Origin of the sequence: Corynebacterium meitnerae, assembly GCF_027570075.1 — a bacterium.
Lineage (GTDB): Bacteria > Actinomycetota > Actinomycetes > Mycobacteriales > Mycobacteriaceae > Corynebacterium > Corynebacterium meitnerae.
Map to the genome: position 1 here is coordinate 230,687 of NZ_JAKMUS010000001.1, position 57,671 is coordinate 288,357.

The window sequence follows — 57,671 nt, forward strand, 5'->3', positions numbered from 1 at the left end:
AGTGGCCATCCATGATGTCCACGTGGAGTAAGTCAGCAGACGGTACCTTCTTCACATCCGCGCCAAGCGCAGCGTAATCAGCGGCCAGGATTGACGGAGCAATGTAGATCATGCCCCCACTCTACTTCCTGGCGGTGAAGGATTTAACATGGCCATTTTCATGAGCTGGGTGTTTGCTCCGCGCAACCCCGCTGTCGCTTTGTGTCAAATCCTTCATCGCTTGCGTAGAACAGCAAAGAACATCGCGTCCGTCCCGTGGCGGTGGGGCCACATTTGCACGCTTGGGTGAGTACCCACGTCCTTCATGCCGCACGTGAACTCATGTGCGCTGAGTTCTTCAACGGTCCCGGTATCTAGGACTTTGTCCACGATCCCGCGGGTTTCCCTGATATCGGGGGAACACGTGGAGTACACGACAACCCCGCCGGGCTTGGTGAGTTCGATGGCGGAGGTCAGCAGCTCCGCCTGGAGAGTGTTGAGTTCCTTAATGTCGCTCTCGGACTTGCGCCAGCGGGCCTCCGGGCGGCGTCGCAGAGCACCGAGGCCGGAGCAGGGAGCGTCAACGAGGACGCGGTCGTAGCCGGGCTCCAAACCTGGCTTGCGGCCATCGCCGACGTGTACCGTGACGGGAAGGTCTTGGGTGGTCTTGCGGATGAGGTCGGCACGGGTCTCGCTGACCTCCACGGCGTCAACGTGGGCGCCGTCAATGGCGGCGATGGCACCCATGAGCGCTGCCTTGCCGCCCGGGCCAGCGCACAGATCCAGCCAGCGGCCGCTGTCCGCATCGACGGGAACTTCCGTCACTGCACGGGCGATGAGCTGGGAGCCCTCGTCCTGAACCGCTGCCATGCGGTCGCGGACCGGCTGCAGCGCGCCAGGATCACCGCTGTCGAGGTACACCGCGTATGGGCTGTAGCGTCCTTCTTCCCCACCCGTCGTCAGGGCTAGTTCTTCTGCGGAAAGCTCACCCGGGCGTGCAACCAGGTGCACCACGGGGCGCTCCGAATCGGCGAGGAGAGCCTTTTCAAGTTCCTCGGCCCCCGCGCCCTCGGGATCGACGCCAAGTGCGGTAGCAAACGAGCGCGCAATCCACTCTGGGTGTGCTGTGCGGAAAGCAACAGCAGCGAGCGGCTCGGTGGGGCTGACCTTCTGCAGCCACTGTGACGCTGGGGTCCGCGTGACAGTGCGCAGGATGCCGTTGACAAAGCCCTTTGCTTTGGCCTGACCAGCAGCCTCCACGAGACGGACCGACGTATCCACAGCAGCATGCGCATCCACGCGGGTGTACAACAGCTGGTAAACGCCCAAGCGCAGAGCGGTGAGAACGTTCGGATCAAGGTCAGCCAGTGGGCGCGAGGAGCACTCCCCGATCACAGCATCAAGGACCCCTTGGGAACGCAGCGCGCCGTAGGCAAGCTCCGTGGCAAAAGCGGCATCACGGCCTTTGATCTTCCGCTCGCGGAGCAACTGTGGCAGGACAAGGTTGCCGTAGGCGTCCTCGACTTCCACACGGAGCAGAACGTCGAAGGCTGCCTCACGCGCCTTATCCCCCATGCTCTGAATCTGCTGTGCTGATTGAGGAGCTTTGCTGGGCTGCCTCTTCGCCTGCCGCGCACTCTTGGTGCGGGACCGAAAACCACCGCTCACTCGAACACCACTCCCTCAGCACTCTGCAGACCACGCGCCCAGTCAGCGGCGGCCATCATCTTCTTTCCTGGTGGTTGGACCATCTGCAATACCACCGGAGTCGTCCCAGTGCCCACCGTCACGGAGTTCTTGGTCACGGTCAGGTGGCCGGGGCTGGTAGGGGCCAAGGAGTCGCTGATAAGCACTGGCCCGACCTTGACCCGCTGGCCCTCGAGCATTGTCCACGCACCGGGGCCTGGGGTGTAGGCGCGGATTGCGCGGTCGATGTTTACTGCGGGTGCAGACCAATCAATCCGGGCATCATCTTTTTCGATCTTCGGCGCGTAGCTGGCCTCCCCCTCCTGTGGTGTCAGCGTTGCTGTGCCGGCAGCGAGTTCATCCATGGTGCGGACGAGGAGATCCGCGCCGCTGTAGGCGAGGCGCGTGAGCAAGTCATCAGCCGTATCGGTGGGGCGGATCGGCTCCGACATCTGGCAGATGATGTCGCCGGTATCCAGGCCGGCGTCAATGTGGAAAGTGGTGGCTCCGCTGAATTCATCACCGTGCAAAATGCCTGCCTGAACAGGTGCGGCACCGCGCCACTGCGGCAACTGGGAGAAGTGCAGGTTCACCCATCCGTGCGTGGGGATGTCTAGGTAGTCCTCCGGGATCAGATTGCCGTACGCAACCACTGGGATGGCGTCCGGGGCAAGGGCCTGCAGGCGTCCCTTCACGTCCTCGTTCCCCTTCAACGTGGTCGGGGTGAGAACCTCAATCCCGTGTTCCAGGGCCAAAGCCTTCACCGGCGAGGGGTGCAGGGTACGCCCACGGCCCCGCTTCGCATCGGGGCGGGTCAACACCGCAACAACCTCATGGTCAGAAGCAATGAGCTTCTCCAACGCAACAACCGCCGGCTCAGGCGTACCAGCAAACACAAGGCGCATTATCTGTTCTCCTCTTCCCTAGCTTTCCCAAGCCCTCGACTACTGCTGCTCGTCCGACTGGAACCAGTCCATGCCGCGGATAATCTCCATTGTTTCTTTCCGCACTTCTGGATCAAGGCGGCGCAGATACAGCACACCGTCCAAATGATCCGTCTCGTGCTGAATGCACCGGGCCAGCAAGCCACTGGCACTGATGGTCACCGGACGGCCCATCACATCAAAACCACGGGCGATCACGGAATCATGCCGCACAACTTCCGCCTGCACATCCGGGATAGACAGGCAGCCCTCCATACCAATCTGGACCAGATCACCCACTGGCTCCCACTCCGGGTTCACCAACGCGCCGCGCAGCCCATCGCAGTCATACACGAAGATGCGCTGGGCCAGACCAATCTGATTAGCGGCTAAGCCAACTCCACCAGCATCATCCATGGTTTCGAGCATGTCGGCGGCGAGGGTGGCCAGGGCGTCGTCGAAAAGCTCAATGCTTTGCGCTTCGGTATTGAGGATCGGATCACCGAAAATCCGGATGGGGCGAACTGTCATGGGCGCGAGTCTACCTAGGTGCGAGGGTGCCCTAGCCGATGTGCATCGGGTTGACCTGAATCCGCAGCGGCGCATCCTGCTTGCGCGTTGCCCGGTTCACATTCGCCGCGCGTAACGCCTTGCCCAACGCATTGCGGGATGACAGCGGCGTGCGAATAAGCACGCGCTGCGCCTCCCCCAACGTTGCGCGGTCCCACTCACCCGGCAGATCCATACCGGGCGGCAGATCAACCGGCCCAAGAATATCCACCTGATCAGGCAGATCAATGTGCTCCAAGAAATCAGTCAGCGCTTCACGCGGCGCATCGACGGCCGCCATATGAACCGCTGGCGGGAAGCGCACCTCGCGGCGGGCGGCCAGTTCCAACGCCGCGTGGCCAGGCGCGTCCCAACGAATGAAATGCTGCACGACGGGAAGGCTCGGATCCGCCACAACCACGACGTCCCCGCCTTTGCTATGCGGGGCAACAAGCGTGGCCGCCGCCATCCACTTGTGCATCGTCTCCTCTGTCGCACGCAGGTCAGGGCGCCCCAACAGCGCCCACGTATCCAGTAGGACCGCGGCACCGTACGTGCCACCGCCTTCAATGCGGGGCTCCGCACCCGGTGTAGCCACCACCACGGCGGCTTTATCCGGAATCTCTGCATGAATGCGCTCACCCCACGAAGAAATCACGGTGGCAGGGGCAAAAGCCCGTCCGAGTTCCTCAGCGGTGCGCTGCGTGCCGAGGACGACGGCTCGCAGACGGTGTGAACCGCACGAGGGACACGAATACGCACTATCAATCCGCCCACACCACCGGCAGGTGGGTGCTGCTGCTTCCCCACCACTGGGCAACCCCAACGGGCCATTACACGCACGGCAACGCGCCGGGGTGCGGCAGATACCGCAGGCCAACGCCTGGACATAACCCGCACGAGGAACCTGAAACAGCACGGGCTTGTTCTCCGCCAAGGCGCGGCGGGCCGCAGCAAAGGCAACAGAGGGCAAGCGCGCGGCACCGGCACGCGGGTCCCGCTGCAGCTCAAAATCACTGTCACCCGCTGCATGGATGTGCGGCGAGCGAGTGCGCAGCGCATTACGGGCGGCGACCAACGAGTGCATCCAGCCAGACTCCACCAGCAGTTGTGTCTCCGCTGTCCGGCCGTGGCCACCGATGATGAGGGAGGCTTTCTCCACTGCTGACCGCGTAGTCAACACCTCCCGCGCGTGGGTGTAGGGCGCGCGGGGATCCACCAGGGAATCGTCCCCGTCAAACATGACCACCGCCAGCTTCAGGTTGTTCACCGGCGCGAAAGCAGCAGACCGCGTCCCAATAACCAGCCGCCCCTGCCCATGCAACACCGACAAGAACCGGCTGTACCGTGCCTGCGGCCCAAGGGATGCCGTCAATGTGGTGATCTGCTTCGGGCCGACGTGTTCAGCCAGCGCCGCGGCCATCCGGTCCACGTCCTTCTGGTCGGGTAGGACGATGAGGGCCCCTCCACCGTCGATAGCAACCTTGGCTGCCAGTGCTGCGAGCGCTGCTGCCCAATCATCACCGGGGGCCACCTGCCATGCGGCGCGGGCGAGTGTCCCCGTGACCACAGCATCCACAAAGGACTCGCCGTACTCATAGGCACTCCACGCGGAAAGATCCGGCTCTTTAGCCTCCCCCTGGTCCTCCCACGGCGAGGTAGTGTCAGTCTGCTCCGCCTTCACGTGGCGCGGCGGAATAGCGGTGCGAAGAATATCCGAACGCACCGCCGCGTAACGGTCGGCCAAGTTATCCACCAGGCTCCGGATCTGCTCCGGATAGACAACCTCAGACGAAATCACACGCTCAATGAACCGGATCTTGCCTTCATGTTCGGATGTGGCCACGCGCTCCAACACAAGCGCATCCGCCAGCCGGCCAGCGAAACGAATGCGCACACGAACCCCCGGCTGCGCGGCTGCTGAATCTTCCTCGGTGACCAGGTAATCAAAAGGCCTATCTAAGTGCGGCAATCCAAGGAGCGGCAGCACGCGCACCACAGGGAGTTCGGCGGCGAGCGTTTCTGGCATGGGCATGATCCTAGCGGGCACCCACGACACCCCCTCCGTAGTTCGTTTTTTACCAAGGCAGAGGGCATAATCTATTCGTCTTATTTTCCTGTTTCTGCTTCACCGTCTGCCCATGCGCACCCGGTGCGACTTAGTTGGAGTCTGCGTTTAACTATGAAACGTTTGCTCACTTCGGGCGCCGTTGCTGTTCTCACTGCACTGTCCATGCTTGCCGGCACGGCCACGTCTCATGCTGAGCCCAAGGCAATGTTGGTGGGCACGGGTTCGGGTGTGTCACACCCCCTGGATCAGGACCCGGCGCCATCGTTCCGCATTGGCCGGTCCCCTTTGCCGCTGAAGCTGAAGCCGATTGCCCCGCTGGTTCCGCCTGCCCCTGGGGAGATCAATGAGTTTGAGCAGGTATGGTGCGAAAACTGCGTGGCTATCACCTATGACGATGGCCCGGTGCCCAACACCAATGTGCTCTTGGACGTACTGAAGAAGAAGCGCGTCCACGCCTCTTTCTTCCTCATCGGCGGAAATGCCCAGGCCTATCCGGAGATTGTGAAGCGCCTGCATAACGAGGGGCACGACATTGGCAATCACACATTGAGCCACCCGCAGCTCACCGCGTTGAGCAATGCTCGCGTGGCGTACGAGATCGATTCCACAAATACGGCTATCAAAGAGGCCGGTGGACGTTACCCGAAGTGGATGCGCCCGCCTTACGGCGCGACCAATAACCGTGTTGCTTCCGTCATCGGCTCCCGCGACCAGGCAGTTGCCCTCTGGGATGTGGACACGGTTGACTGGCGCCACCGCAGCACGGCAAAGACATGTTCAATCGCCGTTGCCAATGCGCAAGCAGGCTCCATCATCCTCATGCACGATATTCACCCAAGCACCGTCAATGCGGCCGAGTGCATTATCGACGGTCTTCGGGCCAAAGGCCTCCACCCCGTCAGCCTGGCAGAGCTGTTTGAGGCTCCTAAAGCAGGTGTCACGTACAACTCTGCCAACGATGGCTCACACCACTAAGCACCGTCCACGGAACACACAGATCTGTTTGTTAGGTTTGTCACTATGCCAAGCACTCAGGATATCCCCGCCGACGCTGAAACAGACGAGCAGCCAAACCGGTCAGGCTGGCAGAAAGCAACGCCGGTCATCATGGTGCTGGCGTATGTGTTAGTCCCCCTGATTCTCATTCCCGCTTTCGGCTCCGATAAAGCTCTCATCCCGGTTCTGGTTTTTCTTTTTGGAAATGCTGCCGTCGCCGGCTTTATCGACGGATGGACGTTCCGCGACACGTTCTCCTTACCCATTCTCGCTGGTGTGGGGTTCTGGCTGGCCAAAGTGCTCTACTTCAATGACGGCACTTTCCTCTATGCACTGGGCTGCGCAGCGACAGCTGCCATCGCTATGTTCGCTGGACAGGCTTTGAGTAAAGAACCGCAGGTGAGCGCCTAAGTATGGACCGTCAAGAACACTGCGCCAACGACTCGTGTGTAGAGGTATGGTCCCTGCATCATCCCCGCTATGGACTCATTGAAATTCGCACGGGTTTTGATCCTGATTTCGCCCGCATCCACGACGATTGGCCGGGCGAGGAAAGAGCTGGCCACCATCTGACTGCCGAAAGCTCTTTGAAAGAGCGCATCAACGCCCGCCGAACTAACCCGCAAACGCGGGTTGAGATCCTGGTGGAAGGCGTACCCCAATACCGCTTTGACCAGCTTGAGTCGGGTCGGTACAGCGTGTTTTCCATAAAGGCCCCACACAAGCTCGAGCCGATGATCTCCCTGGGCGTGGACCGCTCCAAGCCTCACGTGAAAATTGTGGCTAGCCCCTTTAAGGAAATCTTGCACGTGGATTTCCGCGAGGGTTCGTCCGTCGTTGAATTTGATCCGCCACAGGGTTCGCGGGGCGAGAAACGCAGACAGTCAATGGAGTCCAGCTCGTTTCGGCGCACGGCAATCCCCATCGTCGAAGGGATCGGCAAGGGCGGGTGGGCGCTTCTCCTGTTGGTGCTCGGCCCGATTCTGTCCCGCTTTCTCGATTGGCTGCTTCAATTCGTGCCAGATTGGGAACTGCCGGATATCACCTTGCCACACCTCGATCTGCCTGTGCCGCAACTTCCGCAGCTGACATTGCCCACGCCGAACATCAGGTTCCCAGACATCCCCTTGCCTGAGATCCCCGAGTGGGTTGCGCTGCTAGCTGAGTACTCCAAAATCTGGGTGCCTGTGCTCATCGGCATCGCGGTCGGGATCATTGCGCTGCGCAATCACCGCAAATCAGAGGCCGAAAAAGAAAAGTGGGCCGAGCAAGAAAGCGTCGAAAAGCTTTCCGACGACACCCGGCCCCTTACGCAGTAAGCCTTAAAGTCCTGCCGCCGCACGCAGGTCGTCGACCTTATTGGTCTCCTCCCACGGGAATGCAACATCGGTGCGACCGAAGTGACCGTATGCAGACGTTGCGGAGTAGATCGGGCGCAGCAGATCCAGCTCGCGAATGATGGCTGCTGGGCGCAGGTCAAAGACCTTGTCCACTGCCTGCTGGATCGACTCATTGGTCAGGCCCTCGGCGGCGGTGCCAAAGGTTTCCACATAGAGGCCCACCGGCGTTGCGCGGCCAATGGCGTATGCAACCTGCACCTCAACGCGACGTGCAAGGCCGGCAGCGACAATGTTCTTGGCCACCCAACGCATCGCGTATGCAGCGGAGCGATCCACCTTCGACGGGTCCTTGCCGGAGAAGGCGCCACCACCGTGACGGGACATGCCGCCGTAGGTGTCCACGATGATCTTGCGGCCGGTCAGACCAGCGTCGCCCATCGGACCACCGAGCACGAAGGATCCGGACGGGTTGACCAGCAAGGTGGTGTCCTCGTTGTAGTACTGGCCCAGGCCAGCGTCCTCGATAACCCACTCCAGCACGTGCGTGCGCAGGGCATCCTCCAGCGCCTGTCCGGTGAAGTCCGGGTCGTGCTGGGAGGAGATCACCACGGTATCCAGGTAGACCGGCTTATCCCCGTCGTAGGCAAAGGTGACCTGGGTCTTGCCGTCTGGGCGCAGTCCCTGCACAATGCCCTCCTTGCGCACTTGCGTCAGGCGACGGGCCAAGCGGTGTGCCGTGGAAATCGGCAGCGGCATAAACTCCGGGGTCTCATTGGTGGCGTAACCGAACATCAGGCCCTGGTCACCAGCACCCGACTGGTCATCCTCACCAGTCGACTCGTTGGTGCGGACCTCAAGCGAATCGGTGACACCGTCCGAGATCTCAGCCGACTGGTCGCCGATCGCGATGTTCACGCCACAGGTGCGGCCATCAAAGCCGACCTCAGAAGAGGTAAAGCCGATTTCAACAAGCTTGTCACGCACAAGCTTGGCAATGTTGGAGTACGCCTGAGTGGTCACCTCGCCCACAACGTGGACCTGACCAGTGGTCACCATCGTTTCCACTGCCACGCGCGACAGCGGATCTTGGGCGAGCATGTCATCGAGGATGGTGTCCGAGATCGCGTCGCAGATCTTGTCCGGATGGCCTTCAGTGACGGATTCACTGGTGAACAGGCGGTAGAACGGGTCGGTCATGGGATTGCAGGTCCTTACAGGTGAGACGGCTGTCAAAAGAAATGCGCGCCGTTACGGCGGCTTTGCGCACCCAAGAATAGACCAAGCTGTCTAATTCTGTCGAATCGACTCTCCGGCACCGGAGGAGATTTTCTCAATCGCATCCCAGATTCGTGCTGCGACCACGTGTTTCGGCCCATCCGCGATGTCCTCAGTCGAGCCATCCGCACCGATCAACCAACCACTGTTGCGCAACTCACCAAACACTTTTCCGCCAGCCACAGAGTTCACCATGAGCATGTCCGCACCTTTGCGCTTAAGCTTCGCACGACCAAGCTCCAACGGATCATCAGTCTCCGCCGCGAAGCCCACGATCACCGCGGACGTCTCGCCGGCTTCTCGCTTTTCCGCGAGCCCCCTCAAAATGTCCGGGTTCTCCACCAAGTGCAACGTCGATAAGGCATCATCCGCCTGGCCCTTCTTGAGCTTGGACGTGGCCTCTGTCTCTGGGCGGTAATCCGCCACTGCTGCCGCCATGATCACAATGTCCGCATCCACTGCGGCTGCATCCACGGCGTCCTTCATGTCACGCGTGGACTGCACGCGCACGATCTTCGCTCCTGGTGGGGTGTCCAACTCATCGGTATCCCCCGCCACGATGGTCACGTCCGCGCCACGGTGCACCGCAATATCGGCCAACGCAAAACCTTGGCGGCCGGAGGAACGGTTGCCGATGAAGCGCACTGGGTCAATGTTCTCCTGCGTTCCGCCGGCGGAGATCACTACCTTTTTGCCTTTCAGCGTGCGGCCAAATTTCCCGGCTTCAACCACGGTGCGTGCCATTGCGGCAATCTGCGCTGCCTCCGGCAGGCGGCCCGGACCAGTATCTGTACCGGTCAGTCGCCCATGGGCAGGCTCCAGCACAATCACGCCGCGTCGACGCAGCGTTGCCACATTGTCCTGCGTTGCTGGGTTCTCCCACATCTCCGTGTGCATGGCCGGCGCCAGCACTACCGGGCAGGTGGCTACGAGAACCGTTGCGGTAAGCAGATCATTCGCCCGCCCAGCAGCGATGCGTGCAATGGTGTCCGCCGTCGCCGGCGCAATGACGATGAGGTCTGCTTCCTTACCCACGCGCACATGCTGGACTTCATCCACACGGCTGAACACACCGGTGTCTACCGGGTGGCCTGACAGCGCCTCAAACGTCGCTGCCCCGACAAAATTCAGCGCCGATGGCGTGGGCACAACACGAACACTATCGCCTGCTTCCGTGAACTCACGCACGAGGTGACACGCCTTGTATGCGGCAATCCCCCCGGAGACCCCCACCACAACGTTGAGGGGCTCCTTCACGTGTCCCTTTGCCTGTGCACCCACCCCGGTGCCCTCAGCAGTGTCCAGAGTCTTTGCTGCCTTTTCGCTCATGGCCACCGAGCTTACCCGCCACCACGAACGCGGCACCTTCACCGTTGCTGCTTATCGACGTGGCTCCCTCACCCACGCACCAATCACCCCCGGCACCACTTCCGGTGCCTCCCCCAACAACGCCTTCAAGTTCCCTTCGCGTTCCACCGCCGACGTCACCGCCTGCACACGCCCCCGCTTCTGCTGGCCACCACGCCCAGCACCCGCCGCCGGCCCAACACCGTAGCCACCACCATGAACACCACCGGCACCAACCATCGCACCGCCTGCTCGCGGACCAGCACCTGATCCACCCGCGACCACGCCACCAGAACCAGCCCCGGCTCCAGTTCCAGCACCAGCCCCCACACCAGTACCACCGCTTGGCAACGCTCCCGGCACAGCGCCAGAACCAAAGCCAGCACCGCCGCCGAACCCAGCACCAGCACCGAAGCCGGCGCCGCCACGGAAGCCACCGCCACCGCGCCCAGCAAACGGCATCGGACCACCAAAACCACCGAAGGAACCGGCAGCACCCGGCGAACCAAAACCGCCGCCAACACCCGATACACCACCCGCCGGTGACACCAACCCAGCGCCGCCGACACCACCGGCACCACCAAGACCACCAGCCATTGGCGCACCTCCAAGCGCACCTGCCGGCGGCAGTGTCGGCGCCATCGCACTAGCTACCTGCGTTGGGGTCGCACCGGATGTAATCAGATCCAGCATCTCCGGATTGGGCCGGCCCACCTGCTCCACGATCTCCGCCGGCGTCGTCGCGTGCGCCAAATCCTTCCACCCAGCATCCGTTAACGCCTGGCTCACTACCTTCGGCAAAGCCTGCTTCACAAACTCTGGAATGCGTGTACCCGTGTCACCTTCATCCATGAGTCCACCATTGACTGAGTTCATCTCTCGCAGCAATTGGTTGAACGTGGGCACCACGGGAAGCAATTCCGCTGTCAGCTGTGGACCATAAGCGCTCAAATAAGCTTCTTCCAACCCCTTGGACACAATCGGATCCACCGCCGCACGCACGATTCCTAGAACAGCCGCCGCCTGAATCCCACTCGCTTCCGTCAGTGTCACCAGCCCTGCCGTCTGTGTGCCGAGGATCTGCGAATGCGCTGCGTATTGAGTAGCCAGCATCCTGATCATGTCGATGTGCTTCATCGCATGACCGACCGACTCTGTCTCAGCCGAACCTGCCAACAGCCCCATTGCCTCAGGCACAAGAGCGAATGCCTCTGCGATTGCCGACGCTGTTGTAGTCCAGTTCGCCGAAATCCCCGTCATCGTTGGCACATCCGTCGCCGCCAATTGCGCCACCAACTGCTCCAAACCCAACGGCCTCCCAGCAGTTGGCGTCACAACATTAAACGGATTGATCTTTGGTTGCTCTGGCGTAGTCGTCTGCACCGCCCCAGCAGAACCGGTACCAGGCGATCGGAACGTATCCGCAATTCCCCCATCAGCACTAACGAACCCATCCACCTGCTCCCGCAATAATCCAGAAGCATTGGATAGAAACATCGCCAACCCACGAGTTGCTTCAGGCTGACTCACACCACTAATCGCTTGGTGCATCTCCCCTGCCTGGTCAAGCCCGGAGACAGCAGAGTAAACACCCAATCCTCTGAGGTCTCCGAAAGCAAGGTGACTCTTTAACTGCTGAGACGCAGATTCAAGCAAACCCGCCCCCTGCTGAACAGAGCTAACGTCCAAGTACATCCCCATTTTTATCCCCCCGATTGTTTACTTAGATTCTGTAAAGGTCTTCCATAATCTGAACCGCGGACTCACACAGTGCGTCGAAACTACGCGGCTCAAAATCTTGATTTACCGCCACCGAGAATTGACCTCGGACCGTATCGACTGCTGCCACACAGCTAAAACCTGTTGCTCCGACTCCTTGATACGTCAAAAGCCCTGGAACAATGCCGGATGCCGACCGGCTGATTATTGCTCCTTCATCTCTCTCTAACTGATCTCGAGTAACAGGAGTAGATCCAACCGCATATCCCTTGTGAACATCTCCACCGACAAGACCGCATCCGACTTTGCCGCCATCACTTAAGCTTTGGCTACCTACCGTCGAGAACCCAACCGTCGCGAACTCCTCAGCGGAGATCTCCTTGCAAGGATCGAAGAGGTTGTCCTTGATGGCTTCGTAGTCGAAGTCGCCGAGGGGCAGGTCGCCGCTGGCGAAGTGGAAGGCGGGTGCGTCGGAGTCGATGGACTCGTTGAGGTCGTTGGACTCGTGGGCTTTGTCTGCGGCCTCAATGGTTGCCATGGGCTCGGCGAGCTCCGCGGTGTTGTTTGTCTCGTATGGAACGAGAGAGCAGCCGGTCAGTGTCGTGACCAACATGACCCCCGTGATGAAGGAGAAGCTCCTGTGCTTCATGTCCGCCTACCCCCGATTCCTAGGTGGATCCTCACATCTTCGTTTGGCCCCGGCACTGACCGGCTGCCCTTTGAATATTGCACGGATCACAGCGCAGTGGAACAGAAAATTGACCACTTAAGTGGACATTGCCTAACCAATTGCTGTGACCTGCCCTTTTGCCTTAGAATTACCTGTGTGTAACCTAAGAAAAATACCCCTTTGTGGGGGTAAATAAATCTCATAGGGAAAGCATATAAGCACGTCAGGGCGTTACAGGCCGCGGAAAGTTGGGGTGGGAGCCGTCGATAAGCAAGGCGATGCTCTCAGGAAGATGACCGTCGGTAAACGCGGCGAGAAGATTTCGCAATAAGAAAACGCGGGCCCCGGTTAAACCGGAGACCCGCGCTGACATGATGCGCTGAAACTGCGCTAGACCTTACTGGCCTTCCTCGTGCTCCAAGAGACCGTGCTCGATCTCACGCAGAGCGATAGACAGGGGCTTCTCCCCCTGCTGCGGGGTGACCAGGGGGCCGATGAACTCGAACACACCCTCGTCCTGCTCCTGGTAGTAGCTGTTGATCTGACGCGCGCGCTTAGCGGCGAAGATCGCGAGAGCGTACTTGGAGGAAACCTTGGTCAGCAGCTCATCAATAGGCGGTGCCGTGATGCCCTGAGGCGTGTCGTACACCCGCTCGTTGACATCGACATCAGCCGAAGTAGCCAGATCGTTGGTCACGTTGCTCACTCACACCTATTCATTGGTTGGACGATTAACGGACAGAAGAATATCACTAATCCCCGAAACTGCCTCATCCAGGTCGTTGTTCACGATGATCGTGTCAAACTCTTCCTGGGCGGCCAGCTCCTCGCGTGCTGTTTCCAGACGACGGTCAATGACTTCCTGTGTCTCTGTCGCGCGGCCAGTCAAACGCTCAACAAGCACTTCCCATGACGGCGGAGCAAGGAAAATCGTCGTTGCCTCCGGCATCATCATCTTGATGTTGCGTGCGCCTGCAAGATCCACCTCAACGAGGACAGGACGGCCGGCTTCCATTGCCTCACGCACCGGACCCGAAGGGGTGCCGGAACGCTGCAACCCACTGTGGATATCTGCCCATTCGAGCATCTCGCCCGCATCGATCTTGTCCTGGAATTCCTCAGGCGTGACAAAGAAATAATCCTTGCCATCAACCTCACCCGGACGCGGATCGCGCGTGGTCATGGAGACAGAGAAGTAAAGATCCTCAATCGTCTCCCGGAGGCGCTGCACCACAGTTGACTTACCAACAGCAGAAGGGCCAGCCAAAACAACAAGCCGACCCTTCTTATTCACGGTTGTCACCGATTAGTCCGCGAAGCCAAAACGCTCGAGGAGTGCACGGCGCTGACGCTCACCGAGGCCACGCAGGCGACGGGTCTGAGCGATCTCCAGCTCCTCCATGATCTCGCGTGCCTTGACCTTGCCAACCTTCGGCAGGGCCTCGAGGAGAGCGGAGACTTTGGTCTTACCGATGATCTCGTTGGACTCAGCCTTCTCGAGAACTTCCTTCAGGTTGGTCTCGCCGCGCTTCAGGGAAGCCTTGAGCTCTGCGCGCTGCTTACGTGCCTCTGCAGCCTTAGCCAGAGCTTCCTGGCGCTGCTCCGGGGTCAGTTGGGGAAGGGCCACTTCGGTTCCTCCATAAATCGTAGGGTTTATATGATTTTTGCCGGTCCAGCGTTTGAACCGACTCGACACTATAGACGCAGCTGCTTTGTTAATTACAACCGTGTTATTGGCCGATCGCGGTTCAGTTTAACACTGGGCCTTGCTTAACGCGGTGAGCACTACCTCGTTTCGGCATGTCATCGCGTCGACGGTTTCAACCTACCAGCAGTTTTAGGCTGTCCGCCAACTAGGGTCCGCTTACGCGGAAACAACCTGGTCTTTTGCGCGTTTACGCAGGTCTTCTACGTTAGGTCCAGCGGAAAGCACTGAGCGGGAAACATTCGGGAAAACAAGGTGACTGTTTTCCCCGGCAATACGTGCCACATCCTGCATCGTTGCACCTTGAGCACCGACACCCGGCATAAGCACGGGTGCGTTGAGGTGATCAAGCTGCGGCGGGTTTTTCACCGTCGCGCCAACCACAACCCCAACGTGACCGATGTGGTCAACACCACTGCTGGCAGTGTTGTACCGCGCGCACTCATCAACCATGTGCTGGGCGACAGTGCCACCGGTGCTCCCAAGCTGCTGCTCCTGGAAGGCCTCGGCCTCCGGGTTGGAGTTCGCAGCCATGATGAACACGCCACGGCCCTTCTCCCCTGCCACGTTGATGGCAGGGTCCAAAGAGCCGACGCCGAGGTACGGGGTGAGAGTGACGGCATCGCAGCACAGCGGTGACGCATCGTCGAGCCACGCGGCGGCATAGCCGGCCATGGTGGAGCCAATATCCCCACGCTTGGCATCAGCGACGATGAGGGAGCCACTGCCCTTGGCCGCAGCGATGACCTCCTCAAGCACCGCGAAGCCCTTTGAGCCGTAGCGTTCGAAGAACGCCACCTGTGGCTTAATCAGAGCAACGTGGCCAGCGAAGGCTTCCACGCAGCGCAGGGAGAACTCCCGCAGGCCATCTGCGTCGTTACTGAACCCCCAGGCAGCCAGAAGCTGCTCGTGCGGGTCAATGCCAACGCAGAGACGGCCATACTGCTCGCCCGCATCAACAAGGCGTGTCCCGAAGCCACACACAGTGCTTTCCTGGTTCATCTACTCCCCTGCCTGAACGCTGTGCTCGAGCTCCTGAAGGCTCGTCACAGTGATTTCATTAGTGCGGAGGGCCTCGATGCCCTGGACAGCGGCGGTGACGCCCTGCACCGTGGTCATGATCGGCACATTGGACACGACGGCTGCCGCACGGATGTCGTAGCCATCGTGGCGGGCACCAGCGGAGCCGGCTGGGGTGTTCAGCACCAAGTCCACTTCCCTATCCAGAATGCGCTCGACGATGGACTTGCCCTCCGCACCGGCGCGGACGGCGGAGGCCTTCAGTGCAACTTCACACTCAATGCCGTTGCGGCGCAGCATCTGGGCGGTGCCCTCGGTAGCCAGGACCTTGAAGCCCATGGTGGACAGGCGCTGGATCGGGAAAATCAGCGTGCGCTTGTCACGGTTAGCCAGGGACACGAAGACGGTGCCTTCGGTGGGCAGCTCACCGAAGGCGGCTGCCTCAGCCTTGGTGAAGGCAACACCGAAGGACGGTGCCAAGCCCATAACCTCACCTGTGGACTTCATTTCCGGGCCAAGGATGGTGTCCAGCACCGCACCGTCTGGGCGACGGAAGCGGGTGAACGGCAGGACTGCTTCCTTCACTGCGATCGGGTGCTCCAGCGGCAGGGAGCCACCGTCGTAGGTGGACGGGATAATGCCCTCCTCACGCAGCTCCGCGATGGTGGCGCCGAGCATGATGCGCGCTGCGGCCTTTGCCAGGTGCACGCCGGTGGCCTTGGACACGAACGGGACGGTGCGGGACGCACGCGGGTTCGCCTCGATGACGTAGAGGATGTCGTCCTTGAGGGCGAACTGCACGTTCATCAGGCCCTTGACACCGATGCCGTGTGCGAGCGCGGCAGCAGAGTTGCGGACCTTCTCAATGTCATCCGGGCCCAGCGTCATCGGCGGCAGAGCACAAGCAGAGTCACCGGAGTGAATACCGGCTTCCTCGATGTGCTCCATCACGCCACCGAGGTAGACATCCGTGCCGTCGCAGAGCACGTCCACGTCAATCTCAATGGCGTTGTCCAAGAAGCGGTCCACCAACACCGGGTGGTCCGGGGAGAGCTCGGTTGCGCGGTTGATGTAGTCGCGCAGGTTCTCCTCATCGTAGACGATCTCCATGCCGCGGCCACCCAGGACGTAGGACGGGCGCACGAGCACCGGGTAGCCAATGCGGTTGGCCACCTCGCGGGCACCTTCGAAGGAGGTTGCGGTGCCGTAAGCCGGGGCCGGCAGCTTGGCTGCTTCAAGCACCTTGCCGAACTCACCGCGGTCCTCAGCCATGTCAATGGCCTCCGGGGTGGTGCCCACGACAGGCACACCTGCGTCCGCAAGCTTCTGTGCAAGGCCGAGCGGGGTCTGGCCACCAAGCTGAACAATCACGCCAGCGACAGTGCCGGTGGCTTCCTCAGCGCGGTAGATCTCCATGACGTCCTCGAAGGTCAGCGGCTCAAAGTAGAGGCGATCTGCGGTGTCGTAGTCAGTGGAGACGGTCTCCGGGTTGCAGTTGACCATGACGGTCTCATACCCAACACGGGAGAGCTCGAGCGCTGCGTGAACACAGGAGTAGTCAAACTCAATGCCTTGACCAATGCGGTTCGGGCCGGAGCCGAGAATGATGACCTTCTGTCGCTCGCTTGCGACGCGCACTTCAGATTCTGCATTCGGGTCATACTCGTACGCCGAGTAGTGGTACGGGGTCTGTGCCTCGAATTCACCAGCACAGGTATCCACGGTCTTGTACACGGGGTGAATGCCCAGGGACCAGCGCAGAGAACGCACGCCGTCTTCGCCAGCGAGTTCGGGACGCAGTGCCGCGATCTGTGCGTCGGAAAGCCCGAAGACCTTGGCCTCGCGGAGGAGGTCGGCGTCGAGCACTGGTGCGTCGATAAGCTGCTGCCTGAAATCAATCAGTGCCTCAAGTTCAGCGAGGAACCACGGATCGATACCGCTGGCTTCATAGACCTGCTCGATCGTGGCGCCCAGGCGCAGGGCAAGCTCAACGTCGTAAAGGCGCTTGTCGGTGGGAACCTTGAGGTCCTCAAGCACAGCGTTAACGTCCGTTGCGCGCTCACCGGCGAAGTACTCATCCGGCTTGGTCCAGAAACCGTTCGGCTTGTCCTCCATGGAGCGCATGACCTTGTTCAGGCCCTGGATGTAGTTGCGGCCAATCCCCATGGCCTCACCCACTGCCTTCATGGAAGTGCCCAGGGTCTCGTCGGAGCCCGGGAACTTCTCAAAGGCGAAGCGCGGCATCTTCACAATCACGTAGTCCAGCGTCGGCTCGAAAGCAGCCGGGGTGACACCAGTGATGTCGTTCGTAATTTCGTCGAGGGTGTAGCCAATGGCCAGCTTCGAAGCGATCTTGGCAATCGGGAAACCCGTCGCCTTCGACGCGAGCGCGGAAGAGCGCGACACGCGCGGGTTCATCTCAATGGTGATGATGCGGCCGTCAACGGGGTTGACCGCGAACTGGATGTTGCAGCCACCGGTATCCACGCCAACTTCGCGGATAATCGCGATGCCCTGGTCGCGCATCGTCTGGAATTCGCGGTCCGTCAAGGTCAGTGCAGGCGCAACAGTCACGGAGTCACCGGTGTGCACGCCGAGTGCGTCGACGTTTTCGATGGAGGCGATGACCACGACGTTATCGTCGCCGTCACGCATGAGCTCCAGCTCGAATTCCTTCCAGCCGAGGATGGACTCCTCGATCAGCACATTCGCTTCCGGGCTGGCCTCAAGGCCGTCACCGGCGATACGCTCCAGATCTTCCATGGTGAAGGCAAGGCCGGAGCCCAGGCCACCCATGGTGAAGGACGGGCGAACAACGACCGGCAGGCCGAGCTCAGCGACGGTGTCCTTGACCTCGTCCATGTTGTAGCACACGCGGGAACGAGCCGACTCGCCGCCAATCTTGGCCACGATGTCCTTGAACTTCTGGCGGTCCTCACCACGCTCAATCGCGTCAATATTCGCACCGATGAGTTCAACATTGTGCTTGGCCAGGATACCCTGGCGGTCAAGCTGGATCGCAGCGTTCAGCGCGGTCTGACCACCCAGCGTGGCCAGGATGGCGTCAACCGGGTGCCCCTGCTCCGCCTCGCGGGCGAGGATCCGATCGATGTATTCCGGCTGGATCGGTTCCACATAGGTGTGGTCCGCGAACTCCGGGTCAGTCATGATCGTTGCCGGGTTGGAGTTGATCAGGGTGACGCGCAGTCCCTCTTCCTTGAGGACACGGCATGCCTGAGTACCCGAGTAGTCGAACTCGCAGGCCTGGCCGATGACAATCGGGCCGGAGCCGATGACCAGGACGTGGTTAATGTCTTCGCGTTTCATGGTTTTCCTTCCTGGTTAGTTCTGCTCGGATGCGTTCTTCGTTGCCTTGTGGTCATCCATGAGTGCCACAAACTGGTCGAAGAGGGGGTTCGCGTCGTGCGGGCCTGCCGCGGATTCCGGGTGGTACTGGACGGAGTAGGCCTTGCCGGACTGCAGGGCAACGCCTTCCACAACGCCATCGTTCAGGCACGTGTGCGTGACCAGCGCCGGGCCGAAGTCGGTGTCGAACGTCTTGCCGTCCTTCACGTCCTGGGGAGTGAAGCCCTCCGGGAGCTGGACTGCGAAGCCGTGGTTCTGGGAGGTGATGTCGATCTTGCCGGTCACGTGGTTCTTCACCGGGATGTTCACACCGCGGTGGCCGAACTTGAGCTTGTAGGTGTCCAGTCCGAGCGCACGGCCGAGGATCTGGTTACCAAAGCAGATGCCGAACAGCGGGGTGTCGCTGGCGATCACGTCGCGGGTGACAGCAACCATGTCATCGGCGGTCTTCGGGTCGCCCGGGCCGTTGGAGATGAACACGCCGTCTGGGTTGTGCTTCGCAATCTCAGCGAAGGAAGTGCCCGTCGGGACCACGATCGTTTCAATGCCGCGCTGCGCGAAGTGGCGCGGCGTCGCGGACTTAATGCCCATGTCGTACGCGACGACGGTGTACTTCTTCTCCCCCTCAGCCTCAATCACGTACGGCTGGTCGGTGGAGACCTCTGCCGACAGGTCCGCGCCCGACATCGCGGGTTGCTCGTTGACGCGCGCAACAAGCTTATCGACGTCACCGCGTGCTTCCTCACCCACGAACATCCCCGCGGCGATGGAACCGTAGTTGCGCAGGTGGCGGACCAGGGAGCGGGTGTCCACGCCGTGGATGCCCACGATGCCCTGGGAAATCATCTCGTCTTCGAGGCTGCGCTTCGCACGCCAGTTAGAAACGCGCTTGGCCAGGTCACGGATGACCAGGCCAGCCACCCAGATGCGGTTGTCGTGGGACTCATTGTCTTCATCGTTCCAGCCGGTGTTGCCAATCTGCGGGGCTGCAGCGACAACGATCTGGCGGTGGTAGGACGGGTCCGTCATCGTCTCCTGGTAGCCGGTCATGGCGGTGGTGAAAACTGCTTCACCGAAGACGGGCTCAGCGGTCTTCGCGCCGAAGGCGAAACCCGGGAACGTCGTGCCGTCGGCCAGGACCAGCACGGCGGGAATGCGGTCAGTGCTCATCAAAATTTCCTTCTTTGTCTCGTTCTGTTCTCGCGTTTAGTCAGCGCCGGCGTTTACTGCCCCGGCGCTTGTGCTGGTCAGTTCTTCTGGTTTTCCGTTACGTCGTAGGTCTGCTTCCCGCGCAGCCAGGTGGCGGCGACACGTGTGTTGAATTCGGAGCCCTCGTAGGGGGTGTTCTTCGACTTCGAAGCCATCGCTTCGCCAGCCGCAGTCCACGGTGAGTGCGTATCCACGAGCGTCAGGTTCGCCGGCTCACCCACCGCAATCGGACGACCGTGGTCGGACAGACGCAGGATCTCTGCCGGGCGCTCACTCATGACCTTGGCCACGAAGCGCCAGTCAGCCAGACCGGACTCTACGAAGATCTGGGCGATGATGGCCAAGGACGTTTCTAGGCCGATCATGCCGGGCTTCGCGTTTTCGAATTCGACGCACTTGTCTTCGGAACCGTGCGGTGCGTGATCGGTGGCCACGACGTCAATCGTGCCGTCCAAAAGCGCCTCGCGCAGCGCGAGCGTGTCCTTGTTCTCACGCAGCGGCGGGTTGACGCGGTAGACACCGTCGTAGGTTTCCAGCTTCTCGTCGGTGAGCAGCAGGTGGTGCGGGGTGACTTCAGCAGACACGTTGATCCCCTGCTCCTTCGCCCAGCGCAGCAAGGACACGGTGCCCTCGGTGGACGCGTGGCAGAGGTGGTAGCGGCCGCCGTAATCACGAGTCATGATCAGGTCGCGGGCGACGATGGATTCTTCCGCCACGCGCGGCCAGCCACGCAGACCCAGGCGGGCAGCGTTTTCGCCCTCGTGAGCGCAGGAGCCCTCGGTCATGCGGTGGTCCTCAGCGTGCTGTGCCAGCACAACGTCGTAGGCCTTCGCGTACTCGATGGCACGGCGCATGAGCTGCGGGTCGTTGACGCAGCGGCCGTCGTCGGAGAACATCCGCACGTGGCCACGGGACATCAGGCCAATCTCGGTGAGAGTGTCCCCACCCAGGCCCTTGGTGATGGAACCCACCGGGTACACATCGCACTTGCCGTATGCCTGGCCCTTTTCCCACACCGCGTCGGCGAGGAAGGGCTGGTCAATCACGGGCTGGGTATTCGCCATGGTGAACACCGCGGTGAAACCACCGGCAGCCGCGGCATCAGAACCGGTGGCGATGGTCTCCGTGTCCTCACGGCCCGGCTCACGCAGGTGCACGTGCACGTCCACAAGGCCCGGCAGTAGCACCTTGCCACCGCAGTCCACGACCTCAGAAGCATCGGTAAACGGTGAATCACCGATCGCCTCGATGACACCGGCGTCCACGTCGATGAGAATGTTCGTTTCGTCCTCGCCGTAAGGGCGGACGTTATTCAAAGCGAGTGTTGCCACTGCCCTACTCCTTTCCTTCCAGCGCATCATCACCGCTGGCTAGCAGGGTGAACAGCACCGCCATGCGGGTGTACACACCATTGGTCACCTGGTCCAGGACCACGGTGTTGTCGCGGTCAGCGACATCGAAGTTGATTTCCATGCCTCGCAGCATCGGCCCTGGGTGCATGATCAGGGTGTCAACACCAATCTTGTCGGCGCGGTCTTGGGAGAGCCCGTACAAGGTGGCGTATTCGCGGTGGGATGGGAAGAAGCCACCGTTCATGCGCTCAGCCTGGACGCGCAGCATCATCACCACTGCGGGCGACTCACTAGAGGCGAGTTCCGCATCGAAGTCATAGGCCACGCGGCACGGCCAGTTCTCCACACCAGTGGGCAGTAACGTCGGCGGTGCAACGAGCACGACCTCTGCTCCGAGCGTGGACAGCAGGTCCACGTTGGAACGCGCCACGCGGGAGTGCAGGATGTCACCGACGATGAGCACCTTCTTGCCTTCCACGGAGCCAATGTGCTGACGCATGGTCACGGCATCCAGCAGTGCCTGCGTCGGGTGCTGGTGGGATCCATCACCGGCGTTAATAATCGCCGCACCCGGCACCCACTCGCGCAGCAGGTTCGGTGCGCCGGAGGACGGGTGGCGCATGATGATCGCGTCCGCACCCACGGCCTTCAGGGTGGCGGCAGTGTCTTTGAGGGACTCGCCCTTCTTCACACTGGAACTAGAGGCCGACACGTTGATCACGTCCGCGCTCATCCACTTGCCCGCCGTCTCAAAAGAGGAACGGGTGCGGGTGGAGTTTTCATAGAACAGCGTGAAGATGGTGCGCCCGCGCAGGGTGGGCAGCTTCTTCATCTCACGGCCATCCAGGGCTTCACGGAAGCGGTCTGCCTCATCCATCAGCCCAATGATGTCCTCGCGGCTTAAATCCGCGATGCTGATCAGGTGCTTCATTCTTCCTCCCCCTCTTTCATCAGGAGGACGGCATCTTCACCGTCGATGGGAGTGAGCGTCACAGTGACGTCCTCACTCAGTGCCGTTGGGATGTTCTTGCCCACGTAGTCCGCGCGGATCGGCACGGCACGGTGGCCGCGGTCCACGAGGACAGCGAGCTGGATAATGTCGGGCCGGCCAATATCGCTCAAGGCGTCGAGTGCGGCGCGGATCGTGCGGCCGGAAAACAGCACATCATCAACGAGCACGATCGTCGCTCCGTTGATATCTCCTGGAATGTCCGTGGGCCTCAATGCACGGTGTGGGCGGCGGCGCAGATCATCGCGGTACAAGGTGACATCCAGGCTTCCAACGGGGACGTTCACCCCCGCGAATTCCTCAATCGCCGCGCCAATGCGCTGGGCCAAGGGCACTCCCCCAGATGGGATGCCCAACAGAATCACCGTTGGTGCACCAGGTGAATCGAGTGCTGTTTTCTCGATGATTTGGTGCGCGATGCGTGCAATCGTGCGCGAGACGTCACTAGCGTCAAGCAACTTCGTGGCACTCATCGAACCTCCTTTCCCGCCTCTCTGTGCGGAACTTAAAGGATGCTTCTTTCTAGCGCCTGCCAATGCTTGGTAGACACCCGCAACACTAGCACCTTTCCGCCCGCATTACCCCCTCATCACCTCCCACGTCACCTCCCACATAACCAACCTCACAAACTCACCCCCAAGCCCGAGCCCAACACAGGTAACCTTGGGTGCCATGACCACACCCAATGAGAACCCCACTCCGGAGCTCACCGAGGATGATCGTGTCCGCGAGGTCGGCCTCGCCGACATCGCTGCCGTGCTTGAGGGCGAGGGCTTGGAGTACCGCCTGGAAGAGCCCGTTGTTCGCACCGGCTTTATCAATGCCGCGATGGTGTTTACCTTCGATGACGGCAAGCTCGTCTTCGAGTCCGTGTGGCGTGGTGAGTTCGCGCCGGAGGATGCGTCTTCGCTGCTATACGCCACGAATGAGTACAACCAGTCGCATTTCACGCCGACTCTGCGTTTCTTCCAAAGTGCGGAAAACACCCTGGCCATCACCGGTATCCGGTCGCTTGATGTGAGCCGTGGCTTATCGACGAATCAGCTGGGCGCCTTCATCATCACCTCCATCAACGCAACCATGCAGGCTTTCAATTTCTTGGCTGAGTCTTTCCCAACAGCCGTGACGTGGGAGGAGAACTAAATTGACTACCGCTAATTCCACCCCCAGCCTGGTCACCATTGACCGCATCGTCGATGCTTTCGCCCAGTCCGGCGTGGGCATCACCGCTGATTCCACCGGCCGTGTGGCTCAGGGCAGCCACGACAACCTGGAACTCATGGTTGTTCTGCTCGACTCGGTGTTCATCGTCCGCGCTGATTCCGCCACGGACACTGCCGCCGACTCCCCTGATGCGAATTACTACCTGGCCGCCAATGAGGTGAATTCCACTCTCATCGGTGCCCGCGCCATCGTGGGTAACAAGTCAGACAACCTCATCATCCGCACTGAGGCCGAAGTTTCCGTCGCCGCCGGCATGACCGACGAGCAACTCCGCTCTGCTTCTGACAGCGCCGTGAAGGCTGTTGTCGACGCGCACAATGCGATGGTCGCCCTCGCCGAGCAGTTCCGCGAAGCCCAAGCCAAACTTGCCGACGACACCCCATAACTAGGAGGTCCCACCATGACCAATCCGACCAACCCCTACGGCAACTCCTACCCACCCCAGGAGCCACAGGACAACACGCCCCACGAAGCCCCGCCCTACGTCACCCCGCAGCAGCCACAGCAACAACCTCCGTACGGTCAACCGCAGCAACAGCTGCCGTCTGGTCAACCTCAGCAACAGCCGCCCTACGGGCAGCAACCGCCATACGCCCAGCCCAACCCGTATCAGTCGATGGACAAGAATGACTCTTCTACCGGCGGGATCTTGTCCACCCTTTTGGCCGTCTTCACGCTAAGCATCCCAGTTCTCATCCTGATCGCCGCCGTTGTCATCTTCATTTTCTGGTTGTCCCTTGCCGCTTCCATCCTGTGAGCGACAACTTCATGGGTGAGTCAGGCCTGAAGTCCTGATTCTCGGTCTATGGTGAATGGGTGACTTCTCCTACTGCTCTTCGCCTTGATCGCGCGACCATGCGCCGGAACCTGGACCAGTTCAAAGCTCGTTGGCGTCAGCGCCTGGACGAGTGGGAATCAGTTGGCCAGGGCGCCATTGAGAAGAAATACGCTCAGTCATTCTGGGCGGAACTCTTCGAGTGCTTTGGCATCACTGCGTCCCGCATGGATCTGTTTGAGCAGGACGCGCTGCGCGCATCGACTGGGCAGTCAGGCTATATCGACCTGTTCTGGCCCGGTGTTGTTATTGGTGAGGCGAAGAAGCCTGGCGTTGACCTCCAAGTCGCTGTGGACCAGGCACGTGACTATCTACTCGGCGGCACAATCAAGAATGCGGAGCAGCCCAGGTACATCATCGCGAGTGACTTTGAGTCGATCCGCCTCGTCCGTCTCGGCGCGCCGGAGAAGCGCTTTGACGTCACGTTCCAGCTCAGCGAAGTCACTGACTATGTGGATCAGCTGAAGTTCCTGGCCGGCTATGAGGAAGAAACTACGGTCGAGGAACAGGCTGAAGCCTCCATCAAGGCTTCTCAGCTCATGGCTGACTTGTTCACCGCGATGGTGGGCGATGACGTGGATGAGAATGTCGGCGATGCCGCCCCAACGAACCCTGAGGACGAGGACGCCGCGATTCAAGAGACGTCGATGTACCTCACGCGCCTCCTGTTCCTTCTCTTCGGCGATGACGCTGGGCTGTGGGAGCAGGACCTCTTCTACCGCTTCGTTCTGGAGCACACCAACAGTGAGAACCTGGGCAGCCAACTCGCTGCGCTGTTTGAGGTCCTCAACACCCCCGAGTCCTCGCGCCGCCGCGTACCTGATTCGCTCGCGCGCTTCCCGTACGTCAACGGCGCCATCTTTGCTGAGACCATGTCCACCCAGTTCTTCACACCGGACATGCGCGACGCTCTCCTCAACGCATGCCGCTTCCAGTGGACTCAGATCAGCCCGGCGATCTTCGGCTCGATGTTCCAACTGGTCAAGTCGAAGGAAGCTCGCCGTGGCGATGGTGAGCACTACACCAGTGAGAAGAACATCCTCAAAACCATTGGCCCGCTCTTCCTCGACGAACTTCGCGACGAAGCCGATAAACTCATCCGCGCGAAGTCCACGCCAGTGACAAAACTGCGTCAGTTCCGCGACAGCCTCGCCGACATGGTCTTCTGCGAAACTTTCATGCCACGACGGATACAACCGCGCGCGAACCTCGTTTTGGTGGCGTGATTGGTTCACATGCAGAACCCCGCTCGCTATTGAACGTCAAATGTCTTCGACTGGTTCTCGCCGTTCTCGACCCAGTGAACGGTTAGTTTTGTGCCTGCGGTTCCCATCGAATAGAGGACTGGCACTTTCCAGCTGACCTCGGGTTCGAGTGTGATCGGCTGATTGTCCACAAGGAGTCTCATAAAGCCCGATGCGGCTTGGCCTTCGAAGGTCACCGACTCAGCAGCTAGATCACCCGTATTGGTAACTTCGTACCAGCGTTTGGTTTCATATTTCGCCTTACCGGACTTGTCGATTCCTGTTTGCAACCGCTCGCTGTTGGAGGCGACTCGGAACCTGACACCGACTGGAGTGTCTTTGCTCGCTGCCGTGGGATTATCCATTCTGGCCAAGTCATGCTCAATGGCTGCCCATATTTGGTTTTCAAGCTGGCGCGCATCGTCAAACTCGCCGAGCAGACCCCGCTCGCTTATTTCCTGCCTAAACTGACGAAGCCCGTCCAATTGAGAGGTGTCTACATCGTGCGGTAGTGGAGCTGTTGAGAAGTACAGGTGCACTGGCTTCCCGCTATTTACGGCACGCTCGATCTCTTCAACGGTTCCTGAAACCGCTTCGCGAGTGGGAGAACCAAGACGGCTACCGAACAACGCTACGACGATGTCGGCACCGTCGACCCCTTGTTCATTGATGATTGACTGTGGATGATCACCCAATAGGGGCACAGAGGCGCTTTCCCAACGCCATGGGAGTAGCACGATACTTCGCGTAGCAGCATTGCGGCTGTTCCATGAATGAATTGCGCTCTCAACGGCGTCACGAGCCTCAGGAACATCGGAAGGCGAAGCAACCAGCACACGTAAGACTGTTGCAGTAAAGCTCATGCCCAAATTCTAGTTGACTGCTTGCTTCTCCGGGGTGATGAGGATCCGACGGCGGGTATGGGTCTACGCGCCCTTTGATGGCTTGATAGCGACTACTTGGGTGCTGCCGTCGCGGAACTGAAAGGTGACATTGCCGCCGACGTCGACGGTGCCCTTATCGAGCAAAGCTACGCAAAGGTATGGGCTAAAAACCAACTGTTCAAAATCAAGGGTGGCGGTCTCCTGCCTGTAGTAGCGGTAGGCGGCTAGTCGGTTGCTCTTGTTCTGGATCTCGGCGACCACAGCAGCGTGCTCAGCTAAGGCTTAAGGGTCAAAAAGTGTGTCTGGCTCCGGCGTGTCGTGGGGTTAGATTTGGCCTTTTTGGATGCCGATTGAGTGGGTGTACTCGGTGTCGATACCGTTGTCGTAGAGGGCTGGTCGTCCGGTTTCGTGGTCGGCTTGGTTCTCGTTGTGGGTCAGGGGTGTAACTTTGGCGAGTTGGTCCTGGCCCCAATTGGACTGCCTGGCGATGTGTACTGGATCGTCAGGCAGTTCTGTTTTTAGGTAGAGCCACCAGTCCAGCATTCGGCGTTGGTGTTCTCCTGATCTACCGCGATGGGTTCTAGCTAGCAGTTTGAGTTGGGCGTTGATGCCACCTTCGAGGCTGTTTGTGGTGGATTTGATGCCCTCGGAGTTAAGCACGTCCTTCGGTGGCGTGAGGTAGGTAAACAGCAGGTTAGAACGCCATAGGTGGTTGAGGCTGTTGTAAGCGCTGCGCACATTGGCGTGTGTCCATGCGTCTTTCCATTTGCCTGTTTTTGGGTCTTTGAGCCTGGTCTTTTCGTTCATCCATGCTCGGTAGATGGTGGAGAATTCGTGTAGTTGGGCTCCCCATGTGGCGGCGTCGTCCAGGGTGGTGATGCGGGTCAGTTTCAGCGCTAGTTGGTAGATGGTGCGGCCAGCATCGGTGCGTGGTCGTGAGGTGGTGTAGCGGCGTACGACGCGTTGGGCATGCACGAGGCAGCGTTGGATTTTGGTTTCTGGCCAGCAGTTTTTGATCGCGGTTGCGGCTCCTTGGCCGCCGTCGATGACGACAATGAGAGGGGCTGGGATGCGTTCGAGGAGGCGTTGGTAGTCACGGATGGTTTCGTGTTTGCACCAGTGCCAGGCGATGACGTGGTCGAGTGTTGCTGCCACGATCAGGCAGCCGCCTGCGGTGTAGGTGCCGTCGAGGAAGATCTGGTCGTAGACCCGGCCCGTATGCCCGATGGTGGGATCCGGGACGTCGACGAGCCAGCACCAGCTAAACCGGCGTTTCATCGTGGCATGGCTGACGCCGTGGCGCTTTGCTACTGCTTCTATCGAAGTTGTCGTGGTGCAGTGGTCGATGAATTGGGCAAACACTGCAGCGTTGGTGATATCGCTTCGGCGTTTGACGCTGGATGCGCCGCAGACCTTACATCGCCATCGCACTGTTCCCTTGCTGGTGGTCCCGTTACGTTTCATGTCGCCGCCGCAGTGGCAGCGTGGTCGGTTCTTTGGCATTGGGTAACCGAACCACCGCTGCTTAGCACATTGCGCCAGCCACACCGTGGATTGAGCGACGATGGCCCAGATATACGCCTGCAGAGCATATACTTTTGGCGTTAATGCAGGTCACCTACTGGAAATCAGCCAATCCAGACACACTTTCTGACCCTTAAGCCCCAGCTGCTCCTAGCTATTCAGCTCGTGGCTGAGTGCTTCGAGTTCAGCACCGCCGGACATCTCACGGGTGAGTTCGTCCAGGGTGACCTGGTCGCGGGAGGCGTCGAGTTCCTGGCGGCCGAGTTTCAAGATGGTGAAGTGGTCGCCGACGAGGTACGCATGGTGGGGATTGTGCGTCACCAGCACGACGGCGACGCCGCGGTCACGGGCTTCAGCGATGAACTTCAGCACCACACCGGACTGCTTCACACCAAGGGCAGCAGTCGGCTCGTCGAGCACGACCACTCGGGCGCCGAAGTAGACAGCGCGTGCAATCGCGACGACCTGGCGTTGACCGCCGGACAGGTTGCCGGCTTCAACGTTCACGTCGGGGATGTCAATGCCCATCTCCAGTAGCTGTTCGGAGCAGATACGCTTCATCTCCTCCTGCTTCAGCGTGCCGAATGGGCCGGTCAGCTCCTGACCTAAGAAAAAGTTCCGCCACACGCTCAGCTCATCAACAATGGCGAGGTTTTGGTACACCGTCGCAATACCGGCATCCAGCGCATCGCGGGGGGATGTGAAGGTGACGGGTGAGCCGTCGATAAGCAATTGCCCACTCGTTGGTGCGTGCAAACCCGCAAGAATCTTGATGAGCGTTGACTTGCCCGCGCCATTATCGCCGAGCACACAGGTAACCTCGCCCGCGTTGATGGTGAGGTCCACTCCGCGCAGTGCGTCGAAGGTGCCGTACGACTTGGTGATGTCGCGCAATTCAATGATGGACATGGCCTACCGCCCCTTCGTGATGTTGGCGAATGAAGTGTTGGTGAGCACCGCGAACAGAAGCATCGCGCCGAGGAAGAACTTGAACCAGTCCGGATTCCAGCCGGCGTAGACGATGCCCTGGTTGGTCATGCCGAAGATAAGCGCGCCGATCATCGTGCCGATCGCCGTGCCGCGGCCGCCCTTCATCGCGCAACCGCCGATAACAGCGGCGATGATGTAGAGGAACTCATTGCCCACGCCCTGGCCCGCTTGGATCGAATCGAAGGCGAAGAGCGTGTGCATACCCACGAACCATGCGGCGAAGCCCACTGTCATGAACAGCACGATCTTGACCATGCGGACGGGAACACCAACGGCACGCGCGGCATCCTCATCGCCGCCGACGGCCGTGATCCAGTTGCCGAACTTCGTGCGGAAGAGCACAAACGACGCGATGGCGACGAACAGCAACCACCAGATCACCGTGACGCTGATGCGCACGTTGCCAATGTGGAAGCTGCCAGCGAAGAAGGTGCGCGCGGAGGCGAAGCCCTCCATATCCGCGATGGATGGTGTGGCCACCTGCCCGGTGACGAGCTTGGTCACCGCAAGATTGAGGCCCTGCAACATGAGGAATGCAGCGAGGGTGATGAGGAAGCTGTCAATGCCAGTGCGTGTAACGAGGATGCCGTTGAGCGCACCGATAGCCAGCGCGATGATGAGCGCCAGGCCCGCACCCACCCACGAATTCAAATGCAGGTTGTAATTGAGCATCGATGCCGCCAGCGCCGCGGTGGTCACCGCGACACCGGAGGACAGATCGAATGCCCCGCCGATCATGAGCAATCCCACGGCAAGTGCCACGATGCCGAGCGTGGAGCTGGCATAGAGAATCGTGGCCATCGCCTCAAACGAGCGGAACGCCGGGGCGACCGCCAGGAAGAGACTCAGGATGACCAGGAAGCCGAGCAGACTGGCCAGCTCCGGGCGGCGGATCAGTTTGGCAAAGCCGGTGTGGGTACGTAGTCGATCGTCCGAGTCATGCTCTATCGATTCGTCTGTGACGGTCTGACTCATCGAAGGCCTGCCTTGGCAGCCTCAGCGATCTTCTCCACGTTCTCCTTGTCCACAAAGCTCGGTCCTGTGTAGACCGGCTGGCCACCACCGAAGGTGCCGCCGTTGCGCTTAGCAACCCAGAGGGAATCCACTGCGAGGTAGCCCTGCAGGTACGGCTGCTGGTCCACGGCCCACGCCACGCGGCCATCCGCAATGGCATCCACCAGTTCAGCGTTCGTATCAAACGTGACCACCTGGGCCTTGGCGCCCGCCTGTTTCACTGCCTCCGTCGCGCGCATTGCTACTGGAGCCTGCAGTGCAAAGACGGTGTCAAAGGACTTGTCCTGGGCCAGCTTGGAGTTGATCGTCGACTGGACAGAGGTCAGGTCCTGGCCGTTGACGTACAGCAGCTCAACCTCGCCTTGGAGGCCGTCCTTCACACCGGCACAACGTGCTTCCTGCGAGGAGTTGCCCTGCTCATGGATGACGCAGAGAACCTTGGACTTGCCTTCTTCCTTGAGGCGCTCACCCGCTGCCGTGCCGGCAACTGTTTCGTCCTGGCCGAAGAAGCCGGTGATCCCGTACTTGTCGTACTCCTTCATGCCGGCGTTGAGCCCCACAACCGGAATGCCTGCCTCAGTGGCGAGCTTCGCAGCCGGGCCGATGGCCTCCGCGTTGGGCAGCGTCACCGCGATGCCGTCCACGTTCGAGTCCACGGCGGAACGAACCAGGTTCGCCTGGTTCGGCGCCTGCGGGTCAGAGGAATAACGCAGCTCGATGTTGTCCTTCTTCGCTGCATCCTCGGCGCCCTTGCGCACGAGGTCCCAGTACGTATCACCCGGGGCGCCATGAGTAACCATTGCCACGACGTAGCGCGGGGTGTCTACCCCACCGCCGCCGGTGCCGCCGGCTTCACTGTCGCGCTGTGCGCCGCCCGTGGACGAGCAACCAGCAAGCGAAAGACCTACCGCGGCCGTCAGCGCCGCGACTTTGTACAGCTGAGAGAATTTTTTCATTCATACAGTGTGCCCGCTCGCGCTGGAAAACCCGGTATCCCAAGCGTTCTTTACCGATTAAGTAGCTGGGCTTGCTGTTCTAGTTGAGGTCGGACAATCCTGGGCCCACGGGCTGCTTGTCCAACAACGGTGTCAGCTCAGTCATGGCTTCCTTCATGTCCTCCACGTCCTGCGCGTCCCCCTTGGAATGGCGGAACATGTACGTGGTTGCCGCAGCGTTGCCGAAACTCGTTGAGCAGAAGAACTGGCGCAAGTCCGCCTCCGGATGCTTGGCGCACGCGAAGTACCTGTCCCCGACCGTGAACTCGAACTCATCCCACGCCAGCACCGACTCCCCATCACGCTCTTGCTGCTCCTTGTAGCTTTCCATGTGCAGCGTGCGTTCCTCCTGCGCGCTCTTCTTAGGGTCACCCGGGCACGGATCCTGGCCCAGCGCCTCGTCGTAGTACGAAACACCGACGGAGAATTGCTCAGGGCCATTTTGGTAAAAGTGATTCCATCCTTCATCCATGACGGTGCTGAAGTTCGGGTCATACGGCAAGCCCACGAGCTGTTCCGGCATCTGGTCCAACAGCGCCTTGATGTTCACTTCGGTGGCGCAAGCACCGGGGTCTGCAGTGTCTTGGGTTTCACTTGCCACACCGTTGTTTTGCGTGGCGTTGTTCTGTTCGCTGTTCTTCGCTCCGTCGCCGCTGTCAGCACTGTCCGAACATCCCGCCACCGTCAGTGCCGTCGCTGCCAGAACTGCTGCAATCGTTTTCGCGTTGCGCATTCGTCCTACTTCCCTCGCAATGTCTCGTCGTCTCAGTCGTGCCATGGGATGGAAAAGATCGTGTGCCCGCAAGGCTACACACGACGCAACAGTGCTACCGGGGTTTCTCATCGGCGTATCTCTGGCACCATGAGGAGCGTGTCAAGTTATTTGTGTGTGGGGCTGTTTTTACAGGTATTTGTCGAAGCGGTCGGGGTAGGCCACAGCCATTTGGTTGATGGCTTGTTTCCAGCCGGAAACCCGGGCTCCTTCGACGAGTCGGCCAGCGGTAGCGGAGGCTCGTTTGCCTTCCTTGGCCCGCCGAGCAGCTCGTTTATCTTCAATATTGCAGATCATCAGCCACAGCGTCTTCAGCGCTGAGTCATCATTAGTGAACTGAACCCTATTACGAGTGGCTTTACGCAGCTCATTGTTGAAGGATTCAATTGAATTCGTCGTGTAGATCACCTTCCTTGCTGCCGGCGGGAACTGCAGAAACGGCGTGAACCTCTCCCACGCATCCCGCCACACCTTCACCGACCGTGGGTACTTCTGCCCCAGCTCAGAGACCTCAAACTCATCCAATGCGGCAGCGGCGCTCTGCTCATCCGGGGCGGTATAGACCTTCTTCAACGCCGCTGAGACAGCCTTACGATCACCGTAGGCAACCCACCGGTTAGCAGCCCTGATCAGGTGCACAATACACGTCTGGACCATGGATCCAGGCCAGGTTGCCTCTACTGCTTCTGGTAGGCCTTTGAGCCCGTCACAACAGACGATAAAGACGTCTTTGACCCCACGGTTAGAAAGATTGGCGCACACCTGCGCCCAAAAAGACGCGCCTTCTTCTTTGGCAAGCCACAATCCCAAAATGTGTTTGATGCCGTCAAGGTCCACACCGATAGCCATGTAGGCGGACTTGTTGACAACCCGACCACCGTCGCGGACTTTAATGCGCAATGCATCGAGAAACACCACGGGATAGAACTCGTCTAACTGGCGGTTTTGCCAGACCATGACCTCGTCGAGGACGGCATCGGTGACTGCGGAAATCGTCTCATGGGAAATATCAATCCGCATCGCAGTTGCCATATGGTGCTGGATGTCACGAATTGTCATCCCACCGGCATACAAGCTGACGATCATGTCATCAACGTCAGTCAAACGCCTAGAGCTTTTAGGGACCATGGTCGGCATGAATGTGCCAGCCCGATCTCTAGGGATATCAACAGTAACCGGCCCATAATTAGAATCCACGGTCTTCGGGTAGCTGCCATTGCGGTAGTTATCAGTGCCAGCTAAGGCTTTAGCGCCTCTGTCGCCTGCCTGATATCCCAGGTGGGCGTCCATTTCCGCATTTAGTCCCCTGGTAATCGAGGCTTGCAACATGCCCCGAACTAGGTCATTGGCATCCGTTGTAGACGTGCCTAGTTCATCAATCAGCTTCGCGATTTCAGGGTTAGCAAGCAGCTTCTTTTCAATCGCATCAATCTTGGCCTTATCAGCCGGGTCTCGTCGTGCCACAGTAGTCATTCTGGTCCGTCTCCTCATGCAGGTTGGGAACCCACACACAAACCATCAGACACTCTCACCATGAGTAACAACCTTGGCGCCCATTCGATAGGCTTAGCAGGTTGAATGAACCTGGATGGGAAGTAGGAAGGCATGTCCGTAACGGATTGGGCGCTCGCGATTGACTTTGGCACCTCTAACACCGCCGCGGCTCATACCAATCCGATTCACGGCGCTGTCGAAGCCGTCAACCTTTCCAACGACCAGCGCTCCATGACGTCGTCGGTGTACGTTGACTCCCCTGATCAGATTTCCACCGGCCCCGTCGCGCTCTCGCGCGCGCAAGCCAACCCCAATGGCTACATCCCCGCCCCGAAGCGTCTCATCGGCCAGGATGTGGTGTCCATCAATGGCTACGAAGTCGAGACCGTGGACATCGTCGCTGCCATTTACCGCGATGCAATCGAACGTGCCGCCCGCGCGCACAACGGCACTGCACCGGGCACGCTCCTGCTCACTCACCCTGATGCATGGTCCGAACACGAAGTCAATGCGCTTGCTGAAGCAGCCGTGCGGGCCGGCATCCCGTTTGAGAACATCGTTGTCATCTCCGAACCCCGTGCCGCTGCCGCGTATTACACACGCGATAATGCCCTCGCCGCCGGCAGCAAGATCGCTGTCTTTGACATCGGTGGTGGCACAGTCGACATCGCTGTTTTGGAAGCGAGTAACAGTGGCAAGTTCACCGTTCTTGCTGCTGACGGCAATAACACCATCGGCGGGCGAAGCTTCGACGCCACCATTCGTCGTTGGGTCGACCAGGAACTCGGTTACGTCAACCCTGACCTCCTCAATTACCTGCGCCGCGATGCCAAACTGCGTGAACTTCACGCCCTGGAAACATCCATCCGCGAGGCCAAAGAACTTCTTTCAGACGTCCCCAGCGCAACCATCCCCGTCCACGGCGGCCTGCACGAGGAGCGCCTCCAACTCACCCGTGACGAGCTCAACGAGCTCATTTCCGCTCCCCTGAACCGCGCCATCAACCTCACGGAGCAAACCCTCCGTCGCGGGGGCATCAACTCCCCGGACGACCTCGTGGCCCTCTACCTCACCGGCGGCTCTTCCCGCGTGCCCGCCCTCCACGAGGCACTGAAGAACATCGCCCCAATTGCCACCCTCGACGACCCCAAGACCGTCGTCGCCCAAGGCGCCCTCATCGCGCTCCAGCAAGCCCAGAAACGCCCAGGCACCACCGGAAGCGACCAGAAGCCCGCTCCGAAGAACCCCACGCCGGACACCACCACTCCTGCGCCACAGCCATCTTCCCAGAAGCACTACTTTTCCACGCCAGCCCCGGCACCACAGCCGGTCAAGCCTGCAGCGCCCCAAAACCGGATCAAGCCCAAAGCTGAAGACAAGCCCAAAACGCAGGTCGAAACTCAGCGTGCAAATGACAAGAAGGCCAAGAGCAAAACGGTTAAAAAACGAAGTCGGCTTCTCCTGCGGATATTTGGCGCTGTTTTGGCCATTGCTCTCGTGCTTGCAATTCTTGATTGGTATTCAACATCGATAAAGAACGAGAAAGCCAAAGAAGCCGAAGAACTCGCGATGAGAAGTCAACTGGCCGATTATCCTCAAAGCGTTCTTGAGATGGTCAATCTCTCCGCTTGCGGACAGACAACAATGAGCGACACTTATTTCTGCTTTCCTGAAGCAGAAACCAAGACAACCTACGGATTGGACGGTGACGGCATTGTCTCCATGGGGTTCGAACAGACTGATTTGTATAGATCTCCCTGGAACAACATCCGCTCGTTCTTAGATGAACAGTCGTCCTCCACGTCAGGCTCGACCAATCAGGACATGCAGTCATTCATTCCCGACAAGTACAGCATCAATCCCAGCGGAACAGCTATAACCACTATCGATGATGATGACGGTAACCTGCACTATTACCAAGAAGAAGAGAACGTAGGATTTTTTGTTTACGGTTTCCCGAATTCCACCTACGCCGAGAAATGGGCCAGGGACGCCGGCATCTGGTGGGACTAGCAGTGGGTAGTAGCGTCGCCTAGGACTCAGCGAGGCGCTGCAGCTCGACCTCGGGGTCGAAGTCGGCCTTGGGCCATTCCAGGTTGAGGTCGCGGAGGGCTTGGACGAAAAGGGTCTTCACCACGGTGCGGCAGTAGTCCTTGTTGTCAGACGGGATGCAGTACCAAGGGGCGACGTCGGTGGAGGTGCGCTTTAGGGCGATCTCGTATGCTTCCTGGAATTCGTCCCAGAGGCGGCGATCGTCGATATCGCCTGGGTTATACTTCCAGTGCTTGTCCGGGCGCTCAATGCGCTTGCGGAGGTTCTCTGCCTGGAATTCTTTGGAGATGTGTGGCATGACCTTGATGATCTTCGTGCCGTTGGCAGCGGCTTTGGCTTCAAAATCGACGATGGCGTCGTAGCGGCGTTCAATCTCCTCCGGCGGGGCCATCTGCTTGACGCGCTGGACCAACACGTCCTCGTAATGGGAACGGTCAAACACGCTGATCATGCCCGGCTTGGGCAGGTGCGGCTCAATGCGCCAGAGGAAGTCGTGTTTCAGTTCTTCTTCCGTTGGTTTGCCGAAGGCCTTGATGTGCACGCCTTGCGGGTCCATCGTCTCACCCACAACGTTGCGGATGATGCCACCCTTGCCGGCAGTGTCCATGCCCTGCAGGACCAAGAGAATGGAACCGGCGTTCTCATTGCCCGCACGGCCATTGGCGTACAAGCACTCCTGGAGTTCATCGAGCTCATCGTCGAATTCATCAAAAGCATCTTCAACGTTGTCCTCACTCACACCCGGGGTGGACGCGGGGTCAACGCTAGCAAGCACGAAATCCTCGCTAACACGAAGTGCTTCTGCTTCCTTGATGGATACCTTGGCCACGATGAGCCTCCCTCCTACTCCTGCTCGACTGCAGGTGCTTCGTTAGTGTCGGTGGTTGCCGGTTCCGGTTCAGTGGTCGCTTCTGGTTCGATGGCCTCGACGGGTGCGTCAATCTCATCTTCTTCAGCGAAGCCGATGAGTCCGGTCTCCCCGGTGATGATATCGGGGGCGTCGGCGGAGTTGGCCTGAACAATGTCATCGATCACGGCGTGGATGTACGGCGGGGCGTTGTCGCCGGCGTATTCCACGGACATCTCCATCGCGTTGGAGATGGAGATGGAAGGGTCGACGTCAGGGTTGTACAGAACCTCCCACGTAGCCACGCGCAGGATGGCGCGATCGACAGCCGGCAGGCGGTTGAGCTCCCAGTTCTCAGAGAGGAAACGCTCAATCGACTCGTCGATCTCATCGAGGTTCTCCGCGGCACCCACGATGATCTCACGGGTGTAGTCAGCAACAGGAGCCACGGCATTCGCCGGGTCCTCAGCCAGCTTGATGCGATCCTCAACGATGGCTACGGGATCCAGGTCGCGGGTCTCGGCCTCGAAGAGGATGTCTACAGCGCGGCGGCGTGCACGGTAACGCGCACCATGACGTTTGTAATCAGACATGTTGTAAAAAGTTGGAAAGTTGGGAGAAGCGGGCCCAGCTTGAGCCCGCTTCAATGGAAGAAACTAGAGGTAGTGCCTAGTTGTTCACGCGAGACAGGTACTCACCCGTGCGGGTGTCCACCTTGACCACGTTGCCGGTCTCCAGGAACAGCGGAACCTGGATCTCAGCGCCGGTCTCCAGCTTCGCCGGCTTGGTGCCACCGGTGGAGCGGTCGCCCTGCAGGCCCGGATCGGTGTGCTCGATCTTCAGGTCCACGGAGATCGGCAGCTCAGCAAACAGAGCCTCACCCTCGTGGAAGGAAACCTGTACGCGCATGTTCTCCAGGAGGAAGCGAGCAGCGTCGCCGAACTTGTCCTCCGGCAGCTCGTACTGCTCGTAGGTCTTGTCGTCCATGACAACGTAGTTCTGGCCATCGTTGTACAGGTAGGTCATGTCGCGACGGTCAACCGTTGCGGTTTCCACCTTGACGCCTGCGTTCCAGGTCTTGTCCACGGTCTTGCCGGAGACGACGTCCTTCAGCTTCGTGCGCACGAAAGCAGGGCCCTTGCCCGGCTTCACGTGCTGGAACTCGATGATCTGCTGGAGCTTGCCGTCAATCTTGAGCACAAGGCCGTTCTTGAAATCAGCGGTGGTTGCCACGAAATAATCTCCCTTGAAGTAGATCTGGCTGTGTTAAAACAAGCCCATGCTACACCACTGATCAGCACATGCTTAAGGCAGCGTGGCCGGATTAGAGGACAGTCAGGTCTTTCGGGAACTGCGTGATCACTCGTGGCGCACCGGAGGTGATCACCAACGTGTCCTCAATACGCACGCCACCACGGCCCGGCACGTAGATGCCTGGCTCAATGGTCAGCGTCATATTTTCTTCCAGCGAGCCGTCCGCGCGCGTGGATGCGGCCGGCCCCTCATGCACGTCAAGGCCAATACCGTGGCCGGTGGAGTGAACGAAGTATTCGCCGTAGCCAGCAGCATCAATGATGTCGCGGCAGGCCTTGTCCACCTCAACGAGGGGACGGCCAGGCGTTGCTGCGAACACGCCAGCCTTCTGGGCCTCGAGCACGGTCTCATAGATCTCACGGGAGAACTCCGTGACATGCCCGATGATGAACGTGCGGGTCATATCCGAGTTGAAGCCGCGGTAGTGTGCGCCAAAATCAATCGTGACAATGTCGCCATCCTCAATCACACGCTCCCCCGCGCCATGGTGCGGCAGCGCCGAGTTCGGGCCGGAAGCAACAATGGTGTCAAAGCTCGGGCGCTCCGCACCCAGCACACGCATGCGGTACTCAAGGTCAGCAGCAACGTCACGCTCCGCGCGTCCCGCCCGCAGCTCCCCTGCCTCGATGAGACCGGTCAGCGCATCAACAGCAATCTGCGCTGCCTCTTCCAGGCGGGCCAGCTCGTAACGGTCCTTGCGCAGCCGGATCTCCTCAATCGCCCCATCAACGGGAACAAGGGTGACACCATCCGGGCAGGCCTTCTTCATCGCTTCGAGTTCAGCCACAGTGGTGCGTGCTGCATCAAAGCCCACGCGCCACCCCTCCGGCACCGTGGCAATAAGTGCTTCTGCCCCATTGCGCACGATCATGGCCTCAATGTCCTTGACCTCTTCGGCGATCTGCGTGGTGTAGCGCCCATCCGTCGCAATAGCGGCAGACAGATCCTTGTTCACCAACAGCGCACCAGCGGAGCCGGAGAAGCCAGACAAGTAGCGCACGTTCGTCGGGTGCGTGACCAAGAAGGAATCAATGCGCCTGCCCGCCAGCTTTGCGGACAACGCGCGCCGACGGGTCAGGAACCGGGAATCAGCGAAACTCATGAGATCCTCCTCAAAAAGTACTCAAGCGCGAGCTCATAACCATGAATGCCCAGGCCGGCAATCACGCCGATGGCAATGGGCGTCAAGTACGAATGGTGGCGGAACTCCTCACGCGCGTGCACGTTGGAGATGTGCACTTCGATGAAGCCCGCAGCGTCACTGATCTCTGCCAGTGCATCACGTAGCGCAACGGAGGTGTGGGTGAAGCCACCGGGGTTGATAATCACGGCGGCGCCGTTATCGGCAGCCTCATGCACCGCGCTAATAAGATCGCCCTCGTGATTGGACTGGCAGAAGATCAGCTCCACGCGATCACCAGCGAGCGCGCGTAGACGCTGCTCAACATCCGCCAGTGTCGTCGAGCCATAGATCTCCGGCTGGCGCTTGCCCAACCGGTTCAGGTTTGGCCCATTGAGCACATAAACCTTCACGTCACACCCTCCTTAGATTCTGCACATTCTGTGCCGTTGCGTTGTCTCAGCTCAGTTGCGTGAGCTCAGTGTACGCCTGACGCATCTCCTCAATCGTCGCATCTTCCAGGCGAGACGGTATGCCAATGCCTTCGAGGACGACGAAACGGATGCGGCCATCGCGGTTCTTCTTATCGTGCGTCATGCCCTCGTACAGCTCATCAAAAGCATCCGGGTCGTAGGTCACCGGAAGGCCCACGCTCGTGAGGATGTCGCGGTGGAGGGCAACCACTGAATCGCTGATAAGCCCCCTGTTCTTCGCCAGCAGAGCGACAAACATCATGCCCACGGCGACGGCATTGCCGTGACGCCAGCGGTAATCCTCGCGCTTCTCCAGCGCGTGCCCGAGCGTGTGCCCATAGTTGAGGATTTCGCGTAACGACGATTCCTTCAGGTCCTCACTCACCACCTTGGCCTTGACCGCGACAGACCTTTCAATGAGTTCGGCGATCTTGTTCTTGGGCACGTCATCACCCTGCTGGTAGATCTCCAGAATCACGGGATCGGCGATGAAACCGGTCTTGATGATCTCGGCGGAACCGGCAACGAATTCCTCGTGCGCGAGGGTGTCCAGGCGGTCCAGATCAATGAAGACAGAATCCGGCTCATGGAAAGCACCAACGAGGTTCTTGCCCGCGTCCGTGTTGATACCGGTCTTACCGCCCACGGCCGCATCCACCATGGCGAGCAGCGTCGTGGGCACCTGAATGACCTTGATACCGCGCATCCACGTTGCGGCAGCGAAACCAGCGAGGTCCGTGGTTGCGCCCCCGCCAAGGCCCAGCACAACACCCTGGCGGGAGAAATTCTTCTCGCCGAAGAGATCCCACAGGCCGCTCAAAACCGTCAGTGACTTGCCGTCTTCCGCATCGGGAATCTCCGCGAGGGTGACCTCTACCCCATTCGCGGTAATGAGATCACGGAGCTTCTCCGCCACCGGAGCCAGTGGGCCCTGGTGAATGATCGCGGCCTGACGTGCGCCCGTGTCCGCTACGCGCGCAGCGATCTGCTCATCGAGTCCTGCACCAATGTGCACGTCATACGGGTTTGGGCCAGTGACACTGATAACAGACATGGTGAAAAGCCTTCTTCGCGGATCGGTGGTTGTTACTCGTTGATTATTGCTACTGCGCGCTGCGCGTGGGCCGGAATCAGCGGGATTCGATGAGGTTAAGAATCTCCGCGACAAGACGCTGCGGTGGGCGCGAATCCGTGCGTACTCGGTGCATAGCCACCTCGCGGTACAACGGCTCACGTGTTTCCAGCAGTGCGCGGTAATGCTCCACCGGATCTTCGGCGTTGAGCACCGGGCGCGAATTGTTACCGGAGGTGCGGCGCACACCTTCTTCCACGGACACATCAATCCACACCACGGTGTGAGCTTGCAAGAGTGTGCGCGTGGATTCCGTAACCACGGCACCACCGCCCAAGCTGACCACACCGCCGGATGCCAGTGAGCGTGCAACGTACTCAGCCTCAACCTCGCGGAAGCGCTCCTCGCCGAGCTCTGAGTAGACCTCCCCCGTGGGCTTACCTTCGCCCTTGGCAATGAGGTCATCAGAGTCCACCAACGGCAGATTCAATGCGCGTGCGAGACGGCGACCAATCGTGGACTTCCCAGCACCCGGAGGGCCAACCAGGACAACGCGTGGGGAGCCATGGACAACCTGCTCGCTGCCATTGCCCTCCACAACATCACCCGTGGTGTGTGGCTGAACCGGACGGTTCGGTGGCGGTCCGGGCTTCGGCACAGCCGGGGGAACCGGATTAGTCATCGCTGTCCCCTTCGAAAGCCAGACGGTCCGCCACGTATTGCTTGTACGCCTCCACGTTGCGCTTCGTTTCCTCAATGCTGTCGCCGCCAAACTTCTCCAACACTGCGCGTGCCAGAACAAGTGCCACCATGGCTTCAGCAACCACGCCAGCTGCCGGCACAGCACACACATCGGAGCGCTGGTGAATCGCCGTTGCGGCGTCACCGGAGGACATATCCACGGTTTTCAGTGCGCGCGGAACAGTGGAGATCGGCTTCATCGCGGCACGCACACGCAGGGCTTCCCCATTGGTCATGCCACCCTCAAGGCCACCGGCACGGTTGGTCTCACGGCGCACACCGTCACCGTCGCGCACCATCTCATCGTGGGCTTCGCTGCCACGACGGCGTGCTTCCTCAAAACCATCGCCGACCTCAACGCCCTTGATCGCCTGGATGCCCATGAGCGCTGCAGCCAGCTGCGCATCCAAGCGTGCATCACCAGAGACGTGGGAACCCAGGCCAATCGGCAGGCCTTCCACGATCACCTCGACGATGCCGCCGAGGGTGTCGCCCTGCTTCTTTGCGGACTCAATTTCAGCGATCATGGACGCTTCAGCTTCTTCGCCGAATGCGCGGACCGGAGAGGCGTCGATACGCTCAATGTCCTCGAACGTGGGAAGCGGGCCTGTGTACGGCTCAGAGGCACCGATGGAAATGACGTGCGAGAGCACCTCCACGCCAAGGACCTCACGCAGGAAGGAACGCGCGATCGTTGCGGCCGCCACGCGCGACGCAGTTTCGCGTGCCGACGACCTCTCCAACACCGGACGCGCCGCATCAAAGCCGTACTTGATCATGCCGGCGAAATCGGCGTGACCCGGCCGCGGGCGCGTCAGTGCTGCACCGCGGCCGGAGCTCATCGCCTTGGCCACCTCTGGGTCTTCTATGTCCAACTCATGCGGGGACATGATGGTGGTCCACTTCGGCCACTCCGTATTGCCAATCATCACAGCGATCGGGCTACCAATCGTTTTCCCGTGGATGACACCGGAAAGAACCGTGAGCTCGTCCTGCTCAAACTTCATACGCGCGCCACGGCCGTAGCCAAGGCGGCGGCGTGCAAGTTGGTGGCCGATCTCCTCAGTGGAGACAGTGACCCCAGCCGGCATGTTTTCAACCATCGCGATAAGCGCCTGACCGTGGGATTCACCTGCAGTAGTCCATCGAAGCATGCAGGCATTGTCTCACATGAACTACACAGTCTCACGTAAGGGCGCACGTAATAGCCACGATCCACGCGGCCACGATCATCGAAGGACCATGCGCCATGCCAGGTTTGCGGGTGAGCAGCAGTGCAAGGGCGGTGATCATGCTGCTTAGCAACATCACACCCAGCACGCCTGCAAGTCCGCCGGCAAGCGCCACGGCCACACCCAGTGGCAATGCGAGTTTGATGTCACCACCACCGATGCCAGGGCTGACGCTCAGAGCTGCACTGCTTTCGGCGGTCCCGACAGGGACGGCTACTGCCGTGAGAACATACAGCCCCGGCCACAGCAGGCCCCACCACCCAGTGGGAAAGAAAAAGCACAGGGCTACGGCTATTACTCCCGCCGGAAGCGTCAACGCATTGGGCAACCGCTGCTGGCGGAGGTCAACGATGACGAGTGCTACGGACCATGCGAGCGCTAGTAGCGCTGCTACAGCCAGCGCGGCTGGATGTGCGTGTGCAGCCAGGTGTATGTACGTGGCATTTCCCCCAAACATGGTGATCCACCCCCAGATCAGTGTGTGGGGCTTAAGCCTACCTGCGATTCTGGCGTGTCACACCGGTTGGGGATACCCAGCCGACATGACGGAACAATGCCTCACGCATCTCTTCTCGCGGTGCGTCCACACCGGTGAATTGCTCGAACTGGGAGTAAGACTGGCAGGCCAGCATGACCAAACCCCCGACGGTCAGGTGGCCGTTCGACGCAGCACATGTAGCCAGTGGGGTTGGCCAGGGGTTGTAAATCACGTCGAGGACCGGGGCATGGCCAAGTTCCGCATAACGCGTTTCTAGAACCTTTGCCGGGACGGTAGAGATGATTGCGTCCACTCCCAGGGCAAGGTCGCGGAGGTCACGCTCAAAGTTGATGAACTCCGCTTCCACCCCGGTGTTCTCCAGCAGCGGAAGGAGCTCTTCTGACCTGTCAGAGCGGTTGAGCACCGTCACCTTGTCCACACCGCGCTGGGTCAGTGCCCACAGCGCGGGACGCGCGGTACCACCGCTGCCGATGAGAAGGACATGGCCGAGCTCCTTCTCCCCCACGAGCTCATTGAGAGCACCGGAGATACCTTCGCAGTCCGTGTTGTCTGCGCGCCAGATAGAACTGCCGTCACGGGTCTCCCACACCAAGGTGTTCGCTGAGCCAATAGCGCGTGCACGTTCAGTGACCTCATCGGCGAATTCCAGTGCCGCGAACTTGCCCGGCATAGTCACGGAGAAACCCCGGTAGCTCACATCAGCATGACCGACGATCTCCGGCAACTGCTCTGCCGTGCACTCAATCCGCTCGTAGTGCCAGCCATCAAGACCAGCGGCGGCGTAGCCAGCAGAGTGCAGCACTGGAGACAGCGAGTGCTCAATCGGGCTACCGAGCACCGCCGCACGGTATGTCGATTCCGGTGAGGGGGTGGCTTGCTGATCGGCCTCGGGAGCACTCATTGCTGCCTGTTCTTTCTAGTTCGTCGTTGCTCTAGCGCTGGGAGTCCAAGATGCCGGACTCGTATGCACGCTGCACAGCATCCTGGTGCTCTTCGAAGGTGTTGGTAAACAGCGTGGTACCGGTCTTGTCGATGGTGACGAAGAAGAGCCACTCACCTTCAGCCGGGTTCTCCATCGCACGAATCGCTTCCTCGGACGGGGAGGCAATCGGCGTATCCGGCAGACCATCCTTGGCGTAGGTGTTCCACGGGGTCTCGCGCTTACGGTCCGAATCACCGGTAGCAACCTCAACGGACTCCAAGTCGTAATTCACCGTGGAGTCAAACTCCAGGCGCATCGGGGCAGCCAGACGGTTCAGAATCACGCGGGCAACCTTGTCAAACTCTCCTGCCGGCGCTTCACGCTCCACCAGGGATGCAGCGATGAGAAGCTCGTACGGGCTCAAACCAATCGCCTGCGCACGGCCAACGATGTCGGTGCCGTTGTACATCTTCGCCGAACGGGTGATCAGGTCCGTCAGGATCGTCTTCGCGTCAGCATTGGGGTTCACCACGTACTCGCCCGGTGCAATCAAGCCCTCAAGGCGCTTCGGGTCACCAGCACGTGCGCTCACTGGGCCCAGTGCCCACTCAGGGACACCAAGCTCAGACGGATCAGCATTCGCTGCCACTTCCTGCAGCTGCTCAACGTTGATGCAGCCGGCCCCCTTACCGTCCTCACCACACGTCACTCGGGAGATGCTGGAGAAGATCCCGTAGCGGACATCGCCGCCGACCACGCGGACGTCGTTAAGCGTCAAGCCCCCTGGAATCTTCAACATCTCAATGCGCGTGGCCGGATCGAGCAAGGCCGCAACCGCGGACTTCGCGCTCATCTTCTCCTGCAGGCGGTAGAAACCCGGCTGGATGTTGTCCGAATCCGGATTAGACATCACAGCGGACTGGAAAGCCTGATTCGAGCGAACAACCCCAAGCTCCTCCAACGTCGGACCTAGCGCGGTCAGGTTGGAGCCCTCCGGGATCTCCACGATCTGCTCCACACCATTGCCATCGCCTTTGAAATCCGCGCCCGACGAGGACGAGCGGGCAACGCCGATGTACACCACTGCTCCGAGGATCAGCAGAATGGACACAATAAGCACCGCAACACCGCGGGTGCGCCCTTGAGAGGTTTGTGCCATGCTCACGATTAATTCTCCTTGGGGTCATTCAACAGGGAGGATTCGGCCTTCTCAGCCGAGTTCTGGCGCGCGGCAAACGCGTGAGCGCGCCCGTCGAGCCACGATTGCAAAATCGCCACGGCTGCAGCTTGATCGATCACAGCGCGGCCAGCCTTCTCCGACACACCGGAGGAACGCAAAGCGTTCGTGGCAGCCACCGTGGTCAAGCGTTCATCCGCGTAACGCACCGGGACATCACTGCGCCGGGAGATACGGAAACCGATCTCCTTGGCATGCTTCACACTGGCAGAGCCATTGCCCTTGAGGTCGCGCGGCAAACCGACGACAACTTCAACGGCCTCATACTCCTCAATGATTGCCAGCAGCCGCTCAATATCCTCACCATCACGGTCCTTGAAACCCGTCACGCGAGGCACAGTTTCCACCGGGGTGGCCAGAAGCCCGTCACGGTCGGATGAAGCCACACCGATGCGCACGGTGCCCACATCGATGCCGATGCGGCGGCCAGCTCCAGGATCATCAACCCCGGGGGTGTCCGGATGTACCTTCATCTGTTCGCGTAGACCTCAACTGTGTGTCGGATGGACGGCAGCTGTGTGTGCCTTCACTCACGGTAGTTGGTGAAGGCACCGCCACAGAACCGCTGCTGGGCGTGTCACGTAATCATTTCGTGACATTGACAGCACTCTAGCCGAAATCTGGCTCGATCCGGCTGGAGCCAGCTAGATCCGGCCGAGCTCCTCGCGCACAGCGTTGAATCCGGCATCGATGCCAGCTGCATCGGAACCAGAACCCTGGGCCAGGTCAGGCTTGCCGCCGCCCTTGCCGCCGATGTAGCCACCGAAGAGGCCAACGTAGGCACCGGACTTGATGCCCTTATCGACGGCCGCCGGGGTCGCTGCCACAACAAACGGAACCTTGCCGCCGTTGTCGGAGGCCAGCACGATGACCGCCGCGGTTTCACCGAAGCGACCACGCAGGTCCTGCGCCATGGTGCGCAGATCCCCACCGGCCACATCGTCCGGCAGCTTGACGCCCAGGAACTTCACGTCGCCGATGGTCTCAGCGTTGTTCAGCAGTTCACCGGTCTGGTTGGCCAGCTGCTGCTTGTGCAGGTTCTCAATTTCCTTCTCCGCGGCGCGCAGGCGTTCCGTCAGCGCAGCGATGCGCTCCGGCAGCTGATCAGACGGGGTCTTCATCTCCCCTGCCAGCGCGTTAGCAATGGCGGCTTCCTTGGAGAAGTAGGAGAAGGAATCCATGCCCGAGTACGCCTCAATACGGCGCGCGCCGGAACCAACGGAAGACTCACCCAACACGGCCACCGGGCCGATCTGGGAGGAGTGCTCCACGTGGGTACCACCGCACAGCTCAATGGAGAACGGGCCGCCGATCTCCACAACGCGGACCTCATCGCCGTAGTTCTCACCGAACAGCGCCATCGCACCCATCTCCTTGGCCTTCGCCAGGGAGGTCTCAAACGTATTCACGGCAAAGTCCGCATCCACGGCCTGGTTGGCAATGAGGGAGATCTCCTCCAACTGCGCCGGGGTGAGCTGCTCTGTGTAGTTGAAGTCAAAGCGCAGGTAGCCCGGCTTGTTCATGGAACCAGCCTGAACAGCGGTGGGGCCCAGCACCTGGCGCAGAGCAGCATGGATCAGGTGAGTTGCGGTGTGTGCCTGGCGTGCGCCGTGGCGCCACTTCGGATCCACCTCGGTGCGCACAACCTGGCCCACGTCAAGGCCGCCGGTTTCCACCGTTGCCTTGTGGACCCACAGCTTCTTGTTGCCCACCTTCTGCACATCGTGCACATTCAGCACGGTGTCGCCGATGACAATGCGGCCGCGGTCAGCCATCTGTCCGCCGCCCTCGGCGTACATCGGGGTGACATCCAGGATGACCTCAACCTCATCGCCCTGGGCAGCCTCACCGACCTTCTCGCCACCACGCACAAGGCCAAGGACCTTGGACTCATGGGTCAGCTCATCAAAGCCAACGAACTCGGTTGGGTGGGCATCGACCCACTCGCGGTACAGGGATTCGTCGATATTGCCGGTCTTCTTGGCCTTGCTGTCAGCCTTCGCGCGGTTGCGTTGCTCTTCCATCGCGGCATGGAATGCATCCATGTCCACATCCAGACCAGCCTCAGCCGCCATTTCCAGGGTGAGGTCGATGGGGAAACCGTACGTATCGTGCAGTTCGAATGCCTGCTCACCGGACAGAACAGCAGCACCGGATTCCTTCACGTGTGCGGCAGCTTCGTCAAAGCGGTGGGTGCCGGATTCCAGCGTCCTCAAAAACGCCTTCTCCTCCGCCACAGCGACGCGCAGGATGCGCTCACGGTTGTCAGCGATCTCCGGGAAGGACGGGGTCATCGTGTCCATGATGGTGTTCATGAACGACTCAATGGTGTGGCTCTGCGCACCCAGCAGGCGTGCAGAACGAATAATGCGGCGCAGCAGACGGCGCAGGATGTAGCCACGGCCCTCATTGGACGGGGTGACACCGTCCAAGATGATCATCATCGCGGTACGAGAGTGGTCAGCGATAACGCGGAAGCGAACGTCCGATTCCTGGCTCGCACCGTACTTCGTACCGGTGAGCTTCTCTGCCGTAGCGATCACCGGGGCGAGCAGGTCCGTCTCATAAACGTTGTCCACGCCCTGCAGGAGGCAAGCGAGGCGCTCAATGCCCAGACCTGTATCGATGTTCTTGTTCGGCAGCTCGCCGAGAATCTCAAAGCCACCCTTCTTATCGCCCTCACCGCGGATGGACTCCATGAACACGAGGTTCCAGATCTCCATGTAGCGGTTGTCATCGGCGATCGGGCCGCCCTCTTTACCGTGTTCAGGGCCACGGTCGTAGTAGATCTCGGAGCACGGACCACACGGACCAGGCACGCCCATGGACCAGAAGTTGTCCTCCATGCCCATGCGCTGAATGCGCTCAGCCGGCACGCCGACCTTCTTCTCCCAGATCTCCGCTGCCTCATCGTCCTCGGTGAACACGGTCACCCACAGACGCTCGGGGTCGAGCGCGAAGCCACCCTTATCCAGGGGCTTGGTCAGCAGGTCCCATGCCAAGGTGATGGCACCTTCCTTGAAGTACTGGCCAAAGGAGAAGTTACCTGCCATCTGGAAGAAGGTGTTGTGGCGGGTGGTAATACCAACTTCTTCAATATCCAGGGTGCGCACGCACTTCTGAATCGAGGTTGCGGTTCCGCTTTCAAAAGGCGGATTCTGCTGGCCCAGGAAGTAAGGCTTGAAGGGCACCATGCCGGCGTTGACAAACAGTAGCGTTGGGTCGTCCAAAATCAGCGATGCGCTGGGCACGGGCACGTGGCCCGCATCGACGAAGTGCTGTGTGAACCGGTCGCGGATCTCATGAGTTTGCACGAAAGAATCCTTACAAGATGCAATGAACGTTGAAACGTTGGTCAGGGCAAAACTTAACGGGCATCACCTTACCCGCTTGAAGCAAAATGCTTATGCGCGGCTACTGGCTTGGCCCTTCCCCGCGCACCATTTGGCGCAGGCGTTCGGCGTATTCACTGATGCGTTTTTCCGCGCCATGGTTGGTTGGGACGTAGTAGCGGGCATCATCCAACCCCTCCGGAATATAGCGTTGCTGCACTACACCGCGGGGATTGTCGTGGGGGTACACATAACCGACGGCGTTGCCCACGGCTTTGGCTCCCTCATAATGCCCGTCGCGCAGATGCGGCGGAACAGTCCCGGCATGGCCCTTGCGAATGTCAGCGAGTGCCGCATCAATCGCGGCGTACACGGAATTGGACTTCGGCGCAGTAGCAAGGTGGATAGTCGCCTGCGCCAGAGGCAGGCGTCCTTCCGGCATGCCGATGAACTGCACGGCATTAGCCGCGGCCGTGGCAACCTGCAGTGCGGTGGGATCCGCCATGCCAATGTCCTCGGAAGCATGGATCACCAGACGTCGCGCGATGAATCGCGGGTCCTCCCCTGCCTCAATCATGCGGGCCAAGTAATGCAGCGCCGCATCAACATCAGATCCGCGGATGGATTTGATGAAGGCGGAGATCACGTCATAGTGCTGGTCCCCGTCGCGGTCATAGCGCACCACAGCACGGTCAACGCTGCGCTCAATCACCTCGGTGGTGATTCTGCCGTTCTCCGCCCCCTCAGCGGCTGCTTCCAAGTACGTCAGCGCCCGCCGGGCATCGCCGCCGGCGAGGAGGACGAGTTGGTCCCGGGCGTCGTCGTCAAGCTCAATTGCCCCCTTCAGCCCGCGCTCATCCGCAACGGCACGCTCAAGCACGGTGGCAATATCCGCGTCAGAAAGCGATTCCAAGCGCAGGAGCAGCGAGCGTGAGAGCAATGGGGCAACCACGCTAAACGACGGATTCTCCGTCGTCGCGGCAACCAACAGAACCGTTCGGTTCTCCACCGCGGCAAGGAGAGCGTCCTGCTGCGTTTTGGAAAAGCGGTGCACCTCATCGATGAACAGGACCGTGTGCTGGCCACGCACGAGATCGCGGCGGGCCGCGTCAAGTACCTCGCGGACCTGCTTGACGCCGGAGGACAGCGCGGACAGGCCAACAAAGTTCTGGCCCATCGCCTGTGCAATGAGCGAAGCGATCGTGGTCTTGCCCGTGCCCGGCGGACCATAGAGAATCACCGACGCGTCGCCCGAACCCTCCACGAGTCGACGCAATGGACGGCCAGGTCCGAGCAAATGCTGTTGACCGACGAGCTCATCCAAGTTGCGCGGGCGCATACGCGCGGCCAGCGGAGCTGAGGCGCCGGCTTCGAAGAACGCAACGCCGCGTGGTGCGGTTGATGCTGAATCCGCCGAGTCCGAAAACAACCCGCCTTGTGTCACGCCAATCGCTCCGTAACGGACGCAGCGAAGGAAGAAATCTGCGCGTAAGCCGGTTCCGTGCCGGTCGCCGCGTAGCGTGCCAGCGCGTCAAAGGTTCCGGCTACATCCCGGCGGATGGCGATCTCTTCCGGGGTGAAATCCTGGCGCGCAGACGAGCGCAGAATCTGTGCCCCACGTTCGACGTCCTCCTCACGAATCTGCGGGTCAAACAGGTCTGCATCATCGCCCATCTGCGCGTCCGCATCCACGGTCCACCCGCCCTTGCCGTAGCGAGTACCAGACAACGTGTCATCACCATCGGCGTACAAGATGGACACGCTGAAAAATGCCCACCCGATGAGGGAGGCGGTAATACGTGCTTGCAACGTGTCGGGGTTATTCACCGACGGCCATGCGCCGCCAACCTCAGCTGACCATGCCTCGACGAAGACCTTCACTTCCTCGTCGCTCAGCGGACTCGCGGTGATGTACTGCGGGAATCCCGCGATCACACCGGCGACATCAAACATGACATCGCGGAAGCCCGCCCACTCATAGTCGAGGAACTGCGTGCGATCAGCGAAAAGAATGTTGTCCGGCGACAGATCGAAAGGCGTGAAAGCCCGCGACCCGCCATGCAGCATGCGCACCTGCACCGTATCGGCAATCGCTTCCACGTCTTTCGGCACATCAATGCCGGCACGACGCACGATCTCCAGGCCTTCAAGAATGCGGTTTTCCAGCAGTGCTTCACGCATGAGCTGGACTTCACGCGCACCCTCGACGTTCTTCACCATGCGCGCGAGCAGGATGTTGAAGCTGGTCTCCGCACCCGCGGTCGCCGCATGCATTTTGCCTAACGACGTTCCCAGGTTTCGCAACAACCGCACCCGCTGTTCCTCATCCGAGGTTTCCAACAGCGTGGCCAACGTGTCGCCATTGCCGGAATCAGACAAAATGATCGCCCGTTTGTCGAGGTCATAGCCCAACATCACCGGGCCTGGGCGCACGTCCTCACTGAGCGATGTTGTGAACTGGTAGGCCACAACCTCACGCACAAAAGCAGCATCATCGATCGGATCGCCGGTGCGCGGTGAGTACTTCACTACCACCGAGCGATACGTAAAGAGCGGATTGTTGGTCACGCGCAAACGCAGCACAGTCGTGTTGCCGGTGCCGGAGAGTTCCTCCGGATCCGTCAACTCCTGCTGCCCGCCGTAGCGATGGTTCAGCATCCCTTCGGCCAGCTCAATAATCTGTTCGTGATTCAACATGGTTTTCTACCGCCTACCAGCATGATGCTGCTACGCGCTGTGAGGACTAGTTTGCCTTCTCAGCCTTCTGAGCCTCCGGCTTGAAGTCGACGCCAGTTTCCTTGCGCTGTGCAGCCGGAATCGGTGCCGGGGCATCCGTCAACGGATCAACGCCGCCACCAGACTTCGGGAAGGCAATGACGTCGCGGATGGAGTCAAAGCCGCCGAGCAGGGACACGATGCGGTCCCAGCCGAAAGCAAGGCCACCGTGTGGCGGTGCGCCGAAGGAGAATGCGTCAAGCAGGAAGCCGAACTTCTCCTGAGCCTCTTCCTCGGTGATGCCCATGACATCAAACACGCGCTTCTGCACGTCCTGGTTGTGGATACGGATGGAGCCGCCACCGATCTCATTGCCGTTGCAGACAATGTCGTAGGCGTACGCCAGTGCCTCGCCCGGCTCCTTGTCAAAGGTGTCCAGGTACTCCGGCTTCGGGGAGGTGAATGCGTGGTGCACAGCGGTCCACTGGGAGTGGCCCAGAGCAACATCACCGGAAGCGGTTGCGTCAGCTGCCGGCTCAAACATCGGCGCATCGACGACCCAGGTGAATGCCCAGTCGCCTTCCTTGATCAGGCCGAGCTTGTTAGCAATCTCACCACGGGCCGCACCCAGCAGTGCGCGGGAAGCCTTCGTCTCGCCAGCGGCGAAGAAGATGCAGTCACCGGGCTTCGCACCAACGTGCGCAGCAATGCCCGCCTTCTCCTCATCCGTGATGTTCTTGGCCACCGGGCCGGCGAGCTCGCCGTCTTCCTGCACGAGGATGTATGCCAGGCCCTTGGCACCACGCTGCTTCGCCCACTCCTGCCATGCATCGAGCTGACGACGCGGCTGGGAAGCACCGCCTTCCATCACAACGGCACCAACGTACTCGTTCTGGAAGACGCGGAAGGTCGTGTCCTTGAAGAACTCGGTGCAGTCCACCAGCTCAATATCGAAGCGCAGGTCCGGCTTATCAGAGCCGTACTTCTCCATCGCTTCCTTGTAGGTCATGCGCGGGATCGGCGTAGTGATCTCGTAACCGATGAGCTTCCACAGCTCCACCAGAATCTCTTCGGCGAGCTCAATAATGTCGTCCTGGTCGACGAAGCTGGCCTCAATATCCAGCTGAGTGAACTCCGGCTGACGGTCCGCACGGAAGTCCTCATCGCGGTAGCAGCGAGCGATCTGGAAGTAACGCTCCATGCCTGCCACCATGAGCAGCTGCTTGAACAGCTGCGGGGACTGCGGCAGCGCGTACCAGGAACCCGGGCGCAGACGCGCCGGTACCAGGAAGTCACGTGCACCCTCCGGGGTAGAACGCGTCAACGTCGGCGTTTCAATCTCCACGAACTCATGCTTAGCCAGCACATCGCGCGCTGCCTTGTTCGCAGCGGAACGCAGACGCAGTGCGTTCGCCTGACGCTCACGGCGCAGGTCCAGGTAGCGGTAACGCAGACGCGTCTCCTCGCTCACCTCGTTGTTGGAGAAGTCCTCCACCTGGAACGGCAGCGGTGCCGCGGTAGACAGAACCTCAAGCTCGGTCGCGTTGACCTCAATCTCACCGGAAGCGAGGTTCGGGTTCGCGGAACCTTCCGGACGCGGCTCAACCACGCCGGTGACCTTCACGCAGAACTCACTGCGCAAATCGTGCGCAGCTTCTGCAACGTCGGATTCACGGAAGACCACCTGGGCGTAACCCGAACGGTCACGCAGGTCGATGAAGATCACACCGCCGTGGTCGCGGCGGCGGCCAACCCAGCCAGTGAGAGTAACGGTTTGGCCATCCATTTCTTTGCGGAGATCCCCCGCGAGGTGAGTGCGCAGCACGGTGCAGTCCACGTCCTTCCACGTGTCGCCTAATAATCTTTAACTCACGCGATTCTACCGAATGGCAATCTGAGCATCAGACCACCTCCACCTTCACAGCTGTTCCCACGGAAGCCCCTGAACATATGGCATGATTTGGCCATGACTTTCAAAAGCGGTGTCCGTCCATCCGGCAAAGGCGTAAGCACCTCTGGCGGCTCTCGTCGCGGTGGTGGCATGCCCGTCATGATCGGCGGCGGTGGCGTGGGCACCTTGCTCCTCATCGGCCTGTTCGTTCTTCTTGGCGGTGACATCGGCAGTCTTGGCGGCGGGACATCGCAGCAGAACCAGAGCCAGAACGCACCGGAAGGTTTCGACCTTGCTCAGTGCAATGTCGAAGGGGCTGTCAATGAGATCGCGGAGTGCCGTGCGGCAGCTACTGCTGATTCTTTGAATGCTCTGTGGCCAAGTGTCCTGGCTGAGCAGGCGGGTCTGGACTACTCCATGCCGAACCTGCGGATGTTCCAGGGCAATGTTCAAACCGGTTGTGGTTTTGCTTCTTCTGATACGGGCCCGTTCTACTGCCCGCGGGACAAGACGGTGTACGTGGATGTGACGTTCTACGATCAGCTCGAGCGCCTCGGCGGTAGTGACGGCTCCTTGTCCCAGATGTACGTGGTTGCCCACGAATGGGGCCACCACATCCAGAACCTCGAGGGCACGCTCGGTTTGAGTGATTACAACAACCCGGGTGAGGATTCTGCTGCAGTGGCCATTGAGCTCCAGGCTGACTGCTACGCCGGTGTGTGGGCGTCTCGTGCAGACAAGGGCGCGGATGCGATGCTCGAGCCGATCACGAAGGAGCAGGTCATGCAGGCTGTTCAGACCGCCCGCGCGATTGGTGATGACCATATTCAGGAACGTTCCGGCCGCGAGGTCAACCCTGATGCGTGGACCCACGGTTCGTCTGAGCAGCGTCAGCAGTCGTTCCTCGCCGGCTACACCAGCGGCCAGATGAAGGCTTGCGACACCTTGAACCGCGGTGTGTATAACTAATGAGTGAGCCGTACACCAACCGAGCTGTCCCCTTCCTCGCGGCATTCAATGACATCGAGGCGTTTCTGCGTAATGCACTTGATGCGAAGAAAACGGACAGCTTCAACTGGATGGTGTCCAAAGCTGAACGCAACCACGTTCTCACCCCAGCGCAAGCGAATGACTTGAAAGAATTCGCCGGCCTGCGCAACGCGATCAGCCATGGCGAGTATCAGAACTACCGCCCCATCGCGGAACCACTGCCGGAGACTGTTGAGGAAATTGAGCACATCCGGGACCAGCTCCTCCACCCGCCTGTAGCGATGGATGTGATTGGTCACCAGAAGGTGATCACCTTTGGTCCCGATGATGATGTGAATGTGGCTTTGCGGGCTATCCGGGATACGGGGATTTCCCAGTTCCCTATTTACGAAGGCAAGCAGTTCGTGGGAATGTTAACCACCAACACCATTGCGCGTTGGCTGGCCAGTGAGATCAACGACGATGACACTCTCAACCACAAAGACATCCGGCATGTTCTCACGTTCAATGAACGTAAAGACCAAGCGGTGTTTCTCCCCCGCGAGGCGTCTGCCACTGAAGTGATCGCCGCACTGACATCCCCCGCGGTACATCACACGCTGCCACGACTGGTCATCATCACGGAACACGGCCACAACAATCAGCAGCCGTTGTGCGTGATCACTCCGTCGAATCTGCCCGCGCTTTTCGACGCGTTGTAGGGGCTACTCCCCCAACTCCTGCCCTAACGGCAACGCCAGGATCAGACGGATCAGATAGATCGCGACAGCCGGGAGAACGAAGAACACAAGCGGGATAGACACCGCCACGGGCAGTTTCACCACAGCGATGACCGCTGCGACGAGAACTGCCACTGCAGCCACCGTGTACCCCAAGTATCGGAACGTGCACTGCACTGCCGTAGCACTGATCCGGGTCATGGTCCGTCCCGCGTTGTCCTCTTTAGGCTCGCCCTGATGGAGCGACGCCAACGCGAAGAACCACACGCTGATACCCGCGATGATGAACGCACCAGCGAGCGCCAACCCTTGAATGATGGTCAGCGCAACACCACTGACTCCAGCCTGAAAGACGACGAACTGTTGGTAGACCAAAAGCAGGCAGGCAGCAACGAGGCCGAGCCAATACAGCGTGGATGCCTTCCACTCCACGGTCAGTTGGCGGATGAAGGCCAGCCCATAGCGGGAGCCTTTGCCTTGCACCATGTCGCCGATGACAACGTTGGCAGAACGAAGCGCCGCCCCGCCTGTGACAACAGGCAGGGACGTGACCACCAGCAACATGTTCACGATGACGATGTCGGCGAACAGGTTGAAGGCGGCCATGAACTTCGAGTCCGGGTGAAAGGCCTGCATTGTTAAACCGTCGGCCTAGCCCTTCACAGCGCCGGCAGCGACACCTTCGATGATGTGCTTCTGCGCAGAGACGTAGAAGATGATGATTGGCGTGATAGCCAGCACCAGCATGGCCATCATCGCACCCAAGTCACGGTCACCCTGGGAGCCGATGAACTGCTGAATGACCACCGGGATGGTGCGGTACGGCGTGGACAAACCAATAACCAGGTACGGCAGCAGGTAGTCATTCCAGATCCACATGGCGTTCAGGATGGCCACGGTGATCGCCGTGGGCTTGAGCATCGGCATAACCACGCGGAAGAAGGTGGACAGGGGTGTGCAGCCGTCAATAACCGCTGCTTCCTCGATCTCCAGCGGGATGGATTTGATGAAGCCGGAGAACATGAACACAGACAAACCTGCGCCGAAGCCCAAGTACAGAACAACCATGCCCAGCGGGTTAGCCAAACCCAGGCGGTCCGCAATGACCACCGTGGGGAACATAACCATCTGGAACGGAATGACCATGGAGAACACGAAGGTGTAGTACAGGGCGCTCGTCCACCACGTCTTCACACGGGTGATGTAGTACGCGGTCATGGCGGAGAAGAACACGATGACAACAACCGAGCTGATCGTGATCACAAACGACCACACGATGGCCCAGCCAAAGCCTTCGCCTTGGACACCAGTGATGTAGTTGGTCAACCCAGCCCACAGCTCACCCACCGGCAAGGCAAACGGATTCGTCGAAATGGCGAAGCGATCCTTGAAGGAGTTGAGCAGGATGAAGAAGATTGGGCCCAAGAACACGACGGTGAGGAAGATCAGCACCGCATAAATCAGACCCTTCGCGCCACTCGGCACGGTGGATGCATCGCCGGAAGCAGCCTTGGTGCGCTTCGCAGGTTTCGCATTGTTGGGAGTAGAAATACTGGTTGTCATGATTTAGGCCTCCACTTCGCGGCTGCGCGTTGCACGGAGCTGGAACATGGCGATGACCACGACAACGACGACGAAGATAACCGCCTTCGCCTGGCCGACGCCTTCCGCGCCCACTCGATTGAACATGGTTTTAACGATGTTGAGGGCGACCATCTCCGTCGACCCACCAGGGGCGCCATCCGTGAGTGCCAAGTTCTGGTCGTAGACCTTGAACGTGTTGGACAAGGTCAGGAACAGACAGATCGTGATAGACGGCATCATCAGCGGAATGGTCACGTGCCACAGCTGCTGCCACTTGGACACACCATCCAGCTCCGCCGCCTCGATTAGCTCCGGCGGAACATTCTGCAGACCAGCGATGTAAATGATCATCATGTAACCGATCAGCTGCCAGTTCATCAGGATGATCAAGCCGGCGTAGCCGAACCGCCAGTCCGCAGAAATCGTCGTCTCATAATTGGCCAGCACCGCGTTGATCATCGACTGCCAGGTGTAACCCAGCACGATGCCGCCGATCAGGTTCGGCATGAAGAACACGGTGCGGAAGAAGTTCGTGCCACGCAGTTTGCGCGTCAGCGTCCACGCCACAGCGAACGCAATGATGTTCACCGTGATGATGGACACCACCGCCACAGCGACCGTGAACAGCAAGGCGGAAACAAAGCCTTCACGCTCACTGAACACGCGGGCGTAGTTGTCTAGTCCGACCCAGGTTGCATCCGTAATCGTCGTAAAGCTCGTGAATGAAAGAGCTGTGCCGACGAGGAACGGAACAAAGAACGCGATGCCAAACGCAAGGAGTGTTGGCAACACAAAGATGGGGAAATATTTCTTCAGTGTTTCTTGCATGATGTGACCTCTTGCTTGCTCCCGATACGCCTAGTCCAGCAACGCGATCTGATTAGCCATCTCGAACTTCCAATCCGCCTTGAGCCTGCTCACCACATCTTCCCACGACATATTGCCGATGGCGTACTGGGCAATATTCTGGCCAAACAGGTCACGGAACTGCTGGTTCGGTGAGAACTGGAAGTCCCACGGCAAAGCCTCCACCGAATCATCATTCAGTGCTTCCTGGACTTGGCGTGCCAGCGGATCATCCGGAACATCTTCCGTGTCGTAATTCTCAAACGGTGCGATGAAGCCCAGCTCATTAACCACGAGCTCCTTGCCGCGCTCCGACAGGAACAGCCACTTGAGGAAGTCGCGGGTAGCCTTCTGGTCTTCCTCGCTGGCCTTGTTGTTCACGCAGAGGAAGTTCTCCGTCCCCACGTTGATGCCCACGTTTTCTTCATTGGGCAGCCCCATGTACATGGGCATGAACTTGATCTTGTCTTCCTTGACCACGTTGCCGGACTCGCTGGAAATCTGGCTCCATGCCCAGTTACCGTTCTGGACCATCGCGGCCTTGCCGGTAGCAAATTCCGCCATGGAATCAGACACCGCACGTGCTGGTGCGAGGCTCGGCTTCACCGTGGAATTCTGCAGGTACAGGTCAAACAGGTTGCGGTAGTTGTCGCCATAGAGGAATTCCATGTCCTCCATGTCCTTAAACTCCTGGATGTTCCGGTCCTCGATCTCATAGTGGATGGGGCCGTTCATCAGGTGGTTCGTCCAGCGCCACTCCTCACCCGCGGCAAGCGACGTCGCCGCAAAGGCACCGTTGATTCCCAACTCGTCCTTGCGGGCCTGCATATCTTCTGCGAGCGCCTTCAGGTCCTTGAAGGACTTCACCGAGTCCATCGAAGTGACCTTCGCGC

The 57,671-nt window shown here is 60.0% G+C and carries 56 protein-coding genes (2 of these 56 running past the window's edge); 10 read left to right on the plus strand and 46 right to left on the minus strand.

Going from position 1 to position 57,671, the window contains the following annotated elements; translation table 11 throughout:
* From rpe to L8U60_RS01135, 5 genes are all read right to left on the minus strand, one after another.
* On the minus strand, nt 1-112 hold the beginning of the coding sequence (gene rpe / locus L8U60_RS01115) for a ribulose-phosphate 3-epimerase (protein ID WP_269964539.1). Its footprint begins 551 nt before the window's first position; only the first 112 of its 663 coding nucleotides appear in the window; its start codon is at nt 110-112; its stop codon lies beyond the left edge, outside the window.
* Between the two features lie 101 nt (nt 113-213).
* Entirely contained in the window at nt 214-1,647 is a 1,434-nt protein-coding gene (locus tag L8U60_RS01120) for an RsmB/NOP family class I SAM-dependent RNA methyltransferase (protein ID WP_420840130.1), read from the minus strand.
* Nucleotides 1,644-2,570: a methionyl-tRNA formyltransferase gene (gene fmt, locus L8U60_RS01125; protein ID WP_269964541.1), complete on the minus strand. Its 927-nt coding sequence runs from the start codon at nt 2,568-2,570 to the stop codon at nt 1,644-1,646. Before fmt ends, L8U60_RS01120 begins: the two co-directional genes overlap by 4 nt.
* 39 nt (nt 2,571-2,609) lie before the next feature.
* Nucleotides 2,610-3,119 (minus strand): peptide deformylase, encoded by a 510-nt coding sequence (def, locus tag L8U60_RS01130; protein ID WP_269964542.1) that lies wholly within the window; start codon nt 3,117-3,119, stop codon nt 2,610-2,612.
* 31 nt (nt 3,120-3,150) lie between these two features.
* Entirely contained in the window at nt 3,151-5,172 is a 2,022-nt protein-coding gene (locus L8U60_RS01135) for a primosomal protein N' (protein WP_420840131.1), read from the minus strand.
* 147 nt (nt 5,173-5,319) lie between these two features.
* Between L8U60_RS01135 and L8U60_RS01140 the strand changes: the two genes are divergently transcribed.
* Genes L8U60_RS01140 through L8U60_RS01150 form a run of 3 tightly spaced genes read left to right on the plus strand, consistent with a single transcriptional unit; the run spans nt 5,320 to nt 7,523 of the window.
* Complete coding sequence (locus L8U60_RS01140) at nt 5,320-6,183, plus strand: polysaccharide deacetylase family protein (RefSeq protein WP_269964544.1); 864 nt, start codon at nt 5,320-5,322, stop codon at nt 6,181-6,183.
* 45 nt (nt 6,184-6,228) lie between these two features.
* Nucleotides 6,229-6,615 carry a hypothetical protein gene (locus tag L8U60_RS01145; protein WP_269964545.1) on the plus strand — a complete coding sequence of 129 codons (387 nt, stop codon included), beginning with the start codon at nt 6,229-6,231 and terminating at the stop codon, nt 6,613-6,615.
* A gap of 2 nt (nt 6,616-6,617) precedes the next feature.
* The gene (locus L8U60_RS01150) at nt 6,618-7,523 is read left to right on the plus strand and encodes a hypothetical protein (protein WP_269964546.1); all 906 of its coding nucleotides are present in this window, start codon (nt 6,618-6,620) and stop codon (nt 7,521-7,523) included.
* A gap of 3 nt (nt 7,524-7,526) precedes the next feature.
* Here the strand turns inward: L8U60_RS01150 and metK are convergent, their stop codons facing one another.
* The 13 genes from metK to pyrR form a co-directional block, all read right to left on the minus strand.
* Nucleotides 7,527-8,741 carry a methionine adenosyltransferase gene (metK, locus tag L8U60_RS01155; RefSeq protein WP_269964547.1) on the minus strand — a complete coding sequence of 405 codons (1,215 nt, stop codon included), beginning with the start codon at nt 8,739-8,741 and terminating at the stop codon, nt 7,527-7,529.
* Nucleotides 8,742-8,831: 90 nt separating this feature from the next.
* Nucleotides 8,832-10,148, minus strand: a complete 1,317-nt coding sequence (coaBC, locus tag L8U60_RS01160; RefSeq protein ID WP_269964548.1) for a bifunctional phosphopantothenoylcysteine decarboxylase/phosphopantothenate--cysteine ligase CoaBC — start codon at nt 10,146-10,148, stop codon at nt 8,832-8,834.
* Nucleotides 10,149-10,199: 51 nt separating this feature from the next.
* Nucleotides 10,200-11,696 (minus strand): hypothetical protein, encoded by a 1,497-nt coding sequence (locus L8U60_RS01165; protein WP_269964549.1) that lies wholly within the window; start codon nt 11,694-11,696, stop codon nt 10,200-10,202.
* Between the two features lie 193 nt (nt 11,697-11,889).
* Entirely contained in the window at nt 11,890-12,534 is a 645-nt protein-coding gene (locus L8U60_RS01170; protein ID WP_269964550.1) for a DUF3558 family protein, read from the minus strand.
* Nucleotides 12,535-12,952: 418 nt separating this feature from the next.
* Nucleotides 12,953-13,261: a DNA-directed RNA polymerase subunit omega gene (gene rpoZ, locus L8U60_RS01175; RefSeq protein WP_269964551.1), complete on the minus strand. Its 309-nt coding sequence runs from the start codon at nt 13,259-13,261 to the stop codon at nt 12,953-12,955.
* Nucleotides 13,262-13,267: 6 nt separating this feature from the next.
* Nucleotides 13,268-13,858, minus strand: a complete 591-nt coding sequence (gene gmk, locus L8U60_RS01180; protein WP_269964552.1) for a guanylate kinase — start codon at nt 13,856-13,858, stop codon at nt 13,268-13,270.
* 3 nt (nt 13,859-13,861) lie between these two features.
* On the minus strand, nt 13,862-14,182 hold the full coding sequence (gene mihF / locus L8U60_RS01185) for an integration host factor, actinobacterial type (RefSeq protein WP_034663551.1): 321 nt from the start codon (nt 14,180-14,182) through the stop codon (nt 13,862-13,864).
* A 237-nt stretch (nt 14,183-14,419) separates the two neighbouring features.
* Entirely contained in the window at nt 14,420-15,262 is an 843-nt protein-coding gene (pyrF, locus tag L8U60_RS01190) for an orotidine-5'-phosphate decarboxylase (RefSeq protein ID WP_269964553.1), read from the minus strand.
* On the minus strand, nt 15,263-18,607 hold the full coding sequence (gene carB / locus L8U60_RS01195) for a carbamoyl-phosphate synthase large subunit (protein WP_269964554.1): 3,345 nt from the start codon (nt 18,605-18,607) through the stop codon (nt 15,263-15,265).
* Nucleotides 18,608-18,622: 15 nt separating this feature from the next.
* Complete coding sequence (gene carA, locus L8U60_RS01200; protein ID WP_269964555.1) at nt 18,623-19,816, minus strand: glutamine-hydrolyzing carbamoyl-phosphate synthase small subunit; 1,194 nt, start codon at nt 19,814-19,816, stop codon at nt 18,623-18,625.
* A gap of 77 nt (nt 19,817-19,893) precedes the next feature.
* Complete coding sequence (locus L8U60_RS01205; protein WP_420840132.1) at nt 19,894-21,216, minus strand: dihydroorotase; 1,323 nt, start codon at nt 21,214-21,216, stop codon at nt 19,894-19,896.
* Nucleotides 21,191-22,138: an aspartate carbamoyltransferase catalytic subunit gene (locus L8U60_RS01210; protein ID WP_269964557.1), complete on the minus strand. Its 948-nt coding sequence runs from the start codon at nt 22,136-22,138 to the stop codon at nt 21,191-21,193. The genes L8U60_RS01205 and L8U60_RS01210 overlap by 26 nt, the downstream gene beginning before the upstream one ends.
* A complete protein-coding gene (gene pyrR, locus L8U60_RS01215; protein ID WP_269964558.1) occupies nt 22,135-22,689 on the minus strand; it encodes a bifunctional pyr operon transcriptional regulator/uracil phosphoribosyltransferase PyrR in 555 nt (184 codons plus the stop codon). Before pyrR ends, L8U60_RS01210 begins: the two co-directional genes overlap by 4 nt.
* Nucleotides 22,690-22,888: 199 nt before the next feature.
* Between pyrR and L8U60_RS01220 the strand changes: the two genes are divergently transcribed.
* From L8U60_RS01220 to L8U60_RS01235, 4 genes are read left to right on the plus strand one after another with little or no spacing between them, the layout of a single operon-like run.
* On the plus strand, nt 22,889-23,359 hold the full coding sequence (locus L8U60_RS01220; RefSeq protein ID WP_269964559.1) for a YbjN domain-containing protein: 471 nt from the start codon (nt 22,889-22,891) through the stop codon (nt 23,357-23,359).
* Nucleotide 23,360: 1 nt separating this feature from the next.
* Entirely contained in the window at nt 23,361-23,825 is a 465-nt protein-coding gene (locus L8U60_RS01225; protein ID WP_269964560.1) for a YbjN domain-containing protein, read from the plus strand.
* Nucleotides 23,826-23,840: 15 nt separating this feature from the next.
* A complete protein-coding gene (locus L8U60_RS01230) occupies nt 23,841-24,197 on the plus strand; it encodes a hypothetical protein (protein WP_269964561.1) in 357 nt (118 codons plus the stop codon).
* Nucleotides 24,198-24,256: 59 nt separating this feature from the next.
* Entirely contained in the window at nt 24,257-25,501 is a 1,245-nt protein-coding gene (locus tag L8U60_RS01235) for a type IIL restriction-modification enzyme MmeI (protein ID WP_269964562.1), read from the plus strand.
* Between the two features lie 26 nt (nt 25,502-25,527).
* On the opposite strand, the gene L8U60_RS01240 is transcribed toward L8U60_RS01235, so the two are convergent.
* The 8 genes from L8U60_RS01240 to L8U60_RS01275 form a co-directional block, all read right to left on the minus strand.
* Complete coding sequence (locus L8U60_RS01240) at nt 25,528-26,382, minus strand: DUF4062 domain-containing protein (protein ID WP_269964563.1); 855 nt, start codon at nt 26,380-26,382, stop codon at nt 25,528-25,530.
* Nucleotides 26,383-26,445: 63 nt separating this feature from the next.
* Nucleotides 26,446-26,664, minus strand: a complete 219-nt coding sequence (locus L8U60_RS01245; RefSeq protein WP_269964564.1) for a hypothetical protein — start codon at nt 26,662-26,664, stop codon at nt 26,446-26,448.
* A gap of 63 nt (nt 26,665-26,727) precedes the next feature.
* Nucleotides 26,728-27,906: an IS1249 family transposase gene (locus L8U60_RS01250; RefSeq protein ID WP_269964565.1), complete on the minus strand. Its 1,179-nt coding sequence runs from the start codon at nt 27,904-27,906 to the stop codon at nt 26,728-26,730.
* A gap of 171 nt (nt 27,907-28,077) precedes the next feature.
* Nucleotides 28,078-28,836 carry an ATP-binding cassette domain-containing protein gene (locus L8U60_RS01255; protein WP_269964566.1) on the minus strand — a complete coding sequence of 253 codons (759 nt, stop codon included), beginning with the start codon at nt 28,834-28,836 and terminating at the stop codon, nt 28,078-28,080.
* A gap of 3 nt (nt 28,837-28,839) precedes the next feature.
* On the minus strand, nt 28,840-29,892 hold the full coding sequence (locus tag L8U60_RS01260) for an ABC transporter permease (protein WP_269964567.1): 1,053 nt from the start codon (nt 29,890-29,892) through the stop codon (nt 28,840-28,842).
* A complete protein-coding gene (locus L8U60_RS01265; RefSeq protein WP_269964568.1) occupies nt 29,889-30,887 on the minus strand; it encodes a substrate-binding domain-containing protein in 999 nt (332 codons plus the stop codon). Before L8U60_RS01265 ends, L8U60_RS01260 begins: the two co-directional genes overlap by 4 nt.
* Nucleotides 30,888-30,966: 79 nt before the next feature.
* Nucleotides 30,967-31,659, minus strand: coding sequence for a hypothetical protein (locus L8U60_RS01270; protein WP_269964569.1), 693 nt, complete (start codon nt 31,657-31,659; stop codon nt 30,967-30,969).
* 168 nt (nt 31,660-31,827) lie between these two features.
* Entirely contained in the window at nt 31,828-33,171 is a 1,344-nt protein-coding gene (locus L8U60_RS01275; RefSeq protein ID WP_269964570.1) for an IS256 family transposase, read from the minus strand.
* Nucleotides 33,172-33,303: 132 nt separating this feature from the next.
* Between L8U60_RS01275 and L8U60_RS01280 the strand changes: the two genes are divergently transcribed.
* A complete protein-coding gene (locus L8U60_RS01280) occupies nt 33,304-35,205 on the plus strand; it encodes an Hsp70 family protein (RefSeq protein WP_269964571.1) in 1,902 nt (633 codons plus the stop codon).
* A 19-nt stretch (nt 35,206-35,224) separates the two neighbouring features.
* On the opposite strand, the gene L8U60_RS01285 is transcribed toward L8U60_RS01280, so the two are convergent.
* From L8U60_RS01285 to aspS, 16 genes are all read right to left on the minus strand, one after another.
* The gene (locus tag L8U60_RS01285) at nt 35,225-36,073 is read right to left on the minus strand and encodes a PPK2 family polyphosphate kinase (RefSeq protein WP_269964572.1); all 849 of its coding nucleotides are present in this window, start codon (nt 36,071-36,073) and stop codon (nt 35,225-35,227) included.
* Nucleotides 36,074-36,087: 14 nt separating this feature from the next.
* Nucleotides 36,088-36,684 (minus strand): transcription antitermination factor NusB, encoded by a 597-nt coding sequence (nusB, locus tag L8U60_RS01290; protein WP_269964573.1) that lies wholly within the window; start codon nt 36,682-36,684, stop codon nt 36,088-36,090.
* A gap of 76 nt (nt 36,685-36,760) precedes the next feature.
* Nucleotides 36,761-37,324: an elongation factor P gene (efp, locus tag L8U60_RS01295; RefSeq protein ID WP_269964574.1), complete on the minus strand. Its 564-nt coding sequence runs from the start codon at nt 37,322-37,324 to the stop codon at nt 36,761-36,763.
* 91 nt (nt 37,325-37,415) lie between these two features.
* Entirely contained in the window at nt 37,416-38,507 is a 1,092-nt protein-coding gene (locus tag L8U60_RS01300) for a M24 family metallopeptidase (protein WP_269964575.1), read from the minus strand.
* Nucleotides 38,504-38,938 (minus strand): type II 3-dehydroquinate dehydratase, encoded by a 435-nt coding sequence (gene aroQ / locus L8U60_RS01305; protein ID WP_269964576.1) that lies wholly within the window; start codon nt 38,936-38,938, stop codon nt 38,504-38,506. Before aroQ ends, L8U60_RS01300 begins: the two co-directional genes overlap by 4 nt.
* Before the next feature lie 46 nt (nt 38,939-38,984).
* Nucleotides 38,985-40,052, minus strand: coding sequence for a 3-dehydroquinate synthase (gene aroB / locus L8U60_RS01310; RefSeq protein ID WP_269964577.1), 1,068 nt, complete (start codon nt 40,050-40,052; stop codon nt 38,985-38,987).
* A gap of 76 nt (nt 40,053-40,128) precedes the next feature.
* Entirely contained in the window at nt 40,129-40,752 is a 624-nt protein-coding gene (locus L8U60_RS01315) for a shikimate kinase (RefSeq protein ID WP_269964578.1), read from the minus strand.
* Complete coding sequence (aroC, locus tag L8U60_RS01320; RefSeq protein WP_269964579.1) at nt 40,745-41,965, minus strand: chorismate synthase; 1,221 nt, start codon at nt 41,963-41,965, stop codon at nt 40,745-40,747. Before aroC ends, L8U60_RS01315 begins: the two co-directional genes overlap by 8 nt.
* Before the next feature lie 31 nt (nt 41,966-41,996).
* Nucleotides 41,997-42,500 carry a prepilin peptidase gene (locus L8U60_RS01325; protein WP_269964580.1) on the minus strand — a complete coding sequence of 168 codons (504 nt, stop codon included), beginning with the start codon at nt 42,498-42,500 and terminating at the stop codon, nt 41,997-41,999.
* A gap of 37 nt (nt 42,501-42,537) precedes the next feature.
* On the minus strand, nt 42,538-43,443 hold the full coding sequence (locus tag L8U60_RS01330; RefSeq protein ID WP_269964581.1) for a shikimate dehydrogenase: 906 nt from the start codon (nt 43,441-43,443) through the stop codon (nt 42,538-42,540).
* Between the two features lie 31 nt (nt 43,444-43,474).
* Entirely contained in the window at nt 43,475-44,623 is a 1,149-nt protein-coding gene (locus L8U60_RS01335; protein ID WP_274708387.1) for an endolytic transglycosylase MltG, read from the minus strand.
* A gap of 8 nt (nt 44,624-44,631) precedes the next feature.
* Nucleotides 44,632-45,174, minus strand: coding sequence for a Holliday junction resolvase RuvX (gene ruvX, locus L8U60_RS01340; RefSeq protein ID WP_269964583.1), 543 nt, complete (start codon nt 45,172-45,174; stop codon nt 44,632-44,634).
* Nucleotides 45,175-45,345: 171 nt separating this feature from the next.
* The gene (gene alaS / locus L8U60_RS01345) at nt 45,346-48,015 is read right to left on the minus strand and encodes an alanine--tRNA ligase (protein WP_269964584.1); all 2,670 of its coding nucleotides are present in this window, start codon (nt 48,013-48,015) and stop codon (nt 45,346-45,348) included.
* A gap of 100 nt (nt 48,016-48,115) precedes the next feature.
* Nucleotides 48,116-49,477: a replication-associated recombination protein A gene (locus tag L8U60_RS01350; RefSeq protein WP_269964585.1), complete on the minus strand. Its 1,362-nt coding sequence runs from the start codon at nt 49,475-49,477 to the stop codon at nt 48,116-48,118.
* A complete protein-coding gene (locus L8U60_RS01355) occupies nt 49,474-50,730 on the minus strand; it encodes a phosphotransferase family protein (RefSeq protein WP_269964586.1) in 1,257 nt (418 codons plus the stop codon). Before L8U60_RS01355 ends, L8U60_RS01350 begins: the two co-directional genes overlap by 4 nt.
* Before the next feature lie 46 nt (nt 50,731-50,776).
* Nucleotides 50,777-52,573 (minus strand): aspartate--tRNA ligase, encoded by a 1,797-nt coding sequence (gene aspS, locus L8U60_RS01360; RefSeq protein WP_269964587.1) that lies wholly within the window; start codon nt 52,571-52,573, stop codon nt 50,777-50,779.
* A 141-nt stretch (nt 52,574-52,714) separates the two neighbouring features.
* On the opposite strand from aspS, the gene ypfJ reads away from it, so the two are divergent.
* Together ypfJ and L8U60_RS01370 are read left to right on the plus strand one after the other, a co-directional pair.
* On the plus strand, nt 52,715-53,608 hold the full coding sequence (gene ypfJ, locus L8U60_RS01365) for a KPN_02809 family neutral zinc metallopeptidase (protein ID WP_269964588.1): 894 nt from the start codon (nt 52,715-52,717) through the stop codon (nt 53,606-53,608).
* Nucleotides 53,608-54,330, plus strand: a complete 723-nt coding sequence (locus L8U60_RS01370) for a CBS domain-containing protein (RefSeq protein WP_269964589.1) — start codon at nt 53,608-53,610, stop codon at nt 54,328-54,330. The genes ypfJ and L8U60_RS01370 overlap by 1 nt, the downstream gene beginning before the upstream one ends.
* Nucleotides 54,331-54,333: 3 nt before the next feature.
* Here the strand turns inward: L8U60_RS01370 and L8U60_RS01375 are convergent, their stop codons facing one another.
* The 4 genes in view from L8U60_RS01375 to L8U60_RS01390 are tightly spaced (at most 30 nt apart) and all read right to left on the minus strand, a layout consistent with a single transcriptional unit that may run on beyond the window.
* On the minus strand, nt 54,334-54,984 hold the full coding sequence (locus L8U60_RS01375; protein ID WP_269964590.1) for a MusI family membrane protein: 651 nt from the start codon (nt 54,982-54,984) through the stop codon (nt 54,334-54,336).
* Between the two features lie 15 nt (nt 54,985-54,999).
* Complete coding sequence (locus L8U60_RS01380) at nt 55,000-55,911, minus strand: carbohydrate ABC transporter permease (RefSeq protein WP_269964591.1); 912 nt, start codon at nt 55,909-55,911, stop codon at nt 55,000-55,002.
* A gap of 3 nt (nt 55,912-55,914) precedes the next feature.
* A complete protein-coding gene (locus L8U60_RS01385; RefSeq protein ID WP_269964592.1) occupies nt 55,915-56,760 on the minus strand; it encodes a carbohydrate ABC transporter permease in 846 nt (281 codons plus the stop codon).
* A 30-nt stretch (nt 56,761-56,790) separates the two neighbouring features.
* On the minus strand, nt 56,791-57,671 hold the 3' portion of the coding sequence (locus L8U60_RS01390; RefSeq protein ID WP_269964593.1) for an ABC transporter substrate-binding protein. 463 nt of this gene lie beyond the right edge of the window; only the last 881 of its 1,344 coding nucleotides appear in the window; its start codon lies off the right edge, out of view; the stop codon is at nt 56,791-56,793.

What these genes read in the sequence shown, in the direction of transcription:
- fmt (WP_269964541.1), bottom strand. Translation starts at nt 2,570, where the DNA reads ATGCGCCTTGTGTTTGCTGGTACGCCTGAGCCGGCGGTTGTTGCGTTG.
- def (WP_269964542.1), bottom strand. Translation starts at nt 3,119, where the DNA reads ATGACAGTTCGCCCCATCCGGATTTTCGGTGATCCGATCCTCAATACC.
- L8U60_RS01135 (WP_420840131.1), bottom strand. Translation starts at nt 5,172, where the DNA reads ATGCCCATGCCAGAAACGCTCGCCGCCGAACTCCCTGTGGTGCGCGTG.
- L8U60_RS01140 (WP_269964544.1), top strand. Translation starts at nt 5,320, where the DNA reads ATGAAACGTTTGCTCACTTCGGGCGCCGTTGCTGTTCTCACTGCACTG.
- L8U60_RS01145 (WP_269964545.1), top strand. Translation starts at nt 6,229, where the DNA reads ATGCCAAGCACTCAGGATATCCCCGCCGACGCTGAAACAGACGAGCAG.
- L8U60_RS01150 (WP_269964546.1), top strand. Translation starts at nt 6,618, where the DNA reads ATGGACCGTCAAGAACACTGCGCCAACGACTCGTGTGTAGAGGTATGG.
- metK (WP_269964547.1), bottom strand. Translation starts at nt 8,741, where the DNA reads ATGACCGACCCGTTCTACCGCCTGTTCACCAGTGAATCCGTCACTGAA.
- coaBC (WP_269964548.1), bottom strand. Translation starts at nt 10,148, where the DNA reads ATGAGCGAAAAGGCAGCAAAGACTCTGGACACTGCTGAGGGCACCGGG.
- L8U60_RS01170 (WP_269964550.1), bottom strand. Translation starts at nt 12,534, where the DNA reads ATGAAGCACAGGAGCTTCTCCTTCATCACGGGGGTCATGTTGGTCACG.
- pyrF (WP_269964553.1), bottom strand. Translation starts at nt 15,262, where the DNA reads ATGAACCAGGAAAGCACTGTGTGTGGCTTCGGGACACGCCTTGTTGAT.
- carB (WP_269964554.1), bottom strand. Translation starts at nt 18,607, where the DNA reads ATGAAACGCGAAGACATTAACCACGTCCTGGTCATCGGCTCCGGCCCG.
- carA (WP_269964555.1), bottom strand. Translation starts at nt 19,816, where the DNA reads ATGAGCACTGACCGCATTCCCGCCGTGCTGGTCCTGGCCGACGGCACG.
- L8U60_RS01205 (WP_420840132.1), bottom strand. Translation starts at nt 21,216, where the DNA reads ATGATGCGCTGGAAGGAAAGGAGTAGGGCAGTGGCAACACTCGCTTTG.
- L8U60_RS01210 (WP_269964557.1), bottom strand. Translation starts at nt 22,138, where the DNA reads ATGAAGCACCTGATCAGCATCGCGGATTTAAGCCGCGAGGACATCATT.
- pyrR (WP_269964558.1), bottom strand. Translation starts at nt 22,689, where the DNA reads ATGAGTGCCACGAAGTTGCTTGACGCTAGTGACGTCTCGCGCACGATT.
- L8U60_RS01220 (WP_269964559.1), top strand. Translation starts at nt 22,889, where the DNA reads ATGACCACACCCAATGAGAACCCCACTCCGGAGCTCACCGAGGATGAT.
- L8U60_RS01230 (WP_269964561.1), top strand. Translation starts at nt 23,841, where the DNA reads ATGACCAATCCGACCAACCCCTACGGCAACTCCTACCCACCCCAGGAG.
- L8U60_RS01240 (WP_269964563.1), bottom strand. Translation starts at nt 26,382, where the DNA reads ATGAGCTTTACTGCAACAGTCTTACGTGTGCTGGTTGCTTCGCCTTCC.
- L8U60_RS01250 (WP_269964565.1), bottom strand. Translation starts at nt 27,906, where the DNA reads ATGCCAAAGAACCGACCACGCTGCCACTGCGGCGGCGACATGAAACGT.
- L8U60_RS01255 (WP_269964566.1), bottom strand. Translation starts at nt 28,836, where the DNA reads ATGTCCATCATTGAATTGCGCGACATCACCAAGTCGTACGGCACCTTC.
- L8U60_RS01260 (WP_269964567.1), bottom strand. Translation starts at nt 29,892, where the DNA reads ATGAGTCAGACCGTCACAGACGAATCGATAGAGCATGACTCGGACGAT.
- L8U60_RS01265 (WP_269964568.1), bottom strand. Translation starts at nt 30,887, where the DNA reads ATGAAAAAATTCTCTCAGCTGTACAAAGTCGCGGCGCTGACGGCCGCG.
- L8U60_RS01270 (WP_269964569.1), bottom strand. Translation starts at nt 31,659, where the DNA reads ATGCGCAACGCGAAAACGATTGCAGCAGTTCTGGCAGCGACGGCACTG.
- L8U60_RS01275 (WP_269964570.1), bottom strand. Translation starts at nt 33,171, where the DNA reads ATGACTACTGTGGCACGACGAGACCCGGCTGATAAGGCCAAGATTGAT.
- L8U60_RS01280 (WP_269964571.1), top strand. Translation starts at nt 33,304, where the DNA reads ATGTCCGTAACGGATTGGGCGCTCGCGATTGACTTTGGCACCTCTAAC.
- nusB (WP_269964573.1), bottom strand. Translation starts at nt 36,684, where the DNA reads ATGTCTGATTACAAACGTCATGGTGCGCGTTACCGTGCACGCCGCCGC.
- L8U60_RS01300 (WP_269964575.1), bottom strand. Translation starts at nt 38,507, where the DNA reads ATGAGTTTCGCTGATTCCCGGTTCCTGACCCGTCGGCGCGCGTTGTCC.
- aroB (WP_269964577.1), bottom strand. Translation starts at nt 40,052, where the DNA reads ATGTCTGTTATCAGTGTCACTGGCCCAAACCCGTATGACGTGCACATT.
- L8U60_RS01315 (WP_269964578.1), bottom strand. Translation starts at nt 40,752, where the DNA reads ATGACTAATCCGGTTCCCCCGGCTGTGCCGAAGCCCGGACCGCCACCG.
- aroC (WP_269964579.1), bottom strand. Translation starts at nt 41,965, where the DNA reads ATGCTTCGATGGACTACTGCAGGTGAATCCCACGGTCAGGCGCTTATC.
- L8U60_RS01325 (WP_269964580.1), bottom strand. Translation starts at nt 42,500, where the DNA reads ATGTTTGGGGGAAATGCCACGTACATACACCTGGCTGCACACGCACAT.
- L8U60_RS01330 (WP_269964581.1), bottom strand. Translation starts at nt 43,443, where the DNA reads ATGAGTGCTCCCGAGGCCGATCAGCAAGCCACCCCCTCACCGGAATCG.
- L8U60_RS01335 (WP_274708387.1), bottom strand. Translation starts at nt 44,623, where the DNA reads ATGGCACAAACCTCTCAAGGGCGCACCCGCGGTGTTGCGGTGCTTATT.
- ruvX (WP_269964583.1), bottom strand. Translation starts at nt 45,174, where the DNA reads ATGAAGGTACATCCGGACACCCCCGGGGTTGATGATCCTGGAGCTGGC.
- L8U60_RS01355 (WP_269964586.1), bottom strand. Translation starts at nt 50,730, where the DNA reads ATGTTGAATCACGAACAGATTATTGAGCTGGCCGAAGGGATGCTGAAC.
- ypfJ (WP_269964588.1), top strand. Translation starts at nt 52,715, where the DNA reads ATGACTTTCAAAAGCGGTGTCCGTCCATCCGGCAAAGGCGTAAGCACC.
- L8U60_RS01370 (WP_269964589.1), top strand. Translation starts at nt 53,608, where the DNA reads ATGAGTGAGCCGTACACCAACCGAGCTGTCCCCTTCCTCGCGGCATTC.
- L8U60_RS01375 (WP_269964590.1), bottom strand. Translation starts at nt 54,984, where the DNA reads ATGCAGGCCTTTCACCCGGACTCGAAGTTCATGGCCGCCTTCAACCTG.
- L8U60_RS01380 (WP_269964591.1), bottom strand. Translation starts at nt 55,911, where the DNA reads ATGACAACCAGTATTTCTACTCCCAACAATGCGAAACCTGCGAAGCGC.
- L8U60_RS01385 (WP_269964592.1), bottom strand. Translation starts at nt 56,760, where the DNA reads ATGCAAGAAACACTGAAGAAATATTTCCCCATCTTTGTGTTGCCAACA.